The 57,671-nt window shown below is 36.4% G+C and carries 62 protein-coding genes (1 of these 62 only partly in view); 22 read left to right on the plus strand and 40 right to left on the minus strand.

Annotation, left to right across the window (positions count from 1 at the left end; genetic code table 11):
- Positions 1 to 218 precede the first annotated feature (218 nt).
- From NK356_RS01420 to NK356_RS01430, 3 genes are read right to left on the minus strand one after another with little or no spacing between them, the layout of a single operon-like run.
- Entirely contained in the window at positions 219 to 1,022 is an 804-nt protein-coding gene (locus NK356_RS01420; protein ID WP_034698180.1) for an AraC family transcriptional regulator, read from the minus strand.
- An 18-nt stretch (positions 1,023 to 1,040) separates the two neighbouring features.
- Positions 1,041 to 1,442, minus strand: a complete 402-nt coding sequence (locus NK356_RS01425) for a heme-binding protein (RefSeq protein ID WP_034698386.1) — start codon at positions 1,440 to 1,442, stop codon at positions 1,041 to 1,043.
- Between the two features lie 4 nt (positions 1,443 to 1,446).
- Positions 1,447 to 2,238 (minus strand): SDR family oxidoreductase, encoded by a 792-nt coding sequence (locus NK356_RS01430; protein WP_034698182.1) that lies wholly within the window; start codon positions 2,236 to 2,238, stop codon positions 1,447 to 1,449.
- Positions 2,239 to 2,533: 295 nt separating this feature from the next.
- On the opposite strand from NK356_RS01430, the gene NK356_RS01435 reads away from it, so the two are divergent.
- From NK356_RS01435 to pdeM, 6 genes are all read left to right on the plus strand, one after another.
- On the plus strand, positions 2,534 to 3,892 hold the full coding sequence (locus tag NK356_RS01435; RefSeq protein WP_253316027.1) for a S41 family peptidase: 1,359 nt from the start codon (positions 2,534 to 2,536) through the stop codon (positions 3,890 to 3,892).
- Between the two features lie 247 nt (positions 3,893 to 4,139).
- Entirely contained in the window at positions 4,140 to 5,162 is a 1,023-nt protein-coding gene (locus NK356_RS01440) for a ligase-associated DNA damage response exonuclease (RefSeq protein WP_034698186.1), read from the plus strand.
- Positions 5,159 to 6,739, plus strand: coding sequence for an ATP-dependent DNA ligase (locus NK356_RS01445; RefSeq protein ID WP_253316028.1), 1,581 nt, complete (start codon positions 5,159 to 5,161; stop codon positions 6,737 to 6,739). Before NK356_RS01440 ends, NK356_RS01445 begins: the two co-directional genes overlap by 4 nt.
- A gap of 183 nt (positions 6,740 to 6,922) precedes the next feature.
- Entirely contained in the window at positions 6,923 to 9,373 is a 2,451-nt protein-coding gene (locus NK356_RS01450; protein WP_034698190.1) for a ligase-associated DNA damage response DEXH box helicase, read from the plus strand.
- A gap of 367 nt (positions 9,374 to 9,740) precedes the next feature.
- On the plus strand, positions 9,741 to 10,343 hold the full coding sequence (locus NK356_RS01455; protein ID WP_253316029.1) for a 2,3-diphosphoglycerate-dependent phosphoglycerate mutase: 603 nt from the start codon (positions 9,741 to 9,743) through the stop codon (positions 10,341 to 10,343).
- A 52-nt stretch (positions 10,344 to 10,395) separates the two neighbouring features.
- A complete protein-coding gene (gene pdeM, locus NK356_RS01460) occupies positions 10,396 to 11,037 on the plus strand; it encodes a ligase-associated DNA damage response endonuclease PdeM (RefSeq protein ID WP_253316030.1) in 642 nt (213 codons plus the stop codon).
- Positions 11,038 to 11,041: 4 nt separating this feature from the next.
- On the opposite strand, the gene NK356_RS01465 is transcribed toward pdeM, so the two are convergent.
- From NK356_RS01465 to NK356_RS01475, 3 genes are all read right to left on the minus strand, one after another.
- A complete protein-coding gene (locus tag NK356_RS01465) occupies positions 11,042 to 11,245 on the minus strand; it encodes a hypothetical protein (protein WP_253316031.1) in 204 nt (67 codons plus the stop codon).
- Between the two features lie 64 nt (positions 11,246 to 11,309).
- A complete protein-coding gene (locus tag NK356_RS01470; protein ID WP_253316032.1) occupies positions 11,310 to 11,660 on the minus strand; it encodes a hypothetical protein in 351 nt (116 codons plus the stop codon).
- 366 nt (positions 11,661 to 12,026) lie between these two features.
- Positions 12,027 to 13,244: an MFS transporter gene (locus NK356_RS01475; protein ID WP_253316033.1), complete on the minus strand. Its 1,218-nt coding sequence runs from the start codon at positions 13,242 to 13,244 to the stop codon at positions 12,027 to 12,029.
- Positions 13,245 to 13,393: 149 nt separating this feature from the next.
- On the opposite strand from NK356_RS01475, the gene NK356_RS01480 reads away from it, so the two are divergent.
- The 4 genes from NK356_RS01480 to NK356_RS01495 all read left to right on the plus strand — a co-directional run bounded on the left by NK356_RS01480 (position 13,394) and on the right by NK356_RS01495 (position 15,171).
- Positions 13,394 to 13,984, plus strand: coding sequence for a TetR/AcrR family transcriptional regulator (locus NK356_RS01480; protein ID WP_253316034.1), 591 nt, complete (start codon positions 13,394 to 13,396; stop codon positions 13,982 to 13,984).
- 70 nt (positions 13,985 to 14,054) lie between these two features.
- The gene (locus tag NK356_RS01485) at positions 14,055 to 14,513 is read left to right on the plus strand and encodes a hypothetical protein (RefSeq protein ID WP_253316035.1); all 459 of its coding nucleotides are present in this window, start codon (positions 14,055 to 14,057) and stop codon (positions 14,511 to 14,513) included.
- Positions 14,514 to 14,515: 2 nt separating this feature from the next.
- Positions 14,516 to 14,818 (plus strand): DUF3817 domain-containing protein, encoded by a 303-nt coding sequence (locus NK356_RS01490; protein WP_034698207.1) that lies wholly within the window; start codon positions 14,516 to 14,518, stop codon positions 14,816 to 14,818.
- A complete protein-coding gene (locus NK356_RS01495; protein ID WP_253316036.1) occupies positions 14,815 to 15,171 on the plus strand; it encodes a rhodanese-like domain-containing protein in 357 nt (118 codons plus the stop codon). The genes NK356_RS01490 and NK356_RS01495 overlap by 4 nt, the downstream gene beginning before the upstream one ends.
- Before the next feature lie 45 nt (positions 15,172 to 15,216).
- Here the strand turns inward: NK356_RS01495 and NK356_RS01500 are convergent, their stop codons facing one another.
- Entirely contained in the window at positions 15,217 to 16,170 is a 954-nt protein-coding gene (locus NK356_RS01500) for a nitrilase family protein (protein ID WP_253316037.1), read from the minus strand.
- Between the two features lie 64 nt (positions 16,171 to 16,234).
- Positions 16,235 to 17,032: an AraC family transcriptional regulator gene (locus NK356_RS01505; protein ID WP_034698212.1), complete on the minus strand. Its 798-nt coding sequence runs from the start codon at positions 17,030 to 17,032 to the stop codon at positions 16,235 to 16,237.
- 326 nt (positions 17,033 to 17,358) lie between these two features.
- Here NK356_RS01505 and NK356_RS01510 point away from each other — a divergent pair, with 326 nt between their 5' ends.
- A complete protein-coding gene (locus tag NK356_RS01510; RefSeq protein ID WP_034698213.1) occupies positions 17,359 to 17,865 on the plus strand; it encodes a pyridoxamine 5'-phosphate oxidase family protein in 507 nt (168 codons plus the stop codon).
- A 145-nt stretch (positions 17,866 to 18,010) separates the two neighbouring features.
- On the opposite strand, the gene NK356_RS01515 is transcribed toward NK356_RS01510, so the two are convergent.
- From NK356_RS01515 to NK356_RS01525, 3 genes are all read right to left on the minus strand, one after another.
- Positions 18,011 to 18,244, minus strand: a complete 234-nt coding sequence (locus tag NK356_RS01515; protein ID WP_034698216.1) for a hypothetical protein — start codon at positions 18,242 to 18,244, stop codon at positions 18,011 to 18,013.
- Positions 18,245 to 18,252: 8 nt separating this feature from the next.
- Positions 18,253 to 19,137 (minus strand): dihydrodipicolinate synthase family protein, encoded by an 885-nt coding sequence (locus NK356_RS01520; RefSeq protein ID WP_034698219.1) that lies wholly within the window; start codon positions 19,135 to 19,137, stop codon positions 18,253 to 18,255.
- Positions 19,138 to 19,288: 151 nt separating this feature from the next.
- Complete coding sequence (locus NK356_RS01525; RefSeq protein ID WP_253316038.1) at positions 19,289 to 19,744, minus strand: cupin domain-containing protein; 456 nt, start codon at positions 19,742 to 19,744, stop codon at positions 19,289 to 19,291.
- A gap of 101 nt (positions 19,745 to 19,845) precedes the next feature.
- Here NK356_RS01525 and NK356_RS01530 point away from each other — a divergent pair, with 101 nt between their 5' ends.
- Positions 19,846 to 21,297 (plus strand): PLP-dependent aminotransferase family protein, encoded by a 1,452-nt coding sequence (locus NK356_RS01530; protein WP_253316039.1) that lies wholly within the window; start codon positions 19,846 to 19,848, stop codon positions 21,295 to 21,297.
- A 156-nt stretch (positions 21,298 to 21,453) separates the two neighbouring features.
- Here the strand turns inward: NK356_RS01530 and NK356_RS01535 are convergent, their stop codons facing one another.
- Complete coding sequence (locus NK356_RS01535; RefSeq protein ID WP_253316040.1) at positions 21,454 to 22,533, minus strand: Atu1372/SO_1960 family protein; 1,080 nt, start codon at positions 22,531 to 22,533, stop codon at positions 21,454 to 21,456.
- Positions 22,534 to 22,706: 173 nt separating this feature from the next.
- Here NK356_RS01535 and NK356_RS01540 point away from each other — a divergent pair, with 173 nt between their 5' ends.
- On the plus strand, positions 22,707 to 23,510 hold the full coding sequence (locus tag NK356_RS01540; RefSeq protein ID WP_253316041.1) for an AraC family transcriptional regulator: 804 nt from the start codon (positions 22,707 to 22,709) through the stop codon (positions 23,508 to 23,510).
- On the opposite strand, the gene NK356_RS01545 is transcribed toward NK356_RS01540, so the two are convergent.
- From NK356_RS01545 to NK356_RS01615, 15 genes are all read right to left on the minus strand, one after another.
- Positions 23,492 to 24,148 carry a DUF6766 family protein gene (locus tag NK356_RS01545; protein WP_253316042.1) on the minus strand — a complete coding sequence of 219 codons (657 nt, stop codon included), beginning with the start codon at positions 24,146 to 24,148 and terminating at the stop codon, positions 23,492 to 23,494. The two genes, NK356_RS01540 and NK356_RS01545, sit on opposite strands and share 19 nt — an antisense overlap.
- Positions 24,149 to 24,179: 31 nt before the next feature.
- A complete protein-coding gene (locus tag NK356_RS01550) occupies positions 24,180 to 25,709 on the minus strand; it encodes an FAD-dependent oxidoreductase (RefSeq protein WP_253316043.1) in 1,530 nt (509 codons plus the stop codon).
- Positions 25,710 to 25,732: 23 nt separating this feature from the next.
- Positions 25,733 to 25,897 (minus strand): hypothetical protein, encoded by a 165-nt coding sequence (locus tag NK356_RS01555; RefSeq protein ID WP_253316044.1) that lies wholly within the window; start codon positions 25,895 to 25,897, stop codon positions 25,733 to 25,735.
- 27 nt (positions 25,898 to 25,924) lie between these two features.
- Positions 25,925 to 26,671, minus strand: coding sequence for an SDR family oxidoreductase (locus tag NK356_RS01560; RefSeq protein ID WP_253316045.1), 747 nt, complete (start codon positions 26,669 to 26,671; stop codon positions 25,925 to 25,927).
- Positions 26,672 to 26,683: 12 nt separating this feature from the next.
- Positions 26,684 to 27,481, minus strand: coding sequence for an SDR family oxidoreductase (locus tag NK356_RS01565; RefSeq protein WP_253316046.1), 798 nt, complete (start codon positions 27,479 to 27,481; stop codon positions 26,684 to 26,686).
- Positions 27,482 to 27,486: 5 nt separating this feature from the next.
- Positions 27,487 to 27,987, minus strand: coding sequence for a CinA family protein (locus tag NK356_RS01570; RefSeq protein ID WP_253316047.1), 501 nt, complete (start codon positions 27,985 to 27,987; stop codon positions 27,487 to 27,489).
- A 34-nt stretch (positions 27,988 to 28,021) separates the two neighbouring features.
- Positions 28,022 to 29,200 (minus strand): zinc-dependent alcohol dehydrogenase, encoded by a 1,179-nt coding sequence (locus NK356_RS01575; protein ID WP_034698245.1) that lies wholly within the window; start codon positions 29,198 to 29,200, stop codon positions 28,022 to 28,024.
- Positions 29,201 to 29,248: 48 nt separating this feature from the next.
- Positions 29,249 to 31,387: a catalase gene (locus tag NK356_RS01580; protein WP_253316048.1), complete on the minus strand. Its 2,139-nt coding sequence runs from the start codon at positions 31,385 to 31,387 to the stop codon at positions 29,249 to 29,251.
- A gap of 56 nt (positions 31,388 to 31,443) precedes the next feature.
- Positions 31,444 to 31,821: a hypothetical protein gene (locus NK356_RS01585; RefSeq protein ID WP_034698249.1), complete on the minus strand. Its 378-nt coding sequence runs from the start codon at positions 31,819 to 31,821 to the stop codon at positions 31,444 to 31,446.
- A 15-nt stretch (positions 31,822 to 31,836) separates the two neighbouring features.
- Positions 31,837 to 32,139, minus strand: a complete 303-nt coding sequence (locus NK356_RS01590) for a hypothetical protein (RefSeq protein ID WP_156106529.1) — start codon at positions 32,137 to 32,139, stop codon at positions 31,837 to 31,839.
- Positions 32,140 to 32,201: 62 nt separating this feature from the next.
- Positions 32,202 to 32,789 (minus strand): ferritin-like domain-containing protein, encoded by a 588-nt coding sequence (locus NK356_RS01595; protein ID WP_253316049.1) that lies wholly within the window; start codon positions 32,787 to 32,789, stop codon positions 32,202 to 32,204.
- Between the two features lie 73 nt (positions 32,790 to 32,862).
- Positions 32,863 to 33,639 (minus strand): hypothetical protein, encoded by a 777-nt coding sequence (locus NK356_RS01600; RefSeq protein ID WP_051934533.1) that lies wholly within the window; start codon positions 33,637 to 33,639, stop codon positions 32,863 to 32,865.
- Positions 33,640 to 33,855: 216 nt separating this feature from the next.
- Positions 33,856 to 34,470 (minus strand): Crp/Fnr family transcriptional regulator, encoded by a 615-nt coding sequence (locus tag NK356_RS01605; protein ID WP_253316050.1) that lies wholly within the window; start codon positions 34,468 to 34,470, stop codon positions 33,856 to 33,858.
- Between the two features lie 51 nt (positions 34,471 to 34,521).
- The gene (locus NK356_RS01610) at positions 34,522 to 35,118 is read right to left on the minus strand and encodes a Crp/Fnr family transcriptional regulator (protein ID WP_253316051.1); all 597 of its coding nucleotides are present in this window, start codon (positions 35,116 to 35,118) and stop codon (positions 34,522 to 34,524) included.
- Between the two features lie 521 nt (positions 35,119 to 35,639).
- Positions 35,640 to 36,524 carry a DMT family transporter gene (locus NK356_RS01615; RefSeq protein WP_156106531.1) on the minus strand — a complete coding sequence of 295 codons (885 nt, stop codon included), beginning with the start codon at positions 36,522 to 36,524 and terminating at the stop codon, positions 35,640 to 35,642.
- A gap of 96 nt (positions 36,525 to 36,620) precedes the next feature.
- On the opposite strand from NK356_RS01615, the gene NK356_RS01620 reads away from it, so the two are divergent.
- The gene (locus NK356_RS01620; RefSeq protein ID WP_034698261.1) at positions 36,621 to 38,042 is read left to right on the plus strand and encodes a PLP-dependent aminotransferase family protein; all 1,422 of its coding nucleotides are present in this window, start codon (positions 36,621 to 36,623) and stop codon (positions 38,040 to 38,042) included.
- Between the two features lie 150 nt (positions 38,043 to 38,192).
- On the opposite strand, the gene NK356_RS01625 is transcribed toward NK356_RS01620, so the two are convergent.
- The 5 genes from NK356_RS01625 to NK356_RS01645 form a co-directional block, all read right to left on the minus strand.
- Positions 38,193 to 38,789 carry a Crp/Fnr family transcriptional regulator gene (locus tag NK356_RS01625; protein ID WP_034698263.1) on the minus strand — a complete coding sequence of 199 codons (597 nt, stop codon included), beginning with the start codon at positions 38,787 to 38,789 and terminating at the stop codon, positions 38,193 to 38,195.
- Complete coding sequence (gene ytxJ / locus NK356_RS01630; protein WP_034698265.1) at positions 38,786 to 39,166, minus strand: bacillithiol system redox-active protein YtxJ; 381 nt, start codon at positions 39,164 to 39,166, stop codon at positions 38,786 to 38,788. Before ytxJ ends, NK356_RS01625 begins: the two co-directional genes overlap by 4 nt.
- Positions 39,163 to 39,624, minus strand: coding sequence for a DUF1569 domain-containing protein (locus NK356_RS01635; RefSeq protein WP_253316052.1), 462 nt, complete (start codon positions 39,622 to 39,624; stop codon positions 39,163 to 39,165). Before NK356_RS01635 ends, ytxJ begins: the two co-directional genes overlap by 4 nt.
- Complete coding sequence (locus tag NK356_RS01640) at positions 39,618 to 40,154, minus strand: YfiT family bacillithiol transferase (RefSeq protein ID WP_034698267.1); 537 nt, start codon at positions 40,152 to 40,154, stop codon at positions 39,618 to 39,620. Before NK356_RS01640 ends, NK356_RS01635 begins: the two co-directional genes overlap by 7 nt.
- A gap of 216 nt (positions 40,155 to 40,370) precedes the next feature.
- On the minus strand, positions 40,371 to 41,513 hold the full coding sequence (locus NK356_RS01645; protein ID WP_034698269.1) for a DEAD/DEAH box helicase: 1,143 nt from the start codon (positions 41,511 to 41,513) through the stop codon (positions 40,371 to 40,373).
- Positions 41,514 to 41,727: 214 nt separating this feature from the next.
- On the opposite strand from NK356_RS01645, the gene pncA reads away from it, so the two are divergent.
- Positions 41,728 to 42,333, plus strand: coding sequence for a bifunctional nicotinamidase/pyrazinamidase (gene pncA / locus NK356_RS01650; RefSeq protein ID WP_034698270.1), 606 nt, complete (start codon positions 41,728 to 41,730; stop codon positions 42,331 to 42,333).
- Positions 42,334 to 42,523: 190 nt separating this feature from the next.
- Here pncA and NK356_RS01655 read toward each other — a convergent pair whose 3' ends face one another.
- Complete coding sequence (locus NK356_RS01655; RefSeq protein ID WP_034698407.1) at positions 42,524 to 43,438, minus strand: pseudouridine synthase; 915 nt, start codon at positions 43,436 to 43,438, stop codon at positions 42,524 to 42,526.
- A 368-nt stretch (positions 43,439 to 43,806) separates the two neighbouring features.
- Between NK356_RS01655 and aroB the strand changes: the two genes are divergently transcribed.
- The 6 genes from aroB (at position 43,807) to NK356_RS01685 (ending at position 49,619) form a co-directional block, all read left to right on the plus strand.
- Positions 43,807 to 44,853, plus strand: a complete 1,047-nt coding sequence (gene aroB / locus NK356_RS01660) for a 3-dehydroquinate synthase (RefSeq protein WP_034698272.1) — start codon at positions 43,807 to 43,809, stop codon at positions 44,851 to 44,853.
- Between the two features lie 277 nt (positions 44,854 to 45,130).
- Positions 45,131 to 45,766, plus strand: a complete 636-nt coding sequence (locus NK356_RS01665; RefSeq protein WP_034698274.1) for a porin family protein — start codon at positions 45,131 to 45,133, stop codon at positions 45,764 to 45,766.
- 231 nt (positions 45,767 to 45,997) lie between these two features.
- Positions 45,998 to 46,618 (plus strand): porin family protein, encoded by a 621-nt coding sequence (locus NK356_RS01670; protein WP_253316054.1) that lies wholly within the window; start codon positions 45,998 to 46,000, stop codon positions 46,616 to 46,618.
- A 205-nt stretch (positions 46,619 to 46,823) separates the two neighbouring features.
- Complete coding sequence (locus NK356_RS01675) at positions 46,824 to 47,408, plus strand: porin family protein (RefSeq protein ID WP_034698279.1); 585 nt, start codon at positions 46,824 to 46,826, stop codon at positions 47,406 to 47,408.
- Positions 47,409 to 47,835: 427 nt separating this feature from the next.
- Positions 47,836 to 48,534, plus strand: a complete 699-nt coding sequence (locus tag NK356_RS01680) for a porin family protein (RefSeq protein WP_253316055.1) — start codon at positions 47,836 to 47,838, stop codon at positions 48,532 to 48,534.
- 365 nt (positions 48,535 to 48,899) lie between these two features.
- Positions 48,900 to 49,619 carry a porin family protein gene (locus NK356_RS01685; protein ID WP_167595388.1) on the plus strand — a complete coding sequence of 240 codons (720 nt, stop codon included), beginning with the start codon at positions 48,900 to 48,902 and terminating at the stop codon, positions 49,617 to 49,619.
- 107 nt (positions 49,620 to 49,726) lie between these two features.
- Here NK356_RS01685 and NK356_RS01690 read toward each other — a convergent pair whose 3' ends face one another.
- From NK356_RS01690 to NK356_RS01720, 7 genes are all read right to left on the minus strand, one after another.
- A complete protein-coding gene (locus tag NK356_RS01690) occupies positions 49,727 to 50,674 on the minus strand; it encodes a glycerophosphodiester phosphodiesterase family protein (RefSeq protein WP_253316056.1) in 948 nt (315 codons plus the stop codon).
- Positions 50,675 to 50,818: 144 nt separating this feature from the next.
- Positions 50,819 to 52,318 carry an amidophosphoribosyltransferase gene (gene purF / locus NK356_RS01695; protein WP_034698287.1) on the minus strand — a complete coding sequence of 500 codons (1,500 nt, stop codon included), beginning with the start codon at positions 52,316 to 52,318 and terminating at the stop codon, positions 50,819 to 50,821.
- Between the two features lie 66 nt (positions 52,319 to 52,384).
- Positions 52,385 to 52,744: a four helix bundle protein gene (locus tag NK356_RS01700; RefSeq protein WP_253316057.1), complete on the minus strand. Its 360-nt coding sequence runs from the start codon at positions 52,742 to 52,744 to the stop codon at positions 52,385 to 52,387.
- 35 nt (positions 52,745 to 52,779) lie between these two features.
- Positions 52,780 to 53,502 (minus strand): phosphoribosylaminoimidazolesuccinocarboxamide synthase, encoded by a 723-nt coding sequence (purC, locus tag NK356_RS01705; protein WP_034698289.1) that lies wholly within the window; start codon positions 53,500 to 53,502, stop codon positions 52,780 to 52,782.
- A gap of 36 nt (positions 53,503 to 53,538) precedes the next feature.
- Complete coding sequence (locus NK356_RS01710) at positions 53,539 to 54,234, minus strand: DUF3307 domain-containing protein (RefSeq protein ID WP_034698292.1); 696 nt, start codon at positions 54,232 to 54,234, stop codon at positions 53,539 to 53,541.
- A 2-nt stretch (positions 54,235 to 54,236) separates the two neighbouring features.
- Entirely contained in the window at positions 54,237 to 54,842 is a 606-nt protein-coding gene (locus tag NK356_RS01715; protein ID WP_034698295.1) for a SatD family protein, read from the minus strand.
- A gap of 459 nt (positions 54,843 to 55,301) precedes the next feature.
- The gene (locus NK356_RS01720; RefSeq protein ID WP_253316058.1) at positions 55,302 to 57,215 is read right to left on the minus strand and encodes an endonuclease; all 1,914 of its coding nucleotides are present in this window, start codon (positions 57,213 to 57,215) and stop codon (positions 55,302 to 55,304) included.
- A 191-nt stretch (positions 57,216 to 57,406) separates the two neighbouring features.
- On the opposite strand from NK356_RS01720, the gene NK356_RS01725 reads away from it, so the two are divergent.
- On the plus strand, positions 57,407 to 57,671 hold the 5' portion of the coding sequence (locus NK356_RS01725) for an acyl-CoA dehydrogenase family protein (protein WP_034698301.1). 875 nt of this gene lie beyond the right edge of the window; 265 of the gene's 1,140 nt are visible here — the first part of the coding sequence; the start codon lies at positions 57,407 to 57,409; its stop codon lies off the right edge, out of view.

The raw sequence follows: 57,671 nt of genomic DNA on the forward strand, positions 1-57,671 counted from the left end.
ATTACAAATGATTGATAAATTCTCGCAGATCTTGGAGGTTATACAAATTTTGTGATTAATCAACAAGTATTTTGAAATATTCAGTATTAAATTTTATCAAAGATAAAATCCTTGCGACTTAAAATCAAAATATTGTAAAACCTTTCTTGCGTCTTTGCGTTTTTCCAACAAAAGCAGATAATGCTTATAATATAATTTGTGTTTTTTTATGGTTAAAGCTATATTTCTGTAGTTTTCACCCCAAATTTCTTTTTGAAAGAAGAATAAAAGTGAGATAAATTCTCAAAACCCAGATCAAGATAAATATCTGAAGGCTTTTTATCTCTGTTCTTAATTAAATAATACGCTTCTTTTAATCTTTTCTCTTTCAGCCACTGTTTGGGTGTCATCTCAAAGGTTTTACTGAAATCTCTTTTAAATCCCGAAAGACTACGCCCTGTGAGCCTTGCAAAAGCATCTACAGAAACATTGAACATAAAGTTTTTATTCATAAAATCCTTAAGATCAATCTTATGAGGTTCAGAAAAATCAAAAAGAAGATTTTTAAAATCCGGATTGCTCAGCAACAGTAATTCTATGGCTTCCTTCACCTTTAATGCGGCTAACTTTGGAGGAATTTCCTTTGTCTTATTAATGTAAGGAATAAGAGAAGCGAAATAGCTTTTAAAAAAATCATCAGGCTCGAAAAATAACCGTTCATTACCAGAAAATTTGGTACTTACATTGATTTTGTTTTCAGTAGCATACTGTCTCAGCGTTTCATCATCCAATGTCATAGAAACAAACTGATACTTTTCGTGAGCCGAAGGATATTTTATCGTTCTGATCAGTTGATTTTTCCTCACCAGAACCACTGTATTCTCTTTGATTACCGTTTTACCATGTTCATGAAAAGCATGAGTTTCTCCTGAGATCTGAAATCCCAGAAAATGATCCGGAATAAATTCCTCATGGCCTCTGTAAGATTCAAAGGCGCACGAGTAAACAAGTTGATCAAATATGATTTCAGAAGTGTTTTCCATGATACAAATATCTGAAATTTAAGCAATAGCATGAGCTCCTGCCTCCGCAATTTCTTTATCCTGTTCGGGAGTTCCTCCTGAAGAACCAATTGCCCCAATCATCTTTCCCTCCGTATTCCTCAGAACAACACCTCCTGCAATAGTCAGAAGCCCTTCATTTGAATTCAGCATTCCATACCCATGAACACCGGTTTCAGAAATAATGCTTCCCATCACCTCACTGTTTACTCCAAACATCACTGCTGTTTTTGCCTTTTTAACAGCAAAATCAATTACTCCATACACACTATCCAGTCTGGCCAATGCAATAAGGTGTCCGCCCATATCTACCACAGCAATAGTTACAGGAATATTCATTGATAATGCTTTTTCCTGGGCTGCCTGTAAAGCTTTTTCTGCCGTTTTATAATTCAACTCCATGATATTAGCTTTTTGCGGTCCATGCATCTGCCTGAAGCTGTTTTACAAACTCTTCGGTTTCCTTCGGATGCACATTTCTAAAATTACTGTTGTCATCTAAAGCAACATTTACAATAACATCTGCCATAGATTGCGGATCGAGCTGATGTGCTAAAGATTCTGCTGCTCCGTCAAACGCTGATTCCGGAGTAAAGTTGGTTTTAGGATCATACCAATGGAAAATAGAATCTACTCCTCTATCATTGAAACCTGTTCCAAATACACCAGGATTACAGGTTGCAATCTTAATATTAAAGGGAACCAATTCAGTCCTCAACCCTTCTGCAATAGATTCCAACGCATGTTTGGAAGCACAGTAAGCAGCTACGTAAGGAACGGTCCATAAACCACCCATTGAAGACGTGAAAACAATCTTACCATTCTTCTTTTCAACAAACTTTTTGATATAACCCTGTGCAAGATGTAAAGCACCAAATACATTCACTTCAAACATAGAGCGGATAATATCTACGGGCTGCTCTGCAATCGGACCGCCTTCCATAATTCCGGCATTGCTGATGAGAACATCAATATCATTATATTTCTTTAAAATATAATCTACATCTCTCTGGCTCGTTACATCCAGTTTGTCCACTGTAAGATTCACATCCTGTTCTTTAGCTTCACGGATTAAATCACTCATCTGAGGATAGACCTGCGTAGTGGCGATTACTTTGTGTCCTTTTTTAGCAAGATCAAAAGCAGCTATTTTTCCGAATCCGCTTGCTGCACCTGTAATTAAAATTGTTTTACTCATTGTATTCTTTTTTAATGATGGTACAAATTTCAAAGATTTTAAGAAGGTCAATATTGCCTGGAAGTTCATTTTTATATTGCTGAAAAGTTCAGAAAGTGTATCAGAAAAGAATGTTTTCTCAAATAACTCTCCTTTTTACATCATAAAAAAATAGAATTATCGTTAGATTTGTAACCTTTACAATACAACTAATAACGAACATATGCTTAAAATTAAAACACTCTTTTTAATTCTTCTCACCTCCTCTTCTTTTAGCTTAGCTCAAAACTGCAATTGTGAAAGTAACTATCTGTGGGTGAAAAAGACCTTCGAGGAAAATGATGCCGGATATCAGTATATTATTGATAAAAAGGGCGTTTTGGCTTATCAGGCTCATAACAATGACTTTCTGAACAGAATCAAAAATATAAAATCAGATACGGAATGTACCCAGACGATCTATGAATGGCTTAAGTTCTTCAGATCCGGACATTTTTCAATTTCAAAAATTGGAAATAAAATCCAGGAAACTCCGCCTGTGGTAATGAATGAAAATGCCAAAACAGAACTGATAAAAGTAGATATAGAAAAGTTCAAAAAAGAAGTGTTATCTAAAAAAGAATCAGACATTGAAGGAATTTGGGAAACTGAGCCTTACACTATAGGAATTAAAAAGTTTGGAGAAGTCTACAAAGGCTTTATCATCACATCCGGAGCTGAGAACTGGAAACCAAACGAGTTAAAACTAACTTTCAATGCTGACAAAACCAAAGGAACTTACTATTTAAGAAACAAATCGGGTCAGGAAATAAATAACATACGGTTAGTAGGAAAAAATTATCTTGAAATCAATGACTTTACCCTGAAAAGAGTTTCTCCAAAATTTGAAAAAGAAGAAGGTATTGAAACCCATTATCAAGCGATCACAGCTCAAAAACCTTTTCTGAAGGAACTCAACAAAACGACTCTACTTTTGAGAATTCCTTCCTTCAATGGTGCTTTGAGAAAAGATATCGACAGTGTCATTACAGCCAATCAATCTAAAATTGAAAACACAGAAAATCTTATCATTGATATCAGAAATAATGGAGGTGGCAGTGATAACAGCTTTGCTAAAATTATTCCTTATCTCTACACGAACCCTATCAGAAGTGTCAGAACACAATTTTATTCTACAAAACTGAATAATCAGAGAATGCTAGATCTTTATGAGAATTACCAGAAATATGGGATCCCTGCAGAGGAAAGAGAATATCTAAAGAAAGCCTATGATAAGCTCAGCCAAAACCCGGGCAAGTTTGTAAGCCTGCAGGATGATGGGAATTTGGTAGGAATCAATAAAATGGATAAAATTTCACCCTACCCAAAAAATGTAGGGATCATCATCAATAAAGGAAACGGAAGTACAGCAGAAGAGTTTTTACTGGCCGCTAAACAAAGCAAAAAAGTAAAACTTTTTGGAACAACCACAGCAGGAGTTTTGGATATTTCCAATATGTATTTTGTAAATTCTCCATGTAACGAATTTAAACTGGGATATGCACTCTCCAAAAGCTTCCGTATTCCGGATATGGCCATTGACGAAAAAGGTATTCAGCCAGACTATTTCATTGATAAAACTATCCCCGATTATCAATGGATTGACTTCGTAAACGATGTGTTGAATGAAAAATAAACTATCCAAGCTGTTTCTATTCGAAACAGCTTTTTTTATGCTTTAAAATCCTATTGCAATCCTTCTTTTCATTATTTAACACTACAGAATATCAATAGAAATGGGCTTTAGCCAAAACCTATTATGAATAATCATTCCTACAGTATGGAATGATTCATAAGATCTCATACCACAATAATAAAAAAATAAACACTTTATTGTAAATTGGTTAACTTTTTGAAGCTTATTTTCTAAACCAGTCACACCATTGAAATTAATCACATTTACCAAAAAAGGCATTTACTGTCCTCAGGGAAAATTTTATATAGATCCCTGGAGACCTGTAGACATGGCAGTTATTACCCATGGCCACGCCGATCATGCCCGTTGGGGAATGAAAAAATACCTTTGCCACCATTTTACCAAACCTATTCTGCATCAGAGAATCGGAACCGATATCGAATGTCAGAGTGTAGAATATGGTGAAGTGATTACCATCAATGGAGTAAAACTTTCACTTCATCCGGCCGGACATATCATTGGCTCTGCTCAGATAAAGCTTGAATATAAAGGATATGTGACGGTCATCTCAGGAGATTATAAAGTTCAGGATGACGGATTGAGCACTCCTTTTGAGCTGGTAAGATGTAATGAATTTGTCACAGAAAGTACCTTTGGACTGCCTATTTACAACTGGCTGGAAGTTCCGGATTTAAATAAAAAACTTCAGAACTGGGTACTGAAAAATAAAGAAAACAACAAAACCTCTATTTTTATAGGGTATTCTTTAGGGAAAGCCCAACGTATTATGAAAGCAGTGGAAGAATTAGGAAAAATATACGTTCATTATTCCATCGGAAAGCTTAATGAAGCCTTTGAAACAGTAGGAATTGAACTTCCAGAATATACCATTGCAGATTTCAGAGAACGCCCGAAAGAGATGGAACACGAAATTGTGATTGTACCACCTGCTTTGCTCGATAGTAATATCATTAAGAAAATTCCAGATCCGGCCACCGCGATATGTTCCGGCTGGATGCAGGTACGCGGTGCCAGAAGATGGAGAAGTGCAGACGCAGGATTTGCGATGAGTGACCATGCAGACTGGAAAGGATTGTTACAAACGGTAAAAGCAACTGAAGCAGAGTTGGTTCATGTTACTCACGGGCAGACGGAAGTTTTTTCCAAATATCTGAATGAAACAGGAATTAAAGCAGATGTTGTAGAAACACTTTACGGTGAGGATGAAGAAGAATCTGAAAAAGAAATCTCACAAAATCCGGAATCATGAGACATTTTGCAGACCTTATCAACGCATTGGAAACAACCAATAAAACCAATGCTAAAATTGATGCCATCATGGATTATCTCGAGCGTGCTCCTGATGAGGATAAAGTATGGTTTATCGCTTTATTTACCGGCAAAAGACCTAAGAGAAATGTCAATACCAATTACATGAAAGAATGGGCTCTGGAAATCACAAAACTTCCTTATTGGCTGTTTCAGGAATCCTATTCTGCAGTAGGTGATCTTGGAGAAACATTATCATTAATTCTCCCGCCTCCACAGGAAAAAATAGAACGTTCATTATCAGAATGGATGAATGATATTGTTAGTCTGAAGGACAAAACAGATACAGAAAAGAAAGAATTTGTACTGCAATCATGGAATGGTCTGGATTATACCGAACGTTTGATTTTCAATAAATTAATTGGCGGAAGCTTCCGGATTGGAGTATCAGATAAAACATTAATCAATGCATTAACCAAATTTTCAGGGCAGGAATCGAGTGCTTTGATGCACAGCTTAATGGGTAAATGGTTACCCGATGAAGTTACTTTCAAAGAACTTATTGATGCAGAAAATGTAAATCCTGACAACTCAAAACCATACCCTTTCTGCCTTGCCTATCCTTTGGAAAAAGAAACTAAAGAATTGGGAAATCCTGATGAATGGCTGGTAGAATACAAATGGGACGGAATACGTGGCCAGATCATCAGAAGAAACGATGAAGTCTTCATCTGGTCAAGAGGGGAAGAACTCGTGACCGAACAATTTCCGGAAATTACAGATGTCATAAAAGCCATGAAAGGCAACTTTGTACTGGATGGAGAAATACTTGCGGTAAACGATGGTAAAGTTTTAAATTTTAACGAATTACAGAAAAGATTAAACAGGAAAACTTTAACTAAAAAAATGCTCTCAGAAATCCCCATAGAAGTCTTTGTCTACGACTTACTGGAACTGGAAAACAACGACCTGAGAGAAAAACCAATCTCCGCAAGAAGAGCTTTACTTGAAGAATTATTATTGAATGAAAATTCTGAACGCATCAGTATTTCCAAAAGTCTGGATTTTGAAAAATGGGAAGAACTGAATTCGCTTCGTGAAAATTCAAGAGCAGTAAACAGCGAAGGATTGATGTTAAAACAAAAAAATTCACCTTATCATTCCGGAAGAAAAAAAGGCGACTGGTGGAAGTGGAAAATCAATCCTTTTACCATTGATGCAGTTCTGATCTACGCCCAGAAAGGCAGCGGCCGACGAAGTGCTTATTACACAGATTATAGTTTTGCAGTGAAGAACGGAGATAGTTTGGTGACCATTGCCAAAGCCTACTCAGGATTGACAGATAAAGAAATCATGGAGGTGAGCAGATTTGTCACCAAAAATGCCATTGAAAAATTTGGTCCTGTAAGAACGGTAAAAGCAGAACTCGTTTTCGAAATTGCTTTTGAAGGCATAGGTTTCAGCAACCGTCATAAAAGCGGTGTAGCCCTACGATTTCCAAGAATTGTAAGATGGCGGAAAGATAAAACCGTAGATGAAATTGATGACTTAGAAGAGATTAAAAAATTAATACAATAATATTCTAACGCAATGGCGCAAGGATTTTTGACTTAAGCGTAATATTCTTTGTTCACAAAGGCACTATGTTCATGAATAGTAAGATATTGTCTTCGCTGAGTGAAACGCCCTTGCGATCGAAAAATAAATAATATCCTATAAAATCTTAGCGCCTTAGCGTTAGAAATTAAAATCAAATATAAATTGGCAGCTTTCGAACATACCAACGGATTAAAGATCATTCAGCAATGGATGACCGATAAAGGTATTGCCCCTTTCAAATTTCAGCTGGAAACCTGGAAGAAATTTGGAACCGGATACAGCGGAATGGTCGTTGCTCCTACAGGTTTCGGAAAAACATTTTCTGTTTTTTTAGCCTTAATTTCAGATTTCCTGAATCATCCCGAACAATATAAAAAAGGATTAAAAATGCTCTGGATAACGCCGCTTCGGTCTCTATCCAAAGATATTGCAAAAGCGATGCAGGAAGCTATTGATGAAATCGGACTTGATTGGGCTGTGGGCGTGAGAAACGGAGATACTGATCCAAAAGTAAGACAACAGCAAGTCAAAAAAATGCCTGAAATTCTTGTTGTAACTCCTGAAAGCCTTCACCTGCTTCTGGCACAGAAAAATAATGAAACATTTTTCAAGGATATGAAATGTGTAGCAGTGGATGAATGGCATGAATTACTAGGTTCAAAGCGCGGAGTTATGGTAGAACTCGGGATTTCACAGCTTATAAAATATGTTCCGAAGGTCAAAATCTGGGGGATCACAGCTACCATTGGAAATCTGGATGAAGCCATGGAAGTGCTTATTCCGTATGATATTAAAAAGACAAAAATTACAGCTAAAGAGCACAAAAAGATAGATATTCTCCCTGTTTTTCCGGATGAAATTGAGATATTGCCCTGGGCAGGACATCTTGGGAACAAACTTGCAGATAAAGTGGTTCCTATTATTCTGGAATCAAAATCTACCATTGTATTTACGAATACCAGAAGTCAGAGCGAAATGTGGTATCAGCTTTTACTCGATGCTTATCCTGATTTTGCAGGTCAGATTGCTATCCATCACAGCTCTATTGATGCTCATTTAAGAATCTGGATTGAGGAAAATTTGAGTTCCGGAAAATTAAAAGCCGTGGTTTCTACATCATCTCTCGATCTTGGAATTGATTTTAAACCTGTAGATACGGTCATTCAAATTGGTTCAGCCAAAGGAGTTGCCCGTTTTCTTCAAAGAGCCGGACGTAGTGGCCACTCTCCTTTTGAAACCTCCAAAATCTATTGTGTTCCCACCCATTCTTTGGAACTGATTGAAGTTTCAGCTCTAAAAGAAGCCGTAAAACAGAAAGTCGTTGAACCCAGAGAGCCACAGGTTTTATGTTTCGATGTGCTGGTTCAGTTTCTGATGACACTGGCGGTTGGAGACGGATTTTATCCTGATGAGCTATATCAGAGAATTAAAAAAGTATATGCCTTTCAGGAAATGCTTGATGAAGAGTGGAAAAGTATCCTCGAATTCCTCACCATTGGCGGCAGTGTGTTGAAAAGCTATGAAGAGTTTCATAAAATCGTCATCATGGAAGATGGTCTTTATAAGGTAACTTCAAGAAAAATAGCTATGCTCCACCGAATGAATATGGGCGTGATTGTGAGTGATGCCATGCTGAAGGTAAAATTTATTTCCGGCGGCTATATCGGAATGATTGAAGAATATTTTATTTCAAAATTAAAAAAAGAAGAAAAATTTATTCTGGCCGGGCGTACACTGGAAGTTGTCATCATTAAAGATATGACGGTATACGTGAGGGCAGCTAAAGGAAGAGCCCTGGTTCCGAGCTATCTTGGCGGAAGACTTCCTTTGAGTTCCAATCTGGGGCATTTTCTGAGAGAAAAACTTTCTCATGCCTTAAATCCTAAAGCTTCGGAAAAAGAGCTTAAATTTTTACACCCGCTTTTAATTAACCAGGAAAAAAACTCCCATATTCCCAAAGAAGATGAATTTTTGGTGGAATTGATTAAAAACCGTGAAGGATATCACTTGTTTATGTATCCTTTTGAAGGACGTCTGGTCCATGAAGTAATGGCTGCTCTGATTGCCTATCGGATCTCAAAACTTGCTCCAATCTCCTTTTCTATGGCGATGAATGATTATGGATTTGAACTCTTCAGTGATAAAGAAATTCCTTTAAATGAAGACAATCTTCAACAGATTTTAAGCAGAGAGAATCTGATGAATGATGTGATCGCAAGTATCAATTCTGCGGAAATGGCAAGGAGAAAATTTCGTGATATTGCAGTGATTTCTGGAATGGTAATTCAAAATTATGCAGGGCAACAACGTTCTAACAAATCATTACAAAGTTCTGCCGGATTGATTTTTAAAGTATTGGAAGACCATGATCCTAATCACTTTTTAATAAAACAGGCGTATACAGAAGTTTTTAATATGCAGCTCCAGGAACAGCGGCTTGTAGAAGCTTTTAAAAGAATTGAAAAATCCGAAATTATTTTAAAACATTCCCGATCATTTACTCCGTTGAGTTTTCCAATTAAAGTGGACAGTTTACGACAAACGCTTTCAAGTGAAGGACTGGATGCGAGAATTAAAAGAATGCTGAAACTGTCTGATATAAGTGATCTTTGATAATCAATTAATGTATTATTTGTAAGAACAGATATGGCAATGAATATTTTTTTATGGCAAAGGCGCAAAAAATTGATAATAATAACGTTTTAAGGCGCAAAGATTTTATCTCCTAAAAAATTTAGTTCTTTTAATCTTGCTGAAAATCTCACATTGAGCGAAGTCAAAATGTTCTTGCCTTTTAAATAAAATTTGATAATATAAAATTTGCGCCTTTGCGAGATTCTAAAATTTATAAAATCAAATAAAAAACCTATCGTTTTAATCTTATTCATAGCCTAATATTATGAGTTAATATTCTTGATAATTTTAAATAATCATCGTAACTTAGAGTATACCTTCTTAGAAGTTTAAATAAAATTTAAAAATGGAAAAATTGTTCTTAGTCCGCCACGGACAGTCACTCTGGAATCTGGAAAACAGATTTACAGGGTGGAAAGATATTGATATAACAGAGGTTGGTATTGAAGAAGCAAAAAAAGCAGGTCTTGCTTTAAAAGGAGAAAGAATAGATATCGCATTCACTTCTGCATTGATCAGAGCACAGCATACCTTATCTATTATCCTTAATGAAATTGGAAATCCCAACATCCCGGTCATCAAAGACAAAGCATTAAACGAACGTTCTTACGGAAATCTGGAAGGACTCAACAAAGCAGAAACGGCTCTTAAGTATGGTGACGAACAGGTTCATACCTGGCGCAGATCATTTGATGTTGTTCCACCAGGTGGAGAAAGCCTTAAAGATACTTACAACAGAGTGATTCCTTATTTTGAAAGCCAGATAAGACCATTATTAAAACAGGGTGAAAATGTATTAATTGTGGCCCACGGAAATAGTCTTCGTGCCTTAATTATGTATCTGGAGCATCTTTCTCCTGAAGAAATTTTAGAAAGAGAAATTGCTACCGGCTTTCCACTGACTTATGTTTTTGATGAAAAATTTCATGTAAGCCGTAAAGTTGGATAAATATGAGCTAAATAGTTTAATTTTAGACATTCATTTTTCAATCCATCAAGTGTTGATAGCAACTAAAAATATTTCCATCCAAAACGAAACTTTCACTCTGACCAATCAGCGGGCAGTATTCTGGCAAAAAGAAAGGGCATTGATTCTTTCTGATCTGCACATCGGAAAAACAGCTCATTTTCGTAAAAATGGAATTGCACTGGCCAATCACATTATGAAAAGCGATCTGGAAAGATTATCAGCACTGATTGAATATTTTCAGCCTGAAAAATTTATTGTAGTTGGAGATTTGCTTCATGCCGGAGACAATTCTGATGTGGATGAATTCTGTACCTGGAAAAGCCAATATTCTGATCTACAGTTTTATCTTATTGAAGGAAACCACGATCGTATTTCAAAAGCTTTGGAGGAAAAATTATGCTTTAATCACAAAGCTGAATATTTTGAAGTGAATGGAATTACTTTTATTCATGATTTTGATGCCGCCAGATCCGGATTTCAGATTACGGGACATATTCACCCTGGAATTGTGCTGAATTCTGCAGTGAAAAATATCAGGCTGCCCTGCTTTGCGCTCAGCAGCAATCAGTTATTATTGCCAGCTTTCAGTAAATTTACAGGACTGGACACGAAAAACCTTCCTAAGAAAAGTACATTCTTTGTATTTACAGATGAGGAAATTTATGAAATCTGATCACTTAAGGTGTTAACTCCAGTGGATTTTCATATTTCTTATTTTCTTCTCTTTCTTTTTCTCTTTTTTTCAGCATTTCCTGTCCTTTTACAATAGTAGTTCCGTAACTTGCAAGTACACCAGCTACATTCGTTTCAGCATTCCTTTGTGCTTGTTTTAATTTTGCCTGTGTGGTTTCTGCAGCTCCGATGTATTTGCTTTTCTTCATATTGATTAGTTTATTCTTTAATTGAGAGTTTGACATAGACTTTACTAAATCAAAATCTCCTTTTTCATCTGTAATTTTTATGATCACTTCCATCCGGATTATATGTACTTGTTCCAGAATTAGTCATTACTGAATCTCCTTTAAGTGAGACCGCATTTGCAAAAAATGCACGATTATCACCTATTTGTAACAAAAATTGGTCTTTATATTTGTTATCTGTTCGTGTATCAAATTTAGCAGTTAATATATTAATTACTTCAACCCTTTCACGCCATTCTGTTGCTTGTTGTGGTGTCCAATCCTGAGTAGTTATAGCGGTTATACCACAAGAAGTTTCTGCAAACCAGGTTTTTGATTGTAACCCTCCTTCTACCGTTTTAAGTTCATTTCGGGATAATTTTTTTAAATTTTTCATTATTTTGTGTTTTTAAAATTAAAGTATAAATACACACCATAATTCACCTCATAAATGAATTATTATATGTTAAATTATTGATTTTCAATATATTTTATTCAAAATTATTTAAATGAAAAAGACATACTATAATCAAATAGTTGTAATTTAACACATCCTAAAATAATTAGAATTAAATAGATTTCTTTAACCTGAAAATATTTTAAAAACAAAATAAAAGGCAGATAAAAACCTGCCTTTATAAAACCACCATCTGCATTATCAATATTTTGATTTCCTCTTCATTAAAATGCCTCTAACATCCTGGTTTGTAGTTTTCGCTATGAAACATAGCTTAGAAATTATTATAAAAACAGTAATGAAATCCTAATTTTTATTGCTTAAACGGATACTGTAGACTGTAATCAATACGGTTACCAACAGGAATAAAGCACCTATCCATGGCGTACTTGCCAAACCTAAGGATGAGGTAACAATCATTCCTCCGACATAAGATCCGATCGCAATACCGATATTAAAAGCAGCAATATTGATCCCAGAAGCTACATCCTCAGTTCCCGGGAGCTCTTTTTCAGCAATCTGTACCACCAATAACTGAAGTCCGGGAACAGAAGCAAATGATAAAGCTCCTAAAAAGAAAAGTGTAATGATGCTTAAAACCGGACTGCTTACTGTAAAATAAAACGCAAGCAATACCAACCCCTGTGCTGCAAACATCCATAAAAGAGCTTTCAGCGGATTTTTATTCGCCACTTTCCCACCAATCAGGTTTCCTAAAGCAATGGCAATTCCATAAATCAAAAGGATAAAAGTGACCGTAGACTCCTGAAATCCTGTAATTTTCTGTAAAATAGGTGACAGGTAAGTAAATACTACAAACGTACCTCCATATCCCATCGCAGTCATTAAAAAAGCAAAAATCAGACGTCTGTTTCCTAATACTTTAAACTGACTCTTTAAAGATGCGGTTTTCCCATTTTTAAGGGCATTGGGAACTAATAGTAAACTGGCTACCAGCCCTATAATTCCAAGGATTGAAACTCCTATGAAAGTAGCTCTCCATCCGAAATGCTGTCCTATAAATGTTCCTAGTGGAACTCCTGTTACAATCGCAAGAGTAAGTCCGGCAAACATAATAGAAATGGCTGTGGCTCTCTTCTCTTCAGGGACCAGCGAAGCTGCAATGGTAGAACCTATGGAAAAATAAACTCCATGGGCCAATCCCGTAAGTATTCTTGCCAGAACTAATGTTATAAAGCTGGGAGCTATAGACGCCAGTCCGTTTCCAATAACAAATAGCATCATAATGGAAACCAAAAGCATTTTGCGTGGTACTTTTCCTGTTAATGCCGTTAATATCGGTGCTCCGATAGCTACTCCTATCGCATAAAGACTTACCAGCAGCCCTGCAGAAGGAATAGTAATTCCAAGGTCAGAAGCTACTGTGGGAAGAAGTCCTACAATAACAAATTCTGTAGTTCCAATTCCAAAGGCACTTATCGTTAATGCCCAGAGCGCTGCAGGAAGACCTTTTTTGACAGTCTTTGATGCAGTATTGATCTGTATTTCTTTTTGAAAGTTCATTGTCTTGTAATTTGTTGATATTGACAAGGCAAAGTTCCGACGAATATTTATATTATAAAAATTATTTAAATTGTATCAAAGTATCAGAATAATGATAGTTTTATTTTACATTTAAAATGTGTTCCTTTGTAAAATAATCATCAGTTTTAATGAAGAAATCAGAAGCAACCCGTCTTACTATTCTCCAGAAAGCGTTCGAATTGATCTATGTAAAAGGTTTTCAGACTACAAGCATTGATGAAATTATCGCAACGACTCAGGTGACGAAGGGTGCTTTTTATTATCATTTTAAAACCAAGGATGATATGGGACTCGCTATTATTACGGATCTGATGAAGCCCAATTTCAGGAAAATTTTTATAGACTCTCTTCAAAACAATCAGAATCCTTTAGACAGCATTTATGATATCATGTATCATCTCCTGATTGAAAACGATTTTTTAAAAGTTGAATATGGCTGCCCTACTTCTAATTTTGTACAGCAAATGGCACCATGGCATCACGCTTTTGCTCAGGCTTTACATGAACTTTCAAAAGAATGGGAACAGGCTCTTGCAGAAAGTATTGAAAAAGGGAAAGAAGCAGGATTAATCAGGAAAGAAGTCAATGCAAAAGAAGTGAGCGTTTTTGTTATTTCAGGCTATTGGGGAGTAAGAAATCTGGGCAAATTAGAAAACTCAAAAGAAGTATATCTTATTTATTTAAAAGGACTTAAGTCTTATTTCAATACCCTTCAATAATTTTTTTATCAAAAAACATACTAATTAGTATGTTTTTGTTTTACCTTTGCTGTGTTCAAAAAAATAAACAATGTATCAAACCCTTACTTTTTTACATTCCCTCACCCGATGGCTGGTCTTAATAAGCCTGATTTATGCAATTTACCGTTCTTTCAAAGGATATTATTCTGACAGAGAATTTACAGGAAGAGATAATGCGGTAAGACATTGGACCGCTACAATAGCCCACATCCAACTGGTTATTGGAATGGTATTTTATTTTAAAAGCCCGGTAATCCAATACTTCTGGAAAAATTTCAACCAAGCCAAAGAATCTTTTGAGCATCTGTTTTTCGGAATGATTCATATTTTGCTGATGATTACAGCCATTATTCTCATTACAATAGGCTCTGCTTTAGCCAAAAGAAGACCTTCGGATAAAGAAAAATTCAAGACTGTGGGGATCTGGTTTTCAATAGCACTGATTATTATTTTCATTGCTATTCCGTGGCCTTTTTCTCCTTTTGCAAACAGACCTTATTTCAGATAATTATGATAGATTTATTTAAAACAAAGATTGGGCGGCTGAGAATTCTGGCTATTTTGGAAGGAATTTCACTTTTGAGTTTGGTATTTATTGCCGTTCCTGTAAAATACTGGCTGGGAAACCCCTTGTTTGTAAGGCTTATCGGACCTGTTCACGGGACATTATTTCTGCTTTTCCTGTTCAATACACTGAGCGTAGGCATAGAACAGAACTGGAAGTTTAAAGAAATAACCTGGAAAGTAATTTTGGCCTGCTTTATTCCGTTTGGAACCTTTTATGTTGACAAAAAAATTCTGAGCAAGCTATGAAAAGTCTTTTTATATTCTGTGGAATAGCTCTTATTCTGTATGTAGTCTACAGAGTTTACCGATTCCAGACTTTAGATAACGGTTTACCGGAACTGCTCAAAAAAGGAGCTGTCATTTTGGATGTAAGAACTGAAAAGGAATATGAAACAGGGCATATAGAAGGTTCTGTGAACATTTCTTTAGGAACAATAAGAGAGCGTTATATAGAATTAGATCCGAAAAAAACATACATCACAGTGTGTTCTCACGGACTCAGAAGCGTAAAAGCCGAGAATCTCCTGAAAGAAAGAGGCTTTAAACATATCTATAACGGAGGTGCCTGGACCGACCTGCAGACCACTATCCATCCATAAAACAATGAATCTCTCCTGCTATTATTACAGAAGAGATTCAATTTTTTAAAGTGTTTTATCAGTAAGCCAAACTACTTTTTGCTCTGATGAATGATCTTGCCCAATGATATTCCTGTATAATTCAGGTCTTCTGGCTTTAATATAGCGAGATCCTCCTGCCTGAGTTAGTTTTTCAGGAGTAATGACAACTGACTCAAAACTGTTTTCCCACGAGTGGCATTCTGCAATCACATCTCCAAAGGGATCTATAATCATGGAACACCCGTTTTTAAGCTGGTCATCATCCATACCAATTGGGTTTGAAAAAACAATATATGCTCCGTTATCATAAGCTCTGGATGGAAGCCACTTCATCAGCCAGTCCCGACCTTTCATTCCATTAAATTCCAGACGTAAAGATGTAGGATCCACTACCCTGTTTTCCCAAAGTTGAGGATCTACAAAACCTGCTCCCGGCCTTGTAGAAGGCGTACACATCGTAACATGGGGCATGAAAATGATTTCTGCACCCAAAAGTCTTGTAGCTCTTACATTTTCAATAATATTGTTATCATAACAGATAAGAATTCCACATTTCCAGCCCATGATATCAAATACACAATATTCATTCCCTGATGTAAGGTGTGGATTAATAAAAGGATGCAGTTTTCTGTACTTTGCTTTTAATCCAGTTTTATCTACACAAACATAAGCCTTGAAGAGGTTATCATTTTTATCTTTTTCAAACAATCCGGCCAGTATGGTGATATTATGTTTTGTAGAAATCTCTTGTAGTCTTTTAATGCTCTCACCTTCCGGAATAAGTTCTGCAATATCAAGAAGCTGTTCTCTGGAAAGTTTTCGGGCAAAAGTATAGCCTGTAATGGAGCATTCATGGAAGGCAATTACATGAGAACCTTTGGATGCTGCCTCTCCAGCTAACTTTTCTATAACGGATAGGTTATAAACTTTGTCTCCACTTTTGTTTTCAAATTGTGCCGTCGAAATTTTAATATTCATACTTTTTTTAAGCAAAACTAGGCTGTGTCGCTTCTTAAAAATTGTATAAAACCGCCATACCGAGTTACAGCTCAATAAAATTAACCGCCATTTTATTTTCTGTATGTAAATATTGTTTAGGAGTAAGCCCGATATTATTTTTAAATTCCCTGATCAGATGAGACTGATCAGAATATCCCGCTTCGTAAGAAAGTGTGGTCATTTTTTTATCTTTAATTCCATTATTCATCAGGCTTAAAAAGTAATGAAGACGGATAATATTTCCATATTTTTTGGGAGACATTCCCATATGATATTCAAATTTTCGTTCTAAATGACGCTCAGAATATCCGGTGAAATGCTGCAAATCTTTGGAGGGTACAGAACCTTTACTTTGAAGAAGATATTGTTGTATAGCTGTTATTAAATGATAATCTGTACTCATTCTTTCGGATAAAAAATGGGTAAAAAAGATATTCAGATCATTGATTATGACTAAAGGATTCTCTTTATTAAACAATTTCTCCTGAAACACTTCCAGCGTATTTTTCAAAACATCTTCCACGGAAATAATCTGATTGCGAATTTCTTTGGCAGAAGTTTTCAAAAGAATATTCAAAAAATAAGGTTGGAATACAATGGCCATAAGAGAAAATCTGCCTTTTGAAAAGAAATCCCTGTAACCGTTTAATGTACCGTAGAAAAAGGAAAGGGGCATTCGATCCTCAGAAATACCGGAATACAGATTCATGTCTCCGGATAGTATCAATCCGGAACTTCCATCCGTAAAGAGCCTTAAACTTTTTATATCCTCTTTGGAATTTTCCAAAAATATATAATGTCTGATATAAGGAGCCAGATGTTTGGGAGGTGAAATCTGCATCCATCAAATTTACAGAAAACTTATTGACAGAAAAAGACAATATCCAAATTTAAGACATGCTAAATCACATATTAATTCTCTCGCAAATTCTGCCAATTACGCAAATCTTTCATCAATTATTTGTAGGAAGTAAGTGAATATTATCAAATTTTATCGGGGATAAAATCCTTGCGCCCTAAAAAACATCAATCTTATAAAATCTTTAGCGCCTTTGCGTTTTTCCAAAAAAAAAATATAATAAATCAAACCCAGGTACCACACTTTATTCCCTTTTGGTCAGGTATTTGAATAATTTAATACATACCAATCACTTAAAATAGTATAGTATGTCAACACAAAATCTTACCCACCTCGAAGCGATCAAAAAGATCAAAGAGCTGTCAGAAAAAGCAAGAATATGTATGTTTTGTACAGAACTGGAAACCACTCCCATCAATTCAAGGCCAATGACCCTTCAGGAAACAGACGACAGCGGAAATCTATGGTTTATCAGTAGCGGTACCAGCAACAAAAATTTTGAGATAAAAGAAGACCGAAGAGTACAACTGTTTTTCATGAACAACAGCGATTCCCAATATCTTTCAATTTACGGAAAAGCCTCTGTTTATAAAGATAAAGCAACGATAGAAGATAAATGGTCTCCTCTGGCTAAAGCATGGTTTGACGGAAAAGATGACCCTAATGTTACCATTATCCGTGTAGAACCTAAAGAAACCTATTATTGGGACACCAAAGCAGGAAAACTGGTTAGTCTTTTCAGTTTTGTAGCTTCTGCCATAACAGGGCATAAAACCAATAATGCTGACGGTATTGAAGGAAATGCAATCATTTAAAAAGTTCGGAATAAGCAATAAATTCTCTCGCAGATCTTGCAAATTAAGCAGATTTAAACCCAATTATCTGCGTAATCTGTGTGATCTGCGGGAGATAAAAAAACGGCTCAAGAATTTGAGCCGTTTATACAAGATTAATGATATTCTAACCTTTCACATCCTCCATAGACGCTCCAAAATTAATATGGAGTACATTCCCATTGGGTGTTACTAATGCTGGTACAGATTTTACACCTGCATTTTCCGCGTCTTCAATTTTGCTTTTATCATTACCCAAATGGATAATCTCAACATTTTCCAAACCTATAAGGTTAACGATATCATGTTCTGCGCTGATACATACAGGACATCCTGCATGATAAAAAATGGACTTTTTCATACGATTTACTAATTAATAAGGGTTTTAATAATATTTTTTAATTCTTCGGTTTCTTTTTCGTGTAAAGGTTTTAAAGGGCTTCTTAAGTTCCCGCCATCTTCGCCCAGAATATTAAGACCGGATTTCACGGCTCTTGGCAATCCTTTGTTCACAATAAATTTTAAAAGATCAAACTGTTGATAGAAAATCGTTTTTGCTTTCTCAAGATCACCTTCCTCCACAGCATTATAAAGACTGATATTCAGTTCAGGAATAAGATTGGGGGCTGCCGTACACCATCCTCTTGCTCCCGCAGAAAATGCAGCCAGAGCCAAAGGATTGGAACCATTATAGAACGCTACCTCTTCCCCCAGTTCTCTCCTTAGATAATGCATTCTCTGGATGTCTCCCGTACTTTCTTTGATCATTGTTACATTGGGAATTTCAAGCAGCCTTTTCAGCAAAGCCGGAGACATATCTACTCCACTTGTTGCCGGATTATTGTACGCCATAATCGGAATGGAAATCTTACGGGCTACGGCGTCATAATGCGCTACAATTTCATCATCGGTTAGCTTCCAGTAACTCATTGGAATAATCATTACCGCATCTGCCCCGGCTTTTTCTGCAAACTGAGCATGGTGAATGGTTTTCTCTGTCGTAAGGTTAGAAACCCCTACCAACGTAGGAATTCTGCCTTTTACCTGCTGTAAAGTAGCTTCAGTAACCTCTTCTTTTTCTTCGTCAGACAGATAAGGCATTACTCCTGTACTCCCTAATGGAGCAATACCATGGCTTCCGGAAGTGATCAGCCTTTCTACCAAATGTTTGAAAAGCGGAATATCTACTTTTTCATTTTTATCAAAAGGAGTTATGGGATAAGCTATAATCCCTTTGAATGGTACATTTTTCATGTTTTTTCTGTTTAAAAGTTTAAGATTATTTTTAAACCATTAAGAGAGAATAAGCTTTTAAGAATAGTAAGACTAGCTTCGCTTAAAAAATCATATCCGATATCAAATACAACAGAAAAACGGTTTCCCTTAATGGTTTAAAATATTCATATTAAAGATCTCTTCCTTCTTCCTCTCTTAAAGCAACTCCCAGGTTCTGCAACTGAGGGGCATTTTCACAGGCGATATATTTGGCAGGTTCGGTATCACTCCGATTCTGGTGCTTATGCCAGGCCCAGGAAGGAATATATACAGCATCACCAGCTTCCCAATGTACTCTTTCATCCTCTACTTCTGTCCAGCCTTTTCCTTCAATGACAAATAATACGGTTTCATACGTATGGCGGTGTCTGTTGGTTTGCTGTCCGGGAGTTAAGCCTCCAATCGTCATGCTCACATTCTTACTCGGTAGGTCTACAAAGAAAACGGGATGCTTTCTTTCTGTTGAAAACTGGTTGTGCTCTCCTGCATTTTCTACATTTTTATGGATCAAATGGCTTGGTTTTACATACTTTGGTCTTGCAAAAGTTTCGTGAAAATCTTTAGAACTGAATTGTTTCTTATCCATGATTTTAAAATTATTATGGTTTTGTGCTTTATTGCATGACAAAATTATTTTATATTTGGACTGTTTAAATGATTCAGTTTTTACATAAATAGATAGTCCAGATGTTACGCCCTTGGAAATTGGAATTAGAAATTGATAAAAAGCTTGATAAAGCTGTTTACCTACAGATTGCGGATACTATTATCGCTGATATTCGTACAGGAAGATTAAAAGCGGGTGATGCACTTCCCGGAAGCCGAAATCTTGCACAGACTTTGAAAATAAACAGGAATACGGTTGTAGAAGCCTATCAGGTGCTGATTAATGAAGAATGGGTAATTTCAAGAGAAAGAAAAGGTATTTTCGTATCAGAAAATCTCCCTGTCTTGCATGAAAAAAATGCAGATGCACTGCATGATTCTAAAAATCAGCAGGTCTTGCCTAACGGAATTTTAATTAATTTCGATGATGGCCATCCCGATAGTAAAATTGCCCCTGTAACAGAACTGGCAAGAGCTTATAGGCAGATTTTCAGTATTAAAGCCAAATGGCAGATGATGGGTTATGGAGATGAACATGGAGATATGGAATTCAGAAAAATGATCTCCCAGATGCTTAATCATCAGCGCGGAATGCATATTCATGAAAACGAAATTTCTATTACCCGAGGCAGTCAGATGGGCATGTTCCTTACTGCTCAGAGTCTTTTAAGTCCTGGTGACATCGTTATTGTAGAAGATCCCGGCTATCAGCCTGCATGGCAAGCGTTTCAGTATGCGGGAGCACAGCTTTTGTTCGTGCCTGTAGATCATGAAGGAATCAGTGTCGAGGCTGTTGAAAAACTTTTAAAACAGCATCGGAATATAAAAGCATTATATAGTACTCCTCACAGGCAATATCCTACTACCGTTACGCTGAGCCTTTCAAGAAGATTAAAACTGATTGAGTTGTCAAATCAGTACAATATGACCATCATTGAAGATGATTATGATAATGAGTTTCACTTCGGATATCGTCCTATTCTCCCGATTTCAAGTTTTCCCGAACTGCACAATTATGTGTATATCGGAACTTTAAGCAAGGTGGTAGCTCCCGCTTTGAGGATTGGTTATCTGGCCACTAAAAATCAGGAACTGCTGAAAAGAATTGGTGATCTGAGAAAGATTATTGATGTGCATGGAGATGTCATTATGGAACAGGCAGTTCTTCAGCTCATTAAAGAAGGTGCCATAAAAAAGCATATCAGAAAAGCAACCGTACATTATAAGAACAAAAGAGACTTTGTTTTTGAATTGCTGAAAAAAAATATGAAAGATATTGCTGATTTTACGCTCCCCGAAGGTGGTCTGGCTTTTTGGATTGTTCCTAAAGTACAATTGGATTGGGATGTGGTAACAGCTTTATTACTAGATAGAAATATTAAGATTATTCATCCTAAACAATACAGTCAAAATCAGGTGAACGGATTCAGATTAAGTTATGGGGCACTTTCTGAGGAACAACTGGAGCAAAGTATTCCTTTGATTGCTGAGATTTTTTCAAGATTTGTGACCCAAGATAAGGTTGAATTATAATGGGAAATAATTTATACCGGATGTTTTTATCCCTCGCAGATTTTACAGATTACACAGATTTGTATGCTTTGTGTAACCTGTCAGATCTGGAAGATTTTTATGTAAAAAAAATTATTAATTTGGATAAGGCAGAAATGATTAAATGAGTATGGAACACTACTCTACTTCAAAGACAGCCTGAATCTCTACGGAAGAACCTACAGGAATAGAAGAAGCCCCCAAAGTAGCTCTGGCATGTTTTCCTTTTTCCCCGAAGACTTCAACAGCAAGATCGGAAGCAACGTTCATCAGATCTGCATGTTTTGTATAATCATCTTTGGTATTGAAAATTCCGGTAAGCTGTACACATTGTTTTACTTTGCTCAAATCTCCTCCCACTGCTTCATTTAACACTGAAATTACGTTCAGCATCGTTACTTTTGTAGCATCTTTTACCTGTTGCTCATTTACTTCAACACCTAATTTCCCAGGATTAAAAATTTTACCGTCTTTTAAAGCAACCTGATTGATAAATACCAGATTTCCCGAACGGACAAACGGCTGATAATTTCCTGCCGGTTTCGGAACCTGTGGAAGTGTAATATTTTTTTGCTTCAGTATTTCACTGAAATTCTGGTGATTTTGAGTAACAGCTACTGTTTTCTTAGGATGTGTATCCTTTAACGCCAGTGCTATTTTTGCGAAATTTCTTCCCTGAAGTTCAGCAATATTTCGTTCTCCTTTCGTTGGTCTTTCCACATCTTTCAGAGAAGCCATGCTGGTAACTCCCAACACCGTATTTCCCTGTGGGATAGCTTTATTTAGCTCTTCTGTTCCACGAATTCCATTAGATACCAATACCATTCCGTGCACAGCAAGGCTGTTCCAGAAGGCCTGAAGAGCAAGCTCCTTTCCTGCTCCACTTCCCGCTGACATAAAGACAGTGGCAGGAACTCCTTCCAAAGCATGATTGGTCCATAACTGAACGGTTTTCGATAAAAATTCACTCATCCCCGTACTGATATTCCCGAAATAAACCGGTGAACCAAAAGCAATTCCATCATAAGAGGTAAGTTCATCTACTGTTGCTACAGGAAGATTTTTCAGGGTTGAATTGGATGAGGCTTTGACTAATTTGATATAAGGAACCGCATTGTTTTCGCTTTCAATTCCTTTGGCTATTTCTTTAGCCAGTTCGTAAGTTCCGCCATTATCGGAATGGATAAGAACCAATATTTTAGCTTTATTTTGTGCCATGATCTGAGTGTTATTAGATAATAAAATTAAAATAAAAAAAAGACATAATTTTTTCATTCTGAATAAGATATAGATTATTTTTTGGATTAATCATGTAGTTATTACATTGATAATACAAAATTACTACTGTCGTTTTTATTAAATTTGCCAAAATATACATATAAAACGACAACATGAAATGTGGACTGATTGAAAAAACAGAAAGCCAGTTTGTAGATTCTATAGAAAAAGAAGCTTACGTATGGTGCGAAAAAAACTGGAAACATGATGATTACGAACACAGGCATAACCGTGCTCAGCTTACATTTGTGGAAGAAGGCTATCAGTATTTTCATATTGACAGGAAAATTTATCTTGTCCCACAACATCATGTCATCTGGATTCCCTCAGAAAAAGCCCACAAAATTACTTCAGAGGCACAAACCGTTAATCTGATGGTATTCCTTTTCAAATCTGTTTTTGAAGATGAATTTTATCAGAATGTTCAGGTATTTGCCGTTCCCCCTGTTTTGAAAGAAATGCTTTTTTATGCCTCAAAATGGAACCAATCTCTGGATGAAAATGAAGAACAGGATATCTTCTTTAAAGCTATTTTAAAAAGTCTTCCTAATTTCTGCAAGGAAAGCAGCGGCCTGGAAATTCCTGTACCTGCTGATACCAGGCTGATTCCTGTATGCAATGATATCAACACTAATTTTAAATATAATCTGGATATTGATTCTTTAGCCGAAAAAGCGCAAATGTCTGTGCGAAGTCTCCAGAGAATTTTCAAAAATGAAACAGGAATTACCTTACAAAAATATCTGCAGCTGACCAGGATTTTAAAAAGTATCGAATTGATAGATACCAAACAATATACCTTGAGTGAAGTAGCTTATAAAGTAGGATATCAAAGTCTTTCAGCGTTCACATCATCTTATTTTGCGATTATGCAGACCAAGCCAAAAGTGAATAAAAGTCAGGGCGTTTCATCATGAGGCATATCCACGGGTTTCGATTCGGGAGAGCCTTTTTCACGCAGCCAAATTGATAAAAGAACAAGGGAAGCAACCGCCAGAAATTCACTCTGCCAGTTCTGAAAAGATTCAAACCAGAACCTTGATTCTGAAATATATTGCAATGCTGTTACGGGCGGTTTATTTTTCATCATCTGCTCATCATTAAAATCCGTAAGACTTCCATAGAAATGCAAGGTAAAACTCACCAGAAACAGGACTGCAAATGCAAGTGATAAGGAATGTTGATAGAGTTTCAGCCAAATTCCTCCTTTTTTCACGGGCCATGGTGCTTTGGGATGTACTGCAGGATCCCTGTCTACCTCTTCCTTTTCTGTCATAGATTTTGATTCGCTGGAACCTTTTTGCCTGAGAGAAATCGTTAATACCACGTAGATCATCATCTGGAGGAATTCGCTTTCCCAGTTTTCAAAAGTGGCCTGTATGAAATGTCCGCTGTGAATGTATTCACTGATTTTTAAAGCAGCCTGCCCGTTTTCAATCAATTCTTTGTTTTCCGTTTTCCAACCGGTAAAAAACTGTCCTGTAAGAAAGACAATCATCAGAGTAATCAGAACAATGCTTAAGCTGTTGCGATAAAAGAAACTGGGGCGTGACATTTTTTTTTGTTTAAAGTTTAAAGTTCAAGGTTTAAGAATCACGTTTTTGATAAGGAAATACTTTTTTCAGGTTCTGCGTGGCTGGCCCGGTAAGGATTTTTCCGTTAATATTGAATCTCGAACCGTGGCATGGGCAGTCCCAGCTCAGTTCGGCACTATTCCACCGCACTTCACATCCCGCATGTGGACAGGTACTCCTAAGCAAATGTAAAGTCCCGTCAATTTCTTTGTAAAGTGCGTAAGATTCGGATTCGTAGCGGATCACTTTTGCTTCGCCTTCTCCAACTTCTGAAAAGGATTCAATTTTATCCCTGAAAATTTTATCTTTCACAAAATCAAATGCCACAGTGGCTGCTTCCTTCACAAAATCTGAGAATCCAGCGACAGGTTTGATTCTTGAAGGATTAAATAAGTCTCCATACTTACTTTTTCCGGTAATAATCAAATCATGCAATATCTGCGATGAAAGTGTCCCGAATATCATTCCGTTTCCTCTGAAGCCTGTCGCCACAAAAACTCTTTCCTGAGTTCCCGGTAGTTTTCCAATGTATGGAAGCCCGTCCACCGGTTCATAGTATTGGCTGGACCAGCTGTAGAATACCGTTTCCACATCAAAGTATTTTCTCACATAATTTTCAAGCCTAGAGAAGCATGCTCCCGTATCATCAGCGTGCCCTGTTTTATGGTCTTCACCGCCTGCAATTAAAAGATTTTCACCATCGATATTCTGAATACGGTAATAATGATAAGGTTCACAAAGATCATAGCCTAACTCCCAGGGATATTTATCGTTTTTCAGGGTAAATGCCATCGCATAGCTTCTGTAAGGAGCATTGGTAAAGTGCAGAATATTGACTCCGGGAGGAATATGAGTGGCGTAAACAATATTTCGTGCCTTTATTTCTCCTTTTGAAGTTTTTAAAATAACATGATCTTCCTGCTCATCATGACTTTCACAAAGACAGTTTTCCTGAATAAAACCTCCAAGCCTAATAAATGCTTCACAAAGTGCTTTTGTATATTTAATAGGATGAAAATGCCCCTGTCCGGGAATTAATACCGCCTCTTTGAAAGGAACCGGAAAAGGAATTTCGTTCACGTAGCTCATTTCGTGGCCAACGTTTTCAGCTCCTTCAACAATACTTTTCAACCGTTCTTCCTGTTTTTCATCCAGGGCAAAGAGGTACGCTGATTTTCTGGTAAAATCACAACTGATCTTGTATTTATCGATATTATCTTCAATAATTTCAATTGCATCATGTCCGGATTCTGCATAGAGTTTAGCATTATCCAAACCAAAATCGCGGATGGCCTGTGTAAAGGTTGTATCAAAAAAATCATTTAAATGAGCCGTTGTACCTCCTGTTGTTCCGAATCCGATATTGGCAGCTTCCAGAATGATACATTTTTTTCCGGATTCCTGAAGTTTCAGGGCTGTTGAAACTCCGGTAATTCCACCTCCTATTATGGCAACATCAAATAGCGAATGGAGATCAGTTTCTGTAGAAAATTTCCTGACCTCTTCCTGCCATATACTTTTTCTTGCACCGTCTCTGTACATAACCAAAATATTTTTTGTTAAACTTATCTGATACTTAATGTATCGCTTTCAGGCAGACCTGTTTTGCCAGCACTGGGCGGGTTGTTCTTTTGGTCTCTTTTTCTGTTTTCATCTTCATCAATATTACATCTGCAAGAAGTAAAAGCAAATAAGCTGAGTACTCCTAAAATGAATGCCGTTGTTTTCATATGTTTAATATTTTGATGGGTTACTTTTTAACCATTTACAATCAATCCACCGTTGGGATGAAGCACCTGTCCTGTCATCTGTGAGGCATCTGGACTTGCCAGAAAAAGAAAGCTGAAGGCTATTTCTTCGGGCGTTGCATTTCTTTCCAAAGGAGGTTTGTTGGGATTTTCTTCTTTTTCGTCGAATGTTTCTTCAGTAAGTGGTGTAGCTACAGGTCCGGGAGCAACCGCATTAATGCGTATTCCTTTTGGCTTGGCCTGCAGTGCCAATGAGCGGGTGAAAGAAACAATAGCGCCTTTTGTAGCGGAATAATCAAGGAGCTCAGCATGTCCCTGATAGGCAGAAACGGAAGTGGTATTGATTACACAGCTTCCTTCTTTCAGATAAGGAAATACAACTTTCGTTAATAAAATCATTCCGACAATGTTGGAATCAAAGGTTTGTCTGATGTTTTTCTCTTCAAGCTGCTCTATGCTTTCTGCAGGAAATTGAACTCCGGCATTATTGATGAGAATATCAATTTTTCCAAATGCTGAATTAACTTCTTTCGCTGTTTTTTCACAAAATTCATAATCATTGATATCTCCTTGAAAGATGATGCATTTTCTATTCAGGTTTTCAATTTCTCTTTTCGTTTTTTCAGCATCATTATCGCTCGAATGATAAATAATGGCAATATCTGCTCCTTCCACAGCAAAAAGAAGAGCCACTGCTTTACCAATTCCGCTGTCGGCTCCGGTAATTAAGACAGATTTATTATTTAATTTTCCCATTTCATAATCCTTTTATTCTTTCTCAGTGGGTTTCTGCATTTCTGCCATTCTGTGAGCGGCCATACTATCACTTGAAAGATTAGTCATGGCTACGGACAGTTTATTTTTCAGGCCTGAAATTATTTTATCTTCATCATTCATCAACGCATTATATCCGTCAATGGCCACTTCTTCCGGAGAGGCCAGACTGTCTTTATCATCCAGAATTTTACTGCGGTTCATATCTGCTTTATTAAAGAAATCAGTATCTGTAGGCCCTGGTAAAAGTGCGGTAACTGTTATTCCTGAGTCTTTCAATTCTTCACGAATGGCTTCGGACCACGACAAAACAAATGCCTTGGTAGCATGATATACCGAATGCCATGGACCGGGAGCTTTACTGGCCACAGAAGCGAGATTAAGAATTTTTCCTGATCCTTTTGGAAGCCTGTCCTTAACAAAGAGCTTTGTAAGGATGAGAACCGAAATAATATTTAAATGAACAATATCTATTTCCCTGTGAATATCCGTATCCTGAAATTTCCCATACACTCCCTGTCCTGCGTCATTAACTAATATTTCAGGGCTTATTGCATTCATTTTCAATTCAGAATAAAGAGAATAGGCTTCTTCTTCCAAAAACAAATTTTTAGAGATGCTGATCACGTTTATTCCATAGTTTTTAAATTCTTCAGCTTTTCTTACCAGTTCTTCATGGTCTCTGGCCACAATAACAAGATCGTAGCCGTTCATGGCAAACTGTTTCGCGAGTTCATAACCAATACCACTGGTAGCACCTGTAATGAGTGCAAATTGATTTTTGCGTTCCATAGATTTTATTTTAAGATTAAAAGCCTGTTAAGTTCACTTTTAAAACAGCCCAAAATAAATTCTGTATAGTATAGCTGCGCGTTCAGGGCCTGAGTTTTGGGATGCAGTTCCAGTTTTTTAGTCAGAATAATCTCACCTTTATAGGAAAATGAGAAATAGGCAAAAATTTTATAGCCGGAATTCCTGATCGGGGTACAATAGCCTGTTGTGGCAATAGACCAGTCAGATTCATACAATTTTGCGATATTCAATGCCATTGTTTCTGCAATATTTTCAGAAACACAGTCACATTCTTCGGCTTCCTGTCTGTTGACCTTTAATAGTCTTACTTTTTCAGGTAAAGAATAGGTTGTCATTCCTCCTTTATAGAACATTGAAGCATTTGGCATCTGTGAAAAAGCCAGTTGTAAACATCCCGAGGTAACACTTTCTGCAATAGAAATGCTCTCATCAATGGTCATAAGTGACTGGCTGATATATTCTAGAAGATTTTTTTGGAAATCCATAATAGTGTATTTGAATCATTAGTTTGTATTTATTCTAAAAGCTTGTAAGCTTCCACGGGTCCAGAACGACCTTTACACATCCGTCTTCTTTTTTATCAAAGATTTCATACCCTTTACTTACCTCCTCAAGGGATAAACGGTGGGTAATTACATCATCAAGGGTGATTTTTCCGGTTACCACATAATCCATAAGTTTGTCTATGATTGGATGAACATTACACTGTCCTGATTTAATGGTAATTCCCTTGTCAAAAATTTGTCCAAGTCTGAAATTATCATAATTGACAGGATAAACTCCTAAAACAGATACGGTACCACCTCGTCTTACGGCACTCATACATGCTTCCAGAACCTTAACAGAGCCTTTTTCGAAGTTTATTACTGCTTTTGCACGGTCTATAAAACTTCTTTCTGGTTCAAAGCCTACGGCTTCAATACAAAGATCGGCTCCACGGCCGTCTGTCATATCTCTGATCTGCTCTATAGCACTGTCTGCATCCTCCCACAAAATGGTTTCGCATCCGGTAAGCATTTTAATACGATCCAATCTGTATTGAAGAGTATCAATTACAATAACCTTTTTGGCATTATGCAGAATAGCACTTTTGGCAGCCATTGTACCTACAGGACCTGCGCCAAAAACGGCAACGGTTTCTCCTCCCTTCAATTCTCCCCACATTACACCTGTATAGCCAGTGGGAAAAATATCTGTAAGAAATAAAACCTGTTCATCAGTAAGGTTTTCCGGAACTTTTCTTGGACCAAAATGCGCATACGGAACCCTTACATATTGTGCCTGTCCGCCATCATAACCTCCGTAAAGATCACTGTATCCGAATAATGCACCTCCTTTTTCTGTAAGAATTCCTCCTTCAGGACCATAATGATCAGGATTGCTGTGCTCGCAGGCTGTGGGAAGATCATGCTGGCAGAAAAAACAGCTGCCACAAGCTATGGGAAAAGGTACTACTACCCTGTCACCTACTTTTAAATGACTGATATTTCTTCCGGTTTCCTCTACAATGCCCATAAATTCATGACCCATAACCATGGGTCTGGCCTGGGGAATTCCCCCGGAGTACATATGAAGGTCACTGCCACATATTGCTGTGGAGGTCACCTTCAGAATAATATCGCGTTCATCAAGAATTCTGGGATCTTCTACGGTATCACAGGTAATCTTACCTGGTGAGTGAAAAACTGCTGCTTTCATAATTTGAATATTTAAAGTGATGGGTGTGGTGTGAAGGATGTTTATGATTTAAGCGTTTCTTTCCATTTCAAGATCCCAGACTCTATGTTTGGCTATGGCATTAATAAATTTATCTGTTGGTTTTCCGTCTTCCCAGGTAATAATTCCCGGATCGTCATGCTGTTTTGCTGATACATTGGAATTATGATAAAGGGCCTGAGTATCTGTCCCGAAATAAATGGCTTTACAGTGTTTATAGGCTTCGTTGATAAAATGCAGAACAAGGTGCTTATTTTCAGCAATCATCAGCTCACTTACGGAATCCGCACCCGAACAGATATAAAGGGCATCGAAGCACACACTTGAAGTATTGGTCAACGTATGTTTCGGGGCCAGTTCTGCGCCATCATTGGTTCTTATATGAGCCAGACTTGGGGCAATCAATTCCACTTTTGCTCCTTCTGTTTCAAGTTTTGTTTTGAGATCATTGATTGCACCACCATCAGCTCCGTTGGCCAGAATAAATCCTATTTTCCGGCTTTTAATGGTGTCTTTCACCGTATGTCTCATACTTAATGCATCAGAAATTTTTGTTTTAGGTTCCCTTTCTTCACTTTGAAGTTCTACAATATTACTGTCCGCAGGTAAGCTCTGATTAGGCCAATCCAGTTTTTTAACTTCTACCCCTACTTTTTCTGCTACTCTCCAAGCCAGGATCATATCAATATATCCTAATTGTCCCACCATTCTCTCTCTGATCTCCGGACGTGTCACTTTAGACAATTCAAAAATCAAAGCATTCTGCAAGTGTAATTTTTCAGGTGTAGACTGGCTGTTATAAAATAGTTTAGCCTGTGAATAATGATCAACAAAACTTTTACTTCTTTCTCTTACTTTCTCTCCGGAAACTCTTTCCTGCTGGGAAGCAAATCCGCCTTCAGACATCATGGCCTGGAAAGGGCAGCCTCCTCCGATAGAATTAGGTTCATAGCTTGTTTTTCCTTTGACAATCTGCTGTCTCATATGACCATCTCTCTGATTGTTATGAACCGTATTGATGGATCTGTTGATCGGTATTTCATGGAAGTTGGGTGATCCCAGTCTTGAAAGCTGAGTATCTGTATATGAAAATAATCTTCCCTGAAGCAAAGGATCATTGGTGAAATCAATTCCGGGGATGATGTGGCCCGGGTGGAAAGCAACCTGCTCGGTTTCTGCAAAGAAATTATCAGGGTTTCTGTTAAGCGTTAAAGTTCCAACAATTTCTACAGGAACTTCTTCTTCGGGTACCAGTTTTGTTGGATCGAGAAGGTCAAAATCAAATTTGTGTTCATCTTCTTCAGGGATCAACTGTACTCCGAAGTCCCATTCCGGATAATCACCGTTTTCAATGGCTTCCCAGAGGTCTCTTTTATGAAAATCAGAATCTATTCCTGAAAGAATCTGAGCTTCATTCCATGCAACGGAATGCACTCCCAGTCTGGGCTTAAAATGGAATTTTACAAAATGAGACTTTCCTTCCTCATTGATGAATTTGAAAGAGTGTACCCCAAAGCCTTCCATCATTCTGAGACTTCTCGGAATGGCTCTGTCGCTCATTATCCACATAATCATGTGCATACTTTCCGGCATCAGTGAAATAAAGTCCCAAAATGTATCATGAGCGGAAGCTGCCTGTGGAATTTCATTATCGGGTTCCGGTTTTACAGCATGTATCAGGTCCGGGAATTTGATGGCATCCTGAATAAAAAATACAGGCATATTGTTGGCTACAAGGTCATAATTCCCTTCATCAGTATAAAATTTTATAGCAAAACCTCTTACATCTCTTGCCAGATCTGTGCTTCCTTTACTTCCTGCAACAGTGGAGAATCTTACAAAAACAGGAGTCTCTTTTCCCAGTTGTGTTAAAAACTTCGCTTTGGTATATGCTGCCAGGCTTTTATTAAGTTTAAAAATACCATGAGCTCCTGAGCCTCTTGCATGCACTACTCTTTCAGGAATTCTTTCGTGGTCAAAATGAGTTATTTTTTCTCTGAGAATAAAGTCTTCCAATAAGGAAGGACCGCGTTCTCCGGCTTTCAAAGAATCCTGATTATTATTGATCTTTAGCCCCTGGTTGGTAGTAAGTTTTTGATCTTCATTGGAAGTACTGTGCAAGTCCAGTTGTTCTGTTTTTTTATTGTTTTCGTTGGTTTTCATATTCATAATCTTTTTGTGGTGGGTGTATTTTCAAAGAAGCTCAAGAACGTGTCAGTATGGAATCAATCTGTTTTATTCTCAAGAATTTCAAGAAGCCTGTTAATGTATTCTTCCTCTTTCAAAACTTTATAATAAGCGGTTTTAGCATACAAAGTGAAAGCAGGAGATTCAAATCTTATTTCAGTGCCCAAATCCGTGACATTCGTTGTATTGCTGGAATGAAACTCACGGATATTAAGTATATATTCTTCAAGATAAGTATCTATAACTCCTTTCAAGACTTCACAGGTAGCATTGTTTTTAATCTTTTCCAAAGATTTAATAAGAAAAGCTGTAACCCCATAAGAATTGATGATAGGCGGAAATAAAGACTCGTTTTCCAGCGCATTATTTTTGTCATTCAATCCGGAATGTTGTAATGTGTCGTTTTCAAATGTCATATATAAAAAATGGTATTAGTTATTGGAAGTTTTCAGATATTGTTCAAAATAATGGAAGTCACTTTTATCTTTTATGGATAAATAAAACATGATCTGTTCCGGTTCTTTTAATCCTATGCTGCCGAAGCAGTCGAAATGAGCAATTAACGCCTGTATATTTTCAATATCAATGTCTTTCAGAATGATAAATAAAAGAAAGATATTTTCTCTGATCTCTTTAGCATAAATTGCAGCTCCGTTCTCGAAACACTTTCCTGTATGGGATACTTTTACAAAATCTTTGTGTCTCAGTGTTTTTATGATTTTCTGACAGTCCATATATTTTGATTTCATGGTTAAAATAAGCCATATAGAACAAGCTACATGGCTTATTGCATAGTTTAGTCTTCTTGTTCTGCATCAAAATTGATGGATGTTTCTGCGATCTCCGTAAGATGCCAATCTGTATCTTCCTCTTCCTGAAGTGTTCTTTCAAGAAGATCTGCAGCTTTGTCGTGGCCCATAGTGATGGCCAGCTGAGCCAGCCCGCCGTAAGTAGCAATCTCATAATGCTCTACTTTCTGTGCAGCAATAATTAATGCTACATCTCTTGTTGCAGAGCCATCTTCTGTTGATTTGATGACTTCATCGCCTTCTTCGATGATACCTTTTATGGCCTTGCATTCTTTCTTTTCAGGCTTTTCGTCAATAAGCTGGAAGACTTTTTCCAGACGTTTAACGTGTTTTTGGGTTTGAAGATGATGATCTTCAAAAGCATCTTTCAGTTCTTCCGTTGTAGCCGCTTCCTGCATCTTTTCCAGTGCTTCAAGAATGGCATTTTCTGCATAGTAAATATCTTTAAGAGCACTTACAAAAAATTTATGCAGGGGAGAACTTTTCATTTCATCCTTATTAACAGTATCCTTATCTGCTATTCCTTTTTTGGTAGCAGAAACAGCATTATCGGTTTCTAATATTTTATTGGGCATGGTGTAAAATGGTGTTTGTTATTAAAGGATTACCTCCTTATATAAGAATAAAGAGGCAATCCTGGAAAAAGAATTATGAATTACGTCTGCCACCGAATCCGGAACGACCAGAAGATCTTCCGCCTCCGTGGGATGCCTGTCCGCCCATTCTTGCAATTCTTGTACGGTCTGCCTTGCTCATTGCTGCAAAACCTCTTTTGGAACTGCCTGAACCGGAACCCGAACTACGGCCCGAACTATTACTGTTACTATTATTTCCTGATCTAGAATTAGAACCCCTTCTTCCTGAGTTGGATTCAGAACTGGAAGATCTTACTCCTGATCTCGAACCTGAACCAGAATTGGATCGGTTACCGGAATTACCATTCGAATTCCTGCCATTTGACCCTCCTCTACCAGAAGTACCACTTCCTGATGATGATCTGCCTCGTCCTCCTGAACCTGAATTTGACCTTCCACGAGAATTTCCCCCAGAGCTGCTTCCACGTGATCCTCCTCTGCCAGAAGTAAATCTTCCCTGGCTGTCTCTCTGCTGATTTCCGTTTCCACTTCTGGAACCGCCTCTTCCTCCGCTGCGGCCTCTCTGATCATCATCATCGTCGTAATCTTCGTCATCATCGTCATCATAATCATCGTCATCGTACTCATCATAGTCATCTTCATCATAATCATCATCGTCATCATATTCATCAAAATAATTTTCATATTCTGAAAAATCATCATCGTAATCTTCATCTCTGGTTGCATCATTATAACCATGATCATACCCTAACTGGTATACTTCTTCAAGATTTTCCGGCGAATGCGAACGTCTTCCTGAACTGCTGTTTCTTGAATTTCTAGTGTTCATAACTGAATTTTTTATATTAATATTAAGTGATGGGTATTGCAGTCCGTGACTAGTATTAGACGGCAACAGTTGAGTGTCGGTAATTTTAATGGAAAAATAAAAAGCAAATGCTTTTTTGCGTGCCTTTTACTAAGGGCTTAAGAATAGTGTTGAAGAATAAATCAAATGTACGACAGAATAACTCACTTTTTTATGACCTGAGTCATGTTATTGATATTAATATAAAATTTTTCTATCCTTTAAAGTGAGTATACCTTCCTTTTCCATTTTCTTTAAGTTTCTTATCACTGTTTCTACACGGAGACCTGTAAGATTGGCAATCTGTTGACGTGTAAATGCAATATGGAAACAATGATGACAGTCTTCATCATGATAGCTTTTAAGATAATCCATTAAGCCTTTCAGTCTCTGCATAGGATTTAGTGAAGCCAGGCTCTGCATCATTTTCAATTTATAATAAATTTCCTGAGAAAAACAGGCATTCATTTCAAGAGAAAGATGAGGATGTTTATCGATCATTTCCAGAAAATTATTTTTGGGAAGCCTTATAATTCTGGAGGTATCAAGACAAACTGCATTCACAGGATAATCCTGACTAAGAAAAAGCATTGCTTCCCCAAAGCTTTGGTTTTTACCTAAAATATTATGAATAAACTCTTTTCCTTCTTCACTATAATTATTGAGCTTCACCTTTCCACTACCAATCTGATAATAATAAAGCGCATGATCTTCTTCTTTAAAAATAACTTCCTTTTTTTTATATATCCTGTCTTCTGCGCCATAGGAGTACAAAAGATTTTCATCAATATTCATGCAGCTTATTGTTTTCATAATTTCAATGGATTTTTTTAATGAAAAACAAATAATATGCCTGAAATAAGGTTAATATAGAATTTTACGATTTTCAATTCTCACAATTTTATCTCTTTCCATGTGTTTAATCGTTCTTATCGCGGTTTCCACACAAAGCCCTGTAAGGCTAGCCATTTGCTGCCTGGTTAATGGAACTAAAAAAGAATAAGGACTCAAATCTTTTTGAGAACTTTTAAGATAATCCATTAGTCCTCTAAGCCGTATAGAAGGGTTTTGAGAAGAGAGGCTCTGCATCATAATGAATTTATAATACAGGCGTTCTGAAAGAAAGCTGTTAACCTCCATGTACAATTCAGGATTTTGATTCAGCAAATTGAAAAATACAGATTTGTGAAGCCTCAGAACACTACATTCTGTAATGACTTCAGCATTCATAGGGTAAGGTTTCTCTATAAACAGAATAGACTCCCCGCAGCTTTCCCCGTCTGATAATATATTCTGAATAAATTCTTTTCCTTCCTCATTATAATTGTTGAGTTTTATTTCTCCTTTAATAATCTGGTAATAATAGGTAGGAATATCTCCCTCACAGAATATTACTTCTGAAGGGGTATAACGTCTCGTTTCTGCTCCCGCTGAAATCAAAATGTTTTCGTCGATAACCATAATAGCTTTTTTTGGAATTGTTTTCTTCTTCCTATCTTCCTAGTCTTAGTAAAAATATTATTGGTAATCGATTCTAAGATGCATGCAAAAACCGCACCTTAATCATTATTATTAAAGTTAAAAAATGTTAAAAATTTCAACAACTTTAAATCTTTTTGCATTTATTAATTAAATATCATTACTAAAAACACAATTAAATTGCTTTTTTGATATCTTATTTTAAAAATTTCAGTTTCAACAATATGTAAAAATACCAAACAATAAACCCCGCTTTATTTGATTAAAACAGGGTTTTCAAAGTAACAACAGGAAAATCTGTTATTTTTTTGATATTTTGTTGTTATGGGTTTTTGTGATATATATAAGTTTTTTTGAAAAAACCGCACACCTTATATTGTACCGGAAGGGATTGGATTTATTTGGAAATAAAATTCATCCTGATTTTTGTAGTGATGAGGCAAAAGGAAATTATGATGGACCTATTTTTGTTATAACTGAATTCAGGAATGCTCTATATTTCATTATTTTGCAAATTTTTTAGTTCCTGCAACACATAGGATCACTCCTACCGTTACACCCAGCATCCCCATACTCACCTGCTCATGAAGAAACCAGGCAGCCAGTGCAAGACCAAAGAAAGGCTGAAGCAGCTGAAGCTGACCTACCGTAGCAATACCTCCCTGCGCCAATCCTTTATACCAAAAGATAAAACCAATAAACATACTGAAAAGAGAAATATAAGCCATCCCAAACCATCCCTGAAAGCTGACTTGCTGAATATTTTCAGGAAAGTAAATAAAAAATAAAGGAATCATTACAGGCAGTGCCAATACCAAAGCCCAGGAAATTACCTGCCAGCCTCCTAACGTTTTAGATAATTTAGCTCCTTCAGCATAGCCCATACCACATAAAATAACGGCAAGAAGCATCAGAATATCGCCAATAGGTGATGCTGATATTCCTTGTGAAACAGCATAGCCAATCACCAGAAGGCTTCCTACAATCGAAAAAAACCAAAATATAGGATGAGGTCTTTCCCCACCACGCATCACACCAAATACAGCAGTTGCCAAAGGGAGCATTCCCAGAAATACAATAGAATGCGCTGAAGTAAGATATTGAAGTGCCAACGCAGAAAGAAGGGGAAACCCAACCACACAGCCAAGAGAAACCAACAATAATGGAATCAGATCTTTTTTGACAGGACGTTTTTCTTTCCCCAGCCATAATACGATAAGCGCCAAAACACCTGCAACCGCTGCACGAACTATAGTTACAAAAGTAGGACTCATTTCCATTACGGCTAATTTAGTAGCCGGCAAACCGCCACTAAATAAGACGACACCTATAAATCCATTGATCCAGCCATTTATATTTTCATCTTTTGATAGTTGTTTTGTCATCATTTTATTCAAGCTTTTAATTAATATTCAAAATTAGAAAGGATAATTAAATAAACACAGTATCAGTTTTGTATATTTGCATGAGCACAGTTTAAAAATATGAGTAAAGAATTTTTATATACAGAAATTGCAGACGGCATTGCAGGACAGATCAGAAATGGTATTCTAAAGACAGGAGACAAGCTTCCTTCCGTGAGAATGCTATGCCAGGAACATCAGGTGAGTATGAATACGGCCAAGCGTGTTTTTCTGGAACTGGAATCACAGTCTTTGGTAGAATCTAAGCCACAATCTGGTTATTTTGTAAGCCAGCTGCTCTCTGCCAAACTTCCTTTACCCGAAGTAAGCCGCCCATCATTGATCGCCAATAATGATGAGCCGGATGAACTGATCAGTAAGGTATATGAAAATATGGGTAAAAAAGACCTTACTTTTTTCTCTATTGGTATTCCATCAGGAGCTCTCTTACCTCAGGCTAAACTTAAGAAAGAAATTGTAAACGCCACCAGGGAATTAAAAGACGGCGGCACCGAATATGAAGAACTTCAGGGAAATCTGAAATTAAGAAGAATGATTGCTGTACGTTCCTTGCAATGGGGAGGAAATCTGAGCGAAAATGACCTGATTACCACCAATGGAGGAATGAATGCTCTTTCTTTCTGTTTAATGGCTTTAGGAAAACCAGGAGACACCGTTGCTATCGAAAGTCCTTGTTACCCAGGAATCCTTCAGCTTGCCAATGGTTTGGGATTAAAAGTTCTGGAACTTCCTACCCATCCTACTACCGGAATAGAAATTGAGGCTTTAAAAAAATTAATTCCTAAAATAGATCTGTGCCTTTTGATTCCCAATTTCAATTCACCTTTGGGAAGCTGTATGCCTGATGAAAACAAAAAAGAAATTGTAAAAATACTTTCTGAAAATAATATTCCTTTAATAGAAGATGATGTCTATGGAGACCTTTATTTTGGTTCCAGTCGCCCGAAATGCTGTAAATCTTTCGATAAAGACGGAAATGTACTGTATTGCAGCTCTATTTCCAAAACTTTAGCTCCCGGATATCGTGTAGGCTGGATTGCACCAGGAAAATATAAAGATAAAATTCTGAAGCTTAAACTTCTGCATTCTACATCTTCTATTTCGATTGTGAATGAAGCTGTTGCCAATTTTCTGAAATCCGGAAAATATGAAAAACATCTTCAGCAGCTTCGCAGAACATTACAGTTCAATTACCAGAACTATGTACAGACCATTGCAGAATCTTTTCCTGAAGGTACAAAAACCAGTCGTCCGCAGGGAGGTTTGTCTTTATGGGTAGAATTTGATAAAAAAATTCGAACAACAGAATTATACGATCTGGCCATCAAACAAAACATCAGTATCGCTCCCGGAAGAATGTTTACCTTTCAGGAACAGTTTGAAAATTGTATGAGACTTTGCATAGGACTCCCATGGTCAGAAGATACACAGGCAAAACTCAGACAGGTTGGACAGCTTGCCAAAAAGATTTATTTAAAGTAAGGAAGATGGAGGCTGGAAGATGGAAGTTAAAATAGTTTTAAAAATAACTTATCTCAATTCTTATTGATATTGTAAAGGATATCTTATAACTCTTGAAGTTCTTTTATTCACCAGAACTTCAAGCCTCCTTCTTCCATCTCCCAGCCTTTCTTATTTATTATCCGGGATGAAATTTTTTCTCGCCAGCTCCTTTCTTACACGGCTCAGGCTCTCAGGAGTAATTCCGAGGTAAGAAGCAATCATCCATTGTGGAACTCTCAGGAGTAAATCCGGATACATTTTTATGAATTTCATATACCTTTCTTCTGCAGTCTCTCCCAATAAAGAGTTGATCCTGTTTTGAAGACTTCTGATATGTTTCTGAAGAAGGAAATCACTTCTTTCAATACTATTCGGAAATTGTTCTACCAGTTTGTTGAAGAAATCAGGATGAAGAAACAAAACTTCAGAATCTTCCACTGCTTCTATATAGTAAATAGATTTCTCATTAAAATAAAGACTGCTTCGGTCAGAAATCAGCCAACTTTCCGGAGCAAACTGTATAATATGTTCCTTTCCGTTTTTATCAATGGAATACATCTTTATCAGCCCTTTTTCTACGAAGAAAATATGACGGCAGATTTCGCCATACTGAAGAAGAAACTGATTTTTAGGAATTTTCTTTACTTCATAGTGCAGACTACACGTATTCACATTCTGAAGCGGAACATTTAAAACTTTGGCTAAATAATTATTTATATTCTTCATGATACAATCTGGCTTAAAGAAATGTCCTGGTGTGAAGCACTGTTAAGAGGTTTTCCGTTCTCTATGACAATCAGTTGCGGACTTTCGTGTCTGATTTCAAAATCTGCTGCTATTTTGTTAGAAACAGGTCGGTGAGCCAATAAATCCAGGTAGTAAACATTCACCGGCTGATCTGAATTCTCTATTTCTTTTTCAAAATTTTTCAGAACAGTTCTGCTGATAAAGCAACTTGTAGAATGCTTGAATATGGCTATTTTATTCTGAAAAGAGTCTTCCATTGCTTTGGCTAGGTCTTCTTCAGATTCTATCTTTTTCCAAAATGTTTTTTGGTCAGGGGTTTCGTCTTTACCACCGAATATTTTATCAAAAAAACTCATACATTAAATTGTTTTAGATGATGATCAAGATGTTTGTACTCTAAAAATGTCCAGTCTTTTTCAGTCATTGTACCGAATAATCTATGGCGGTCCGGCAGGTTGTTTTTTTCACAGACTTCCCGGAATTCTTCCAGCGTTTTCAGCAGATTGGTTTTTGATACATCAAAATCACACTCAAAATTAACGATTAGTTTTTGAAAAGTAGGCATGTTTCTGGGAATTCCATTATTGAAAATATGCATTTCTATTTTAGTAAAAATCCCTACTGCCTCAAACATGACATTAATACGGGGAAGCTCGAGCTTTCCCAAAGCCACCTGAAGAACTAAATCACAATGCTTTAGCATTTGACATACATTCATCTTTCCCCATTTCCCATGAGAATTTTCAGATAACAGAGAAATTCTGTCTTTAATTTCCTGATAGTATATTGGATTATTGAGACTCTTCCTTACCAACCTTTTTCTATCTTCAGATTTTCAATATGAGCAAAATGATGATTACAGTGCCACACGTATAAAGCAAGGCTTTCTCTTAAATTATAATTCTTTTGATGCTCAGGATGATGAAAAGTTCTTTCAAACTGTTTATTGGTAAGACTTTTAAGAAGAACTACCCATCTTTGGTGTGTTCCTTTCAGCATTCTCATGGCCGGTTTTACGGGCATATGAAAACTGTCCTGAAGTTCCGCCCATTTCGCTTCATCATAAGGCTTTATGGTAGGGTTTTCTTCTGTCAGCGCCAGTTTGAACCGGATAAAACTGTTCATATGGCTGTCAGAAAGATGGTTCACAAGCTGTCTTACTGTCCAGCCTCCTTCTCTGTAAGGAGTATCCAATTGATCGTCTGTAAAATGTTCAATGAGATTCTTTAGCCGCCCAGGAAAGTCTTTGATTACTTTGATATAAGTATCCAATGTGGTATCACAAATGTTTTCAGGCACTTCAAACGGGCCTATTGGAAACTTTTTTTTCTCTAAATCACTCATTGTTCAGGTTTTAATTTTTTTATTATTACCGATTGGTATTACTATTATTTATTAGAATAATTGACGAATATCAGCTTGTGCGAATTTATCAAAAATTCAAGAATATAAAGTGAATAAAGCATTAATTATACCGATAATGATTTTTGTGGTATCGATTTTTCATTAAAAAAGGCTTCAATTGTATAAACTAAAGCCTTTCTTAATTATAATGAAGTATTAATATCCATGTAAATCAATACCTTCTGTTCTTTGCAGGGTTACTTTTCTCCCCATTTTCTTTTGAATCACTCTGAAATGCTGCAATTCATCATCCGTCAGAATACTGATAGCTGTTCCTTTTTCGTTGGCACGCCCTGTTCTACCAATACGGTGAATATAATCCAGTGGTGAACGCGGCAACTCGTAATTGATAACACATGGCAGAGATTCAATATGGATTCCTCGCCCAATTAAGTCTGTAGCCACCAAAATCTGAGCTCCGTTTACTTTAAATTCTTCCAGATTATTTCTTCTCGCTCCCTGAGATTTCTGGCTGTGAATAGCCACTGCTTTTATTTTATTCTTTTTAAGTTTCTCTACCAGATTATCTGCAGATCTTGTAGATGAAACAAAAATCAAAGCCTTTTCTACTTTCTTTTCTTTGATCAGGTATCTTAAAAAAGGTCCTTTATTTTCCGGAGCAACATGATAGGCTAATTGTTCAATATTATCAATTTCTACTTCTTCTTTTTTAATCTCAATAATCGTAGGATTGATGGAAAGACGTTCTTTCATTTCAGCCACTTTATCATTTAATGTTGCCGAAAATAAAGTAGTTTGTTTCGCTACAGGCATCATGGCAAAAAGTTTATTCATCTCTTCACCAAATCCTAGCTGAAACATTTTATCTGCTTCGTCAATCACCAAATGTTTAATTCCTGAAATACTCAATGCATTATGATCAATTAAATCCAGCAAACGTCCCGGAGTTGCAATCAAAACTTCCACTCCAAACATTCCCTTCATCTGTGGATTGATAGAAACACCTCCATACACGGCCATCGTACGCACTTCCCTCTTTAGATTTTCTGTGAATGCTCTGCAAACTTCATCGATCTGAATAGCTAATTCCCTAGTAGGAACCAATATTAAAACCTGAACATTACGGTCTTTTTTAACTTCCGCATTCTGTAATTTTTCTAGAATCGGCATCACAAAACAAGCTGTTTTACCGGAACCTGTCTGAGCAATTCCCATCAGATCCTTCCCTTGCAAGATGACAGGAACAGCCTGCTCTTGTATGGGGAATGGTTTTAAATACCCTAGTTTTTTGACAGAACGAATAATATTGTGTGATAATCCTAACGATTCAAATGACATAAAAATACTTATTTGCTGCAAAGATACGCTATTGATATTTGGTGTAAGCCTCAAAATACAATAGGCTGCAGATAAACTTCAATTATTTAAAATTTTATGCCTTTCATTCATAAACATTGAAAATTTATGTTGTCGATTTGTCCGATAATTCAGGTTTGGACAAATTTTTGAAGATTAGTTTTGTAAATTTATCAAAAATTCGAGAAATCAAAATATGAAAAAAGCGTTAATAATAGTCGATGTACAGAATGATTTTTGTGAAGGCGGAGCACTTGCAGTCCCTGGAGCCAGCGAAATTATTCCATACATCAATCTCCTGATGGAGGAAAATGAATATGATCAGGTGGTTCTTACCCAAGACTGGCATCCTGCAGGTCATAAAAGTTTTGCAAGCAGCAATGGAAGAAAGGTAGGAGAAAGTATTATTTTAAATGGAGTTCCACAATTTATGTGGCCGGATCACTGTATTCAGGGAACTTTTGGGGCAGAATTCCATAAAGATCTGAACAGAGACAAAGTAACCCACATTGTACAGAAAGGTAAAAATATTGAAATTGACAGCTACAGCGGTTTCCAGGATAACAACCACTTTATGAAAACCGGTTTGGATGACTTCTTGAAATATCATGATATTCAGCTGGTAGAAATCGTAGGCCTGGCATTAGACTATTGTGTTAAATTTACAGCGCAGGATGCCGTAGCCAACGGATATGTCACTTGTCTTCACTTCAATGGAACACGTGCTGTCAACGTAAAACCTGACAACGGCAGAGATGCCATCTATGAAATGATTGAAAAAGGAGTAACTGTATTAGGGTAATTCTTTTTAATGATGAATTATAAATGATGAGTTATGAATTTTAAAATTTATAGCTTAATAAAATAAAAAAGCGCAGAAAATAATTCTGCGCTTTTTGTTTTTTATCCTAAAAATACTTTTTGAAAGGATGGAGTAAGTTAGAAATCTGAATCTGTTATTCATCATTTATAACTTATCATTCATCATTATTTTAAAGCATTTTAAGGTTGTTCACTTCCAGTTCTGTAAGGATTCTCCAGTGTCCTCTCTTGATATTCTTCTTCGTTAATCCTGCAAACATTACTCTGTCTAAAGATTCTACTTCGTATCCTAATCTTTGGAAAATTCTTCTGATAACACGGTTCCATCCGATGTGGATCTCAATTCCGATTTCATTCTTAGGTTTCCCTTCAATATATGAAATCTGATCAACCACAGCTACTCCTTCATCAAGACGGATACCTTCTGCAATAAGACGTAAATCTTCACCAGTAAGCTTCTTATCCAATGTTACATGATAAATCTTCTTAGCATCAAAAGATGGATGCGTCAGTTTTTTAGTCATGTGTCCGTCATTGGTTAATAAAATAACTCCTGTTGTAGAACGGTCCAGTCTTCCCACCGGGAAAAGTCTGTAAGGAGAAGCATTCGCTACAAGATCCATTACAGTTTTTCTTGCTTTATCGTCTTTTGTAGTAGAAATATAACCTTTTGGCTTATTCAAAAGTACATATACAGGTTTCTCAGGAGTAATGCTTTGTCCGTCAAAAACTACTCTGTCTGTTTTTTGTACCTGATATCCCATTTCAGTTACTACCTTTCCGTTGACTTCTACCAATCCCTGAGTAATCAGTTCATCAGCTTCTCTTCTGCTGCAGATTCCGGAGTTAGCGATATACTTGTTAAGACGGATGCTGTCTTTATGAACGTCTTTTTCAATTTTATTCAGCCTTCTTTTCTGTACAAAAGATCTTGTTTTGTCATCATTTCTTTCTTCACCATTAGATGGTCTTCTTCCGTATTTCAGACTGCCTCTTTCATACTTATCTCTGGTATCGAAATTTCTTCCGCCTCTCTTCGGTTTTCCGAAAGATTTTTTCTCATAGCTCTCACTTTTGTTCGTGATATAAGGTTTTCTTTCAGATTTTGAACCTGAATCTTCGTTAGAATTTTCGAAACTGTCTGTATTTCTTTTGAAAGGTTTCTTTTCAAATCTTGAGTTGGATCCCTGATGTTCTGGTCCTTTTCTTCCTCCGTCTTTAGAGAACGGTTTCTTAAAAGGCTTTGATCCTGAAGAATTTCCAGATCTGGAAGCACGAGAATCATCAGAACTTTTCTTGGTTGAAATTCTTGGTCTCTTTGGTCTGTCTGAATTATTATTATCTCTGCTCATTCTAAAAATTTCTGCAAAGATAGTAATTTAGTTACGAGTTAAAAATTAAGAATCATAACTTTGCACTATAGTTTACATTTTAACTTTACATAAAATAGAAGATGATAACAATATTAAACGATAATTTTTCACAGCTCAACGAGTTTCTTCACGAAAAAACTTTCAGTAAAATTTTCATTCTTGTAGATGAAAACACACATGAATACTGCCTTCCTGTTCTTTTAGGAAATATGGAAACGGATCTTGGCTTTGAAATTTTAGAGATTGAAGCGGGAGAGGAAATGAAAAATATCCAGACAGCCAATCAGCTTTGGGAAATTCTTACAGAAATGCAGGCGGACAGAAAAGCGCTGGTGATCAACCTTGGTGGCGGTGTAATTACGGATATGGGCGGATTTGTTGCATCTACTTATAAAAGAGGAATACAGTTTATCAACATCCCTACTACCCTTTTATCAATGTGTGATGCTTCTATAGGCGGAAAAACCGGGATTGATCTGATGCACTATAAAAATATGGTGGGAACTTTTGCTTTCCCTGAGCAAATCTTTATTTTCCCGAAATTCTTAGAGACATTGCCTTTTAAAGAATTAAGAAGCGGATTTGCTGAAATGCTGAAACATGGGTTAATTGCTGATAAAAATCATTGGGATCAGTTGATCCAGATCCGTAAACTGGAAGTGGAAACGGTAATTCCACATATTCAAACGTCTATGAATATTAAGCAGAATGTTGTAGATCAGGATTTCCATGAGCAGAACATTAGAAAAACCCTTAATTTCGGGCATACCATAGGACATGCGGTAGAAAGTTTATGTCTGCAGCAGGAAAATCCAATCCTTCATGGTGAAGCAGTGGCTATGGGAATGATTGCTGAAGCTCATCTGGCTTATCTTGAAAACCTTATTTCTGAAGAAGATTCAAAAATAATCATTGAAAACATTCAGAGATATTATCCATACCTTGATATCAGCGATTTTAAGGATGAAGATATTACCGCATTATTACTAAACGATAAAAAGAATACAGACAGTAAAATCAATTTCTCTCTGCTTTCGGGAATAGGTTCTTGCATCTATGATCATCAGTGTAGCCAGGAAAATATCCTTGAATCTTTATCTTTTTATAGAAAATTGAACGATGCTTAACGTTTTTTTCGAAAAATAAATTCATTTTAAAACCTGTTTTTGACAAAATTGTCAATTTAGACCTTATCTAAACAAACATTTATTTAAATTCATAACATATTGATACTCATTAATATATTCCAAAAATCACTTAAACACTAAGTGATTTTTTTATTGATTTTACTCATAAAAAATATTTTTGGCAAGCAATTTGAAAGATACTCTGCGTTCAACTGAAAAGCTGAACAAGTAGTAAAATTTAAAATTAAGAAAGAGTAAAATTAAAAAAATTAAAGTTATGAAAAAGTTAATTTTAGGATTAGCGTTAACTGCAGGAACATTCGCATTCGCTCAACAAACAGGAAACACATCTTCTAATCCGGTAACATTTGGGGTAAAAGGAGGTATGAACGTTTCTTCACTTTCAAAAGATAGCGGTCTTGATGATCAGAAATCTAAAATAGGATTCAACGCAGGTGTATTTGCCAACATTCCATTAGCAGCTTCATTCAGCGTTCAGCCAGAGGTTCAGTATTCACAATATGGTAATAAATCAAATTATACTTTAGGAAACACTAAGTTTTCTGCTTCTACCAAATTAGATTATATTACAGTACCGGTAATGTTCCAGTACAACCTGATTCCAAATCTTTATGTGGAAGCAGGACCGGAATTTGGTTTCATGGTAAGCGCTAAAAACAAGTTCAAAAATGAATCAAACGGAGATTCTAACACTACTGATAACTACAAAGACAATCTAAATACATTTAACTTTGGTATCGGTCTTGGAGCTGGATATTATTTCACTCCGAACTTAGGACTTACTGCAAGATATGTTGCAGGTTTAACGGATGTAGCGAAAAACAGACCTAGTGGATCTGATGCTACAAGAAACAACCTATTCCAGGTAGGATTAGCTTATAAATTTAAATAAGCTACACATTCACTAACAAATTTTATATTCAATAGAAAAGAACAGATTAATTTTTTAATCTGTTCTTTTTTTATGTTAAAATAACAAAGGGTTGTCAAAACAACAAAAATACATCCCAATTTGATGACTTATCAATTTGTTAAAAACCCATAAAGTCTTTATACAAGGGGTTTACCGGCATATTGTTTGTTGCTTCTCCGACGTTAAACAACGTAAAATTTAAACTAATCTATGAAAAAGATTTTTCTAGGCCTGGGCCTTATTGCAGGTACTTTTGCTTTTGCTCAAAACACTTCCACTTCTACTGAAGCTACTACTCCATCCACATCTACTTCTAAAATCAAATTCGGTTTGAAAGCGGGACTTAATGTTTCCAATCTTTCTAATATGGATATGAATTCAAAAGCAGGATTTTATGGTGGTGTTTTTGTGAATATTCCTGTCGCTAAGGATTTTTCAATTCAACCGGAAGTTTTATACAGCGCTACGGGAGCTAAAGAAAAAGGAGGTAGTAATGCAAAACTCAATTTAGAATATCTTTCCGTTCCGGTAATGTTCCAATATAAGGCACTTCCAAATTTCTATGTAGAAGCAGGGCCTCAATTTAATTTTTTAATTGATGCAAGGTTAAAGAAAAGTGAATCTACAAGCCTTCTTAAAAATGGAACTCAATCTTTCGATTTTGGAATCGGATTGGGAGCAGGCTACTATATTACCAAAAACATTGGGATAAATGTGAGATACACTGCCGGATTATCTGATATTGTAAAAACAAAATATCACTACGGATATGACAGAGAAGGATCTGTAAGAAATGGTGTATTCCAGGTAGGAGTAAACTACAAATTCTAAAGCTTTATTAAGCTTTTTTTCATTAAGTTTTTATAATTAAAGTGGAGTCGGATTAATTTAATCCGGCTTTTTTAGTACAATAAAAAAATTATTCTTCAAAAAATACAGTAAATAGTAGATTTACAGCACATTTAAACTTTGGCACGCCATTTGTTTCTTAATGAAATGTTAAATAAAACTTAATAACTATTAAAATATAAAACTTATGAAAAAGATTTTTTTAGGCCTTGCCCTAGTAGCAGGTACTTTTGCATTCTCTCAGAAGACTTCAACTTCTACTGCTTCAACTTCACCAGTTAGATTTGGTGTAAAAGCAGGTCTTAATATCTCTACTATTTCTAACAGCGATTTAAACTCAAAAGCTGGATTTTATGGTGGTGTTTTTGCTAACATTCCAGTAGCACAAGACTTCTCTGTACAACCAGAAGTATTATATAGTGGTATGGGTGGTAAATACAAAGGTAACAGTGATATAAAACTTAACACAGATTATATCGCAGTACCTGTAATGTTACAATATAACCTGATTCCTAACTTATATGTAGAAGCTGGTCCTCAATTCGGTTTCCTTATCAGTGCTAAAGGAAAGAGTAATGGTGGTTCTGTAGATGTTAAAGACAACTTGAAAACTTTTGATTTCGGAATTGGTCTTGGAGCTGGATATTATTTCACACAAAATATTGGAGTGAATCTAAGATATACTGCAGGATTATCTGATGTTCCTAAGAACAACAATGGTGATGCTGCCAGAAACGGAGTATTCCAGGTAGGTTTAGCTTACAAATTCTAAAAACAAACTTTCTATTCAATACAAAGCCGGGTTTACAATAATCCGGCTTTTTTATTGTTTGAATATTTTTTGGCAAGAAATTTGCCTATTGAATAGTTGATTGTACTCTATTCCGGAATTTCCAATTTTACAGTTCCTGTTTTACAATGAATAGGTATTGATTCAGTTGAGTATTCAATTGAAATTCAAACCTAAATCTAACTATTACCATTAATTTTTAACGAGAACTGCAACAAATGGCTGGACATTAGAGTGCACAACAGAATACTGAAAAGTGTTTTGTTTTATTTAAAATACATTTTGATTTCAATAGAAAAAGTCAGGTTTATTAGTTTAAGCCTGACTTTTTCGCATACTGCATGATTTTTATCACTTCTACTCTTTATGGCAGATATTTTGACGCAAACAAAAAAATAAAACCTAAACCATGAAAAAAATTTTTCTAGTACTTACACTTGTTGGCTCTTTTTTAATGAATGCACAGGAAAAAGAACAGCCTTCCACCACACCATCTTCAGTAAAATTCGGGATTAAAGCCGGTTTCAATGGTTCTGCTTTCAGCAGAGGTGAAAGAAATGAAGTTGATAATAGTGAAAAAATAAAAGCAGGTTCACATATCGGAGTGTTTGCCAATATTCCTCTTGCTGAAAAATTCAGTATACAACCCGAGCTTCTTTTCAGCCAACTAGGCTCAAAAACGGAAGACCTCTTTATTCATGATTCGGGAGACTATTTTACGAAGCAGGAATATGATTACAAAACAAATTTAAACTACCTTACTCTTCCTATTATGGTTCAGTACAATATTCTTCCTCAATTGTATGTGGAAGCAGGACCGGAATTCGGTTTACTTCTGGGAGGAAAAATAGAGGGAGACGGAAGAAACGAAATGAGATACGATGGTACAACTGTTGTTAGTACTGAGAATTTCTCCAATAAAATTCCAATGAAAATATATAATAAGTTCAATTTCGGAATCGGAATTGGTGCAGGATATTATTTTACTCAAAATTTTGGAGTGACCGCCAGATTTACGGCAGGTATAACAGGAATCTTCAAGAATGATTACGGTAATAAAGTCAGAAATAATGCGCTTCAGCTTGGAGTGGCTTATCGCTTTAAATAGAGATATTTATTATTTTCAAAACTGATGCCGGGCTCTAAGAGTCCGGTATTTTTATTTCTATTCTTAAAAATAACCCAGAAAACTTAGTTAATTCTTAAAAAAGCTAATTTCAGTTTAAAATTTTTCATCATTTCAATTATCAACAATAAAGCTCATCAGACGTTCAAGTATTTTCACAAAACATTCAGTTTGCAACATATTTATTCATCAAAAAGGGATAAATGATTGAAAAATAACTTCCTGAAAACAGCCTGAAAACCCTTATAAACAGGCATTTTTTAACTTTGGCAAGCAATTTGCAAAATAATACGAGTCAGATTGAGAGATCATCCGGCACACAAATAGTAAAATTAAAAAATAAAATTATGAAGAAGTTATTTTTAGGATTAGCATTAACTGCTGGTACGCTAGCTTTTGCTCAGGAGACAGAAACAAAGACGGAAACGAAAACAGTAAATGCATCACCACTAAAAAAAGATGTTCAGCCTATTAGATTCGGGATTAAAGCAGGGGGAAACTCGGCTTATTTCAGTCAGCAGAAGTTTGGTATCAATAGCCAACAACTAGGTTTCCACGCTGGTGTATTCGTTAACATTCCAATTTCAAAACAATTCAGCTTCCAACCAGAGGTATTATACAATCAAATGGGTGCAAAGGATGTAATGTATTCTACAGAAACTGACAATGGTGTAACGAACGTAAAGACCAAGGTACAAAGCAGAGTAAAAATGGATTACATTTCAGTTCCTTTAATGGTTCAGATGAGACCAATGGAGAAGTTTTATATTGAAGCAGGACCTGAATTCAGTTATTTCATCAGTGGAAAGAATAAAGGAGAATCTACTGTAGCTAGTACTACAGGAGGAGTGACAACCACTACTGCAAGTTCTCACTCTACAGATATTGACAAAGATATGATCAACAGATTCAATTTCGGATTAGGTCTTGGTTTAGGATATGATATCACTTCCAATATCGGGATCAATGCAAGATATGTAAACAGCTTAACAAAGATTGATAAGAGCATGTCTGCTGCTGAAAATAACAACAGAGTATTTCAGTTAGGTCTGAATTATAAATTCTAATCAAAGAACCAATTTTTTAACCCTAAGTGCAGAGTAATCTGTACGCATAAAATAGCCGGAAGTTTTTCTTCCGGCTATTTATATTAGAATATAATTGTAACAGGCTTTTATTCAAATATTCTCGGATCATCACTGATGACACCGTCTATTCCCATCTCTTTTAATTCTTTTAATCTTTCTTTGGTATTTACAGTCCATGGGATTACTTTCATCCCTAATGAGTGGCATTCCTGCACTAATTGCGGGGTCACCAGCGTATGTTCAGGGCTGTAAATAGTAGGCGTAAAACTAAGGAACTTCATATCTCCGGCTACTCCAGTCAGATGATTAGGATACATTTTGAACTTTTCTACAGGAATATTTTTAAAATAAGCCTGTTGCTGTGCCAGTTTTTTATCATCTACCTTTTCTACAAGTAAAGCGGTCATGATTTTAGGGTAGTTTTTATGAAGAATTTCCAGTGTTCTGGGATCAAAAGACTGAATGATCACTCTGTCCTGAATCTTTTTCTCGATAATAATCTTCATCATCAGATCTACAAATTCTTTCGGTTCAGGATGAAAAATAGTATCAGAAAAAGGACGGGTTTTTGTTTCTATATTGTAAAAAGGCAATGGTCTTTTCAATTCTCGGGCATAAGCTTCAGATGCATCAATGACGTCTGAAAAGAGAGGTTTCTGAACCTTCATTTTCTTTTGATCAGGATAGTTATTCAATTTTTTTAATCCTACGTCAAATGTTTTGATCTTTGCATAAGGCATTTCATAAATTTTGTAATAAAAACCTGAATCTTTGGGAATATAGGTTCCATCTGGTTTTGTAACCAATTCCGGTGAAAGAAAAGCATCATGAGAAAGAATTATCTTTTTATCTTTCGTGATGGCCAGATCCATTTCCAGAGTTGTCACATTCATTTTCAATGCGTTCTTCATGGCCGGGATTGTATTTTCGGGGTAAAGAGATTTTCCTCCACGGTGTGCCTGATTATCAAAAGACTGTGAAGAGTAAAGCTGGGCAAACACCAGAAAGATCCCGGTAAAAAGTGCATTTTTCATATCCTGAAGTTTTAATCTGACAAAATTAAAACTCCTTTATATATTGTATAATACAGGAATATTAAGCTTTTGCTACATTTAAATAACAAAAGAGCCGGATTATAAATCCAGCTCTTCTATTTTGATATTTTTTCGATCAAGAGATTAATTGAATAAATCTACCTCTTCACCTTTTCCAACAGGATATTCTTCTGTAAAGCATCCGAAACAGTGATTAGCTGATCCTAAAATGTCTTTCAGGTTGTCTATACTTAAAAACTCTAAGGAATCTACCCCAAGATAATTTTTAAGTTCTTCCGTAGTCATATTTGCTGAGATCAGATCATCTTTAGACGGAGTATCAATTCCCAGATAACAAGGAGCAATAATGGGTGGAGAAACACTTCTGAAGTGGATCTCTTTTACGCCTGCATCTTTTAAGATTTTAACCAGTCTTTTGGATGTTGTTCCACGAACAATAGAATCGTCAATAATGACTACTCTCTTATCTTTCATCTCAGAGATGATCGGGTTCAGCTTAAGGTTCACTACCCTTTCTCTCATTTCCTGTGTAGGAACGATGAAACTTCTTCCGATATATCTGTTTTTGATCAAAACAGGACGGAAAGGTATTCCTGAAGCTTTAGAGAAACCAATAGCAGCCGGAACTCCGGAATCCGGAACCCCAATTACCAAATCAGCTTCTACCGGAGCCTGTTCCCAGATTTTCTCTCCAGATTTTTCTCTGATCTCGTATACATTGATGTTTTCTAAAGTAGAGTCAGGTCTTGCGAAATAAATATATTCGAAAGAACAGATTCTCTGCTTACCTTTCGCTTCATCCATCATATAAGAATGAAGTTTTCCAGGCTCGTTTTCATTGGTATAAATGATCTCACCAGGAAGGATATCACGCACATACTGAGCTCCTACAGCATCCAATGCTACAGATTCAGAAGCCACTACATAAGATTTCTCATCAATAGCTCCCAACACTAACGGACGGATTCCGTTGAAGTCTCTGAACGCAAAGAATTTATTTCTGGTCATCCCTACTACGGAATAAGCTCCTTCGATCTTTTCCATTGTAGCTTTGATCGCTCCACGAAGACCTAAATCAAGGTTTTTCTGGATCAGTCTCAGGATTACTTCAGAATCGGAAGTTGCTCTGAAAACTACGCCTTCAGCTTCTAATTCTGCTTTTAATTCTTTGGCATTGGTAAGGTTACCGTTGTGTGCTATAGAAAGTATAATCTGGTCATATTCGTTTTTCGCGAAAAATGGCTGGAAATTATATTTCTTCTTATCTCCTGCAGTGGTATAACGGGTATGCCCAATTGCAGAATTTCCCATAAAAGTTTCAGGTTCCTGAATTTCTTTATAAACATCCAAAACCAATCCCTCGTCTTTCATGTTGGTGATTCTTCCATCCTTTAAAACGGAAATACCACAAGCTTCCTGACCTCTGTGCTGTAATGCAAAAAGACCAAACTGTGAAAGAGAGAAAGTATCCAGATCATTATCCGAATACATTCCGAAGATCCCACACTCTTCATTAGGAGCATCCAGTCTTTCCTCTTCCTGAGTTCTGAAAAGATTCCTTCCGTAAGTCTGGGTTTCAAACTGTTTTAAATATTCACTTTTATGAATGTCTAAACTTTTCATTTCTATTTTTTCTAATGATTAGAAGTTAGATATTAGATGTTAGAAATTAGTCTAAGTTAACTTCAATTATAATTTTAAACTTGCCTTTAATGAATAAATCATTTTTTGAATTTCAGCTAAAAGTTCCTTTAAAGGAGCTATTTTCATTTCAGATATAAAATTTAAATCAATCAGTAACTGAAGTTGAGTTTGTAGCTCATAAGTAGAACCAAACGCAATTCCAAGGAACTGATAAAATTCATTTTTATTATTTCTTCCGGCTCCCTCAGCAATATTAGATTGTATCGAAACTGCACATCTTCTGATTTGAGATTGTAGTCCGGATTTTTCCTCCGTGGGTAATTCAGCAGAAATCAAATAAACTTCTTTCACCAAAGCCATTGATTTTGTCCAAACCTTCAAATCTTCTATCCGATGTGATTTCATCCTAATTTCTAATATCTAACTTCTAATTTCTGAAATTATTTTGCAAGTAAGTTCTTCAATCGGTTGTAGATTTCAACATAAGCCTCAGTAACTTCTCCTAAGTCTCTTCTGAATCTGTCTTTGTCTAATTTCTTCATGGTATCTTTATCCCAAAGTCTGCAAGTATCAGGAGAGATTTCGTCTGCTAAGATGATTTCACCGTCTGAAGTTTTACCTAATTCGATTTTGAAATCTACCAGGATGATATTGATTTTGTCAAACAGGTCGATAAGGATATCATTGATATCTGAAGATAACTCATACATCTCGTCAAGCTCTTCATAAGTAGCTGCTCCTAAGAAAACGGCATGGTGATCATTGATAAGCGGATCTCCCAATTCATCTTTTTTATAGCAGATATCGAAGATCGTTACCGGAGATTTAATTCCTTCTTCCACACCTAATCTTTGTGCCATACTTCCTGCAGAGTAGTTTCTTACTACCATTTCCAAAGGAATGATAGAAACTTTTCTTACCAGCTGCTCTCTTTCGTCTAATTTTTGGATGAAATGAGTTTTGATCCCTTTTTCATTTAAATATTCAAAAATAAGAGTTGTGATCGCGTTGTTCATTTCCCCTTTAAGGTCTACCTGACCTCTTTTTTGAGCATTAAATGCTGTAGCATCGTCTTTGAAACGTACTACTACTTCATCAGGATTATCGGTTGCAAATACTTGTTTTGCTTTCCCCTCGTACAACATTTCTTTCTTTTGACTCATAATTTTACTTTCTAAATTGTAGTTAGATTTATTGATTTATTTTATTATTATTCCTGTTAAGACAGCCAGTCCAAAACTCAGCAGTGTACCAATTAATACATATTCTGTAAGCTTTCTCTGTTTTGCCTGTGCAAGGTCGCTGAATCTGAAAACAGATTTGGCAGCCACCATGAAACCTACGCCTTCCCAGTGATTCACCATGATAAAAGTGAAGACCAGCAGACGTTCTAAAATTCCGATATATTTTCCGGCACTTGATAAAGATTCGGTTTGAATAGTGTTGGGGCCATCCGGAGCAGGCGTCCATGATGACAATAAGATTTTGATAAAAATAGAAGCTGGTGTTGTTAAAAACAGGGCAGCCATAATTACCTTTAAAAATTCCTGATTCTGTAAAAACTCAAAGCTGAATTCCTGGAAATATAAAGAAACTCCACCAATCACCAGAACATGCAGCAACTGATCTATGAAAAACCATCTTTTCTTAGTCTTTACATTCTGAAAACTAAGCTTGGCTGCATCAATAATAAAGTGAGTAATTCCCACCAGAACAGCCACCCACCAAAGTTGAAGATCCCAAAGAAAAACAAGACTTAAAATGGTGTGAATCAGAACATGAATGTATAAAAACTTACTTTTTAGTTTATAGTTTTCCTTATCTGCAACCCATGAATTTGGCTGAAGTATAAAATCTCCGAGTAGATGTGCCAATATGAGTTTGATAAAGATCATGCCTATAGTTCTGAGATTTTCTTTCTGAAATACTGATTGGTTTCCACGATGAGCTCATAGTTGGCTCGTTTCAGTCTCTGGCTTACCGAAGACTGTGAAATAGCAAATCTCTTAGCAAGATCTTCCTGTGTGATATCCTGATTCATGATCATTTCATGAATAATCTCTGCCGTAGCCATTGTCCAGTTATCAAAATCCTTGGACGACCATTTCAACAGGATATTAAGATCTCTGTCCACCGGATCACTGGAGGTTTTAATAGCAACCGTATGACCGTCGCTTTTAAGATCATTAAGCAGTCTTCCTGAATTCACATAAGCTGTACCGTTAGATTCAGTGATTTTCTCAGAAGAGAAACTTTCCTCACCAATACCTATGGCCATTCTTACATCCAGATTTTCGACACTTTTAATAAGAGATTTTATGGCTAGAAAACGCCAGAAAACGTCATCAATTTTGCACTTGAACTGAAACTCATCTCCTCTGTAGATTTCCCATGTGTGAGGAGCGCTTCCCCATTTTTCGAGAAGATGTTTAAGCCTGGTAATCCAAACTTCAGTGTCCGCATGCTGTGAATTTATAATATCACCGGTAATGACCGCTATCATACTGCAAATATAAGCATAATTACTTATATATAAAAAATATAAGCAGAAACACTTATAGATATTCATTATTAGCGAATCAGCTTATATCAATGATGCAGTAAACATAAGGTTTTTAGGGCGTTATATAAAACCATACAATAGCAAAAAAGCAAAAAAATGTTCAATCTTTTATTATGATGTCGACTTTAACTCTACTTTTTTATATTTTTTTTATAATAAGAAGCTGTTCCTGCTATCCGCTTATACTCCTCGCTCCATCGCTCTCCCACACTCAAACCCATACACGCTCAAACCCAACTCCGGGGTAACCGCTGCTATCAGGGCTAGGACAGTCATTGCGGGCAAGGCGAAACAATCTCTTGAATGATTTCTATACCATATAAAGTAAACCTAACAGGTTTTAAAAACCTGTTAGGTTTGGCTTGTCACAAAAATTATAGTATTTAAATTCGGTTTTATTTACTTTTTAATAAACTGATGCGCTTTCTCATCAAGCTTTAAGAAATATATTCCTGCAGGAATTCCCATCACCGGAATACTTTTCTTATTTCTAAACGGATCTTTCTCCGTATAAATCACTTTCCCGGAAAGATCTATAATCTGAACTGTTTTTACATTGGTAACTTCTCCGTTCACATATAGATTATCGTAAACAGGATTCGGATAGATGGTAAACTCATTATTAACAGTAATTAATTCCGCTGTAGACAAAGCACCACCCAGATCCTGACAGTAATTGGACGGATAAGAATCCCATTCACTGATAGTAAATGTATCGTTAGGCTGATTGATCGTATTCTTTCTATATAAAGATACATTCCCATTGTTGTTCGTTGTATATTTTACTCCGATAGCATCTACTGTCACCGTTTTATTATAAGCTAGCTCAACATAGTTTCCACCTGCAAACATCATAGGATCAGAAGCTGTTACAAATCTTGCCTGGCCAGCGGTATAACATGACAGAGTACCTTTTGGATTCAGAATAACAAAAGTTTCGTTATTCCCTACTTTACCTTCCAGTTCATAAGTATCTCCACTGTAAATAGCCCCTGAAGAATTATTTTTAAACTGAATATTAATCCTGTAATTATTTAAATTAACTTCATGCCCCGTTTTATTAACGATTTCCAGAGCATTATTCTTAATAAATTCAGTATTCGTTCCCGATATATATTTTGTAATCATAAGATCCTGAGCATATGAATCCGAAGCAATCGTTGAAGCTGTCAATGTATTGCTGAACGGAGATTCCAGATATGCTTTATCAAAAGCTTTCACTGTAAAGGTATAAGTAGTTGAAGGACTCAGATGATCTATACTTATGGAAGTCCCTTTTGTAACAGCAACAGGCGTCGTTGATCCATTGATATAAACCCTGTACCCTAAAACATCAGTATCCGGAGAAGCTGTCCAGTTCAGATTGACAAAATAAGCATTCTGCTGGGTTGAGACCAGTGATCCCGGAGCTGCAGGAGCTATATTATCAGGCGTTTCGGACCAGATCATATCAATCCACTCGGGATGGTCAATGAATGGATTTCTGTTTTTCTGTATCGTATAGATGGTATTGTTCCGGTCAATTTCTCTTTGGGAAACAGGATCTGCGGCACTCCATTGTTTCAGCATAGCAATATAGGCAAGATCAACCGCTCTTTCTTCCGTTCCATCCAATGGACATTGATCGGTAACCGGAGTAAGATTAGCAGAAGTAGTATAAGCCGTATTGAATGAGCCCAATTTTCCTTCATATCGAACTGCAAAATACAACAAGCTCCTGGCAATATCCCCTTTGAATTCATTAATAGGTTCATACACTCTTCCCGTATAAGGGTAGTTTGGAATGGCTGCATTGGATATTCTCGAAGTATTGGAAAAAATATAATGGTTGGTATTATTTCCTATCCCATAAGGATAATTGCTTCTTCGCTGATTGATATAGCCATCCACAGGAATAATAAAGTTCAGATCCGAATACATAGGATAATCACTGATGGACGAGCTTGTACTGAACGTACTTTGTGGCATCATATGCTCTCGGTTGTATCCCTGACCTTCCGCACCAACTCCCGCCACCATCTGGTCTACAGTATATTCATAGGAATCAGGCCCAGAAGGAATTTCAGAATAGATATCTAGTAAATATTGAGTATTGGAAGCATCATGATCATAATATTTATCCAGATCAGTCTGTCCATATAATACCTTAAGATCGTCATAATGCCAGTTGACCATCTTTTCGGAAATAATATCGTGAAGTTTTGATTTCAGAGCATACCCTGTCAATCCTGCTGTTCCATCGTAATATCCGGCAGGAGCCTGCGCAGAAATATAAGAGGAAATTAAAATGATAGGAAGTAGAATTTTTTTCATACTTTAAAAATTGGGGAACTAAAATAGTGAAATAAAAAACGGAAAAGACTGAATATTTTATTAAGAAAGTATTAATTCTCAAAATATAAAAATTTGAAAATTAAAGGGATTACCCTTTAGATATTACGATTGAAATAATTTATTTTAGCATTCCATCAATTTGGTTATCTTTGGGAACTAACTATTATTATATGAATACAGAGACTATTGACAACATCAAAATGATAGCGGAAACCGCTAGAGAATTCGCAGAAAAGAACATCAGACCGAATATTATGGAATGGGATGAAAGCCAAACGTTTCCAAAAGACTTATTCCACCAATTGGGTGAGATGGGTTTTATGGGAATTGTAGTTCCTGAACAATATGGAGGTTCTGGCTTAGGGTATCATGAGTATGTTACTATTCTGGACGAAATTTCTCAGGTTGACCCATCTATTGGTCTTTCTGTAGCAG

It is taken from the genome of Chryseobacterium sp. S0630 (assembly GCF_024158915.1).
Taxonomy (GTDB): Bacteria; Bacteroidota; Bacteroidia; order Flavobacteriales; family Weeksellaceae; genus Chryseobacterium.

Coding starts and splice junctions, on each gene's coding strand:
- NK356_RS01510 (WP_034698213.1), top strand. CDS start 17,359: ATGTCAACACAAAATCTTACCCACCTCGAAGCGATCAAAAAGATCAAA.
- NK356_RS01480 (WP_253316034.1), top strand. CDS start 13,394: ATGAAGAAATCAGAAGCAACCCGTCTTACTATTCTCCAGAAAGCGTTC.
- NK356_RS01530 (WP_253316039.1), top strand. CDS start 19,846: ATGTTACGCCCTTGGAAATTGGAATTAGAAATTGATAAAAAGCTTGAT.
- NK356_RS01425 (WP_034698386.1), bottom strand. CDS start 1,442: ATGGAGTTGAATTATAAAACGGCAGAAAAAGCTTTACAGGCAGCCCAG.
- NK356_RS01455 (WP_253316029.1), top strand. CDS start 9,741: ATGGAAAAATTGTTCTTAGTCCGCCACGGACAGTCACTCTGGAATCTG.
- NK356_RS01570 (WP_253316047.1), bottom strand. CDS start 27,987: ATGGATTTCCAAAAAAATCTTCTAGAATATATCAGCCAGTCACTTATG.
- purF (WP_034698287.1), bottom strand. CDS start 52,318: ATGAAAAGTTTAGACATTCATAAAAGTGAATATTTAAAACAGTTTGAA.
- NK356_RS01690 (WP_253316056.1), bottom strand. CDS start 50,674: ATGAAAAATGCACTTTTTACCGGGATCTTTCTGGTGTTTGCCCAGCTT.
- NK356_RS01605 (WP_253316050.1), bottom strand. CDS start 34,470: ATGAAAACAATAAGCTGCATGAATATTGATGAAAATCTTTTGTACTCC.
- NK356_RS01680 (WP_253316055.1), top strand. CDS start 47,836: ATGAAAAAAATTTTTCTAGTACTTACACTTGTTGGCTCTTTTTTAATG.
- NK356_RS01535 (WP_253316040.1), bottom strand. CDS start 22,533: ATGGCACAAAATAAAGCTAAAATATTGGTTCTTATCCATTCCGATAAT.
- NK356_RS01700 (WP_253316057.1), bottom strand. CDS start 52,744: ATGAAATCACATCGGATAGAAGATTTGAAGGTTTGGACAAAATCAATG.
- NK356_RS01485 (WP_253316035.1), top strand. CDS start 14,055: ATGTATCAAACCCTTACTTTTTTACATTCCCTCACCCGATGGCTGGTC.
- NK356_RS01675 (WP_034698279.1), top strand. CDS start 46,824: ATGAAAAAGATTTTTTTAGGCCTTGCCCTAGTAGCAGGTACTTTTGCA.
- NK356_RS01525 (WP_253316038.1), bottom strand. CDS start 19,744: ATGGATAAGAAACAATTCAGTTCTAAAGATTTTCACGAAACTTTTGCA.
- NK356_RS01465 (WP_253316031.1), bottom strand. CDS start 11,245: ATGAAGAAAAGCAAATACATCGGAGCTGCAGAAACCACACAGGCAAAA.
- NK356_RS01580 (WP_253316048.1), bottom strand. CDS start 31,387: ATGAATATGAAAACCAACGAAAACAATAAAAAAACAGAACAACTGGAC.
- NK356_RS01575 (WP_034698245.1), bottom strand. CDS start 29,200: ATGAAAGCAGCAGTTTTTCACTCACCAGGTAAGATTACCTGTGATACC.
- purC (WP_034698289.1), bottom strand. CDS start 53,502: ATGAGTCAAAAGAAAGAAATGTTGTACGAGGGGAAAGCAAAACAAGTA.
- NK356_RS01595 (WP_253316049.1), bottom strand. CDS start 32,789: ATGCCCAATAAAATATTAGAAACCGATAATGCTGTTTCTGCTACCAAA.
- NK356_RS01515 (WP_034698216.1), bottom strand. CDS start 18,244: ATGAAAAAGTCCATTTTTTATCATGCAGGATGTCCTGTATGTATCAGC.
- NK356_RS01685 (WP_167595388.1), top strand. CDS start 48,900: ATGAAGAAGTTATTTTTAGGATTAGCATTAACTGCTGGTACGCTAGCT.
- NK356_RS01540 (WP_253316041.1), top strand. CDS start 22,707: ATGAAATGTGGACTGATTGAAAAAACAGAAAGCCAGTTTGTAGATTCT.
- NK356_RS01495 (WP_253316036.1), top strand. CDS start 14,815: ATGAAAAGTCTTTTTATATTCTGTGGAATAGCTCTTATTCTGTATGTA.
- NK356_RS01615 (WP_156106531.1), bottom strand. CDS start 36,524: ATGATGACAAAACAACTATCAAAAGATGAAAATATAAATGGCTGGATC.
- NK356_RS01420 (WP_034698180.1), bottom strand. CDS start 1,022: ATGGAAAACACTTCTGAAATCATATTTGATCAACTTGTTTACTCGTGC.
- NK356_RS01670 (WP_253316054.1), top strand. CDS start 45,998: ATGAAAAAGATTTTTCTAGGCCTGGGCCTTATTGCAGGTACTTTTGCT.
- NK356_RS01560 (WP_253316045.1), bottom strand. CDS start 26,671: ATGGGAAAATTAAATAATAAATCTGTCTTAATTACCGGAGCCGACAGC.
- NK356_RS01645 (WP_034698269.1), bottom strand. CDS start 41,513: ATGTCATTTGAATCGTTAGGATTATCACACAATATTATTCGTTCTGTC.
- NK356_RS01550 (WP_253316043.1), bottom strand. CDS start 25,709: ATGTACAGAGACGGTGCAAGAAAAAGTATATGGCAGGAAGAGGTCAGG.
- NK356_RS01470 (WP_253316032.1), bottom strand. CDS start 11,660: ATGAAAAATTTAAAAAAATTATCCCGAAATGAACTTAAAACGGTAGAA.
- NK356_RS01610 (WP_253316051.1), bottom strand. CDS start 35,118: ATGGTTATCGACGAAAACATTTTGATTTCAGCGGGAGCAGAAACGAGA.
- NK356_RS01565 (WP_253316046.1), bottom strand. CDS start 27,481: ATGGAACGCAAAAATCAATTTGCACTCATTACAGGTGCTACCAGTGGT.
- NK356_RS01590 (WP_156106529.1), bottom strand. CDS start 32,139: ATGGACTGTCAGAAAATCATAAAAACACTGAGACACAAAGATTTTGTA.
- NK356_RS01555 (WP_253316044.1), bottom strand. CDS start 25,897: ATGAAAACAACGGCATTCATTTTAGGAGTACTCAGCTTATTTGCTTTT.
- NK356_RS01720 (WP_253316058.1), bottom strand. CDS start 57,215: ATGAAAAAAATTCTACTTCCTATCATTTTAATTTCCTCTTATATTTCT.
- NK356_RS01715 (WP_034698295.1), bottom strand. CDS start 54,842: ATGATAGCGGTCATTACCGGTGATATTATAAATTCACAGCATGCGGAC.
- NK356_RS01625 (WP_034698263.1), bottom strand. CDS start 38,789: ATGAAGAATATAAATAATTATTTAGCCAAAGTTTTAAATGTTCCGCTT.
- NK356_RS01445 (WP_253316028.1), top strand. CDS start 5,159: ATGAGACATTTTGCAGACCTTATCAACGCATTGGAAACAACCAATAAA.
- ytxJ (WP_034698265.1), bottom strand. CDS start 39,166: ATGAGTTTTTTTGATAAAATATTCGGTGGTAAAGACGAAACCCCTGAC.
- NK356_RS01585 (WP_034698249.1), bottom strand. CDS start 31,821: ATGACATTTGAAAACGACACATTACAACATTCCGGATTGAATGACAAA.
- NK356_RS01430 (WP_034698182.1), bottom strand. CDS start 2,238: ATGAGTAAAACAATTTTAATTACAGGTGCAGCAAGCGGATTCGGAAAA.
- NK356_RS01505 (WP_034698212.1), bottom strand. CDS start 17,032: ATGCAGATTTCACCTCCCAAACATCTGGCTCCTTATATCAGACATTAT.
- NK356_RS01520 (WP_034698219.1), bottom strand. CDS start 19,137: ATGAAAAATGTACCATTCAAAGGGATTATAGCTTATCCCATAACTCCT.
- NK356_RS01490 (WP_034698207.1), top strand. CDS start 14,516: ATGATAGATTTATTTAAAACAAAGATTGGGCGGCTGAGAATTCTGGCT.
- pncA (WP_034698270.1), top strand. CDS start 41,728: ATGAAAAAAGCGTTAATAATAGTCGATGTACAGAATGATTTTTGTGAA.
- NK356_RS01475 (WP_253316033.1), bottom strand. CDS start 13,244: ATGAACTTTCAAAAAGAAATACAGATCAATACTGCATCAAAGACTGTC.
- NK356_RS01600 (WP_051934533.1), bottom strand. CDS start 33,639: ATGAACACTAGAAATTCAAGAAACAGCAGTTCAGGAAGACGTTCGCAT.
- NK356_RS01640 (WP_034698267.1), bottom strand. CDS start 40,154: ATGAGTGATTTAGAGAAAAAAAAGTTTCCAATAGGCCCGTTTGAAGTG.
- NK356_RS01545 (WP_253316042.1), bottom strand. CDS start 24,148: ATGTCACGCCCCAGTTTCTTTTATCGCAACAGCTTAAGCATTGTTCTG.
- NK356_RS01710 (WP_034698292.1), bottom strand. CDS start 54,234: ATGATCTTTATCAAACTCATATTGGCACATCTACTCGGAGATTTTATA.
- NK356_RS01665 (WP_034698274.1), top strand. CDS start 45,131: ATGAAAAAGTTAATTTTAGGATTAGCGTTAACTGCAGGAACATTCGCA.
- aroB (WP_034698272.1), top strand. CDS start 43,807: ATGATAACAATATTAAACGATAATTTTTCACAGCTCAACGAGTTTCTT.
- NK356_RS01500 (WP_253316037.1), bottom strand. CDS start 16,170: ATGAATATTAAAATTTCGACGGCACAATTTGAAAACAAAAGTGGAGAC.
- NK356_RS01620 (WP_034698261.1), top strand. CDS start 36,621: ATGAGTAAAGAATTTTTATATACAGAAATTGCAGACGGCATTGCAGGA.